This window comes from Bacillus sp. ISL-35 (assembly GCF_018613355.1).
GTDB lineage: Bacteria > Bacillota > Bacilli > Bacillales > Cytobacillaceae > Mesobacillus.
Map to the genome: position 1 here is coordinate 1 of NZ_JAGGQK010000025.1, position 41,536 is coordinate 41,536.

The following is a 41,536-nucleotide window of genomic DNA, read 5'->3' on the forward strand; positions in this document are numbered from 1 at the left end:
CCTCAAGATGAGATTTCCCATAGCGCAAGCTAGTAAGAACCCTGAAAGATGATCAGGTTGATAGGTCAGAGGTGGAAGCGCGGTGACGTGTGGAGCTGACTGATACTAATCGTTCGAGGACTTAACCAAATGATCATTCGATTCTCTTGAATTCTTCTTACACATTATCTAGTTTTGAGGGAATAAAACCTCAAACCAAATAGTCTGGTGGCGATGGCGAGAAGGTCACACCCGTTCCCATACCGAACACGGAAGTTAAGCTTCTCAGCGCCGATGGTAGTTGGGGGTTTCCCCCTGTGAGAGTAGGACGCCGCCGGGCTGTTTGAACAATTTAATGGATTACACATAATATTATCGACGCGGGGTGGAGCAGCCCGGTAGCTCGTCGGGCTCATAACCCGAAGGTCGCAGGTTCAAATCCTGCCCCCGCAATAATCCATCTTTTTCATACATATTAGGTCCCGTGGTGTAGCGGTTAACATGCCTGCCTGTCACGCAGGAGATCGCCGGTTCGATCCCGGTCGGGACCGCCATTTTTCTAGATTGCTAGAATCGCAAAGCGAAACAGGGTTTCGTTTTTTTTTATGCCTTTCACCTTATTCAAAAGGGAAAATGGCCGGTTTTTTTGCCCGGACTCGATAAATCGTGTAAACTACATATAGAATCGTCATCCTTAGGAGGCATCCTAAGGTTTTTTTGTATTATAAAATTGATTGTTAGTTGGTGATAGATAGATGGCGACTTATCAATTCATTTCCACGCAGCCGGAAGAGACAAAAAATTTTGCAAAGAGGCTGGCTGCTCTTTTAAAGGAAGGCGACGTGATTGCCCTGGAAGGTGATTTAGGTGCGGGAAAGACCACTTTTACCAAGGGGCTTGCTGAGGGGCTGGGTATCACGAGGAATGTGAATAGCCCTACTTTTACGATCATTAAGGAGTATCAGGGACGGCTTCCTTTATATCATATGGATGTGTATCGAGTGGAAGATGCGTTTGAAGATCTTGGTTTTGAAGAATACTTTGAAGGTAATGGTGTTACGGTTGTTGAATGGGCTCATTTAATAGAAGCACAGCTGCCGCAGGAACTATTGCTGCTTCAGTTGTATCTTGATGACAATGGTGCAAGGAGAATTGTCGTCGAGCCAAAGGGCGAGCGATATGAAGAATTGTGTAAGGAGATTTTTAAATGAAGGTATTATCGATAGATACGTCCAATTATGTTTTGGGAATTGGTCTGCTTGATGGCGAAACGGTTTTGGGCGAGTATATCTCCAATATTAAAAAGAATCACTCTGTCCGGGTGATGCCGGCGATTCAGACACTGATGGAGGAGTGCAATGTCAAACCGGACGATTTATCGAAGATTGTTGTGGCTGAAGGACCGGGATCGTACACTGGCGTCCGTATCGGTGTGACAATAGCCAAGACGATGGCCTGGACACTGAAGATTCCTTTATCTGGTGTATCAAGCCTTCAGGTGGCCGCAGCATCAGCAGGACGTTATTTTGACGGCTATGTATCTCCTTTTTTTGACGCGAGGAGAGGGCAGATTTATACCGGTTTATATAAGTTTGGAAACCAAAGGTTGGAAATTGTGAAAGAGGACCAGCTTGTGATGTCAGCTGATTGGGTAAAGGTTTTGAATGACATGGACAGCAAGGTATTGTTTACGAGCAATGATTTGGCTCTGCATGAGGATGTCATTAAACAGGAGCTCGGGAATAAGGCTGTTTTTGCTGAAATTACCGAATTGAATCCAAGGCCGGCAGAACTTGCTTTGTTGGGCAGGGATAAAGAGGCTGTTGACCTTCATACCTTCGTCCCTAACTATATCCGCCTGGCAGAAGCCGAGGCGAACTGGCTGAAAGCGCAAGAGACTAAAAAATAAGTGGGAAGCGAACATGAATAAAACGATAACGTTCCGGAATATGACGGTTGATGATCTGGATGACGTGATGGCGGTTGAGGTCAATTCCTTTACGATTCCATGGAGCAGGGAAGCTTTTTTTAATGAGTTGACGAAGAATCAGTTTGCTCAGTATCTGGTAGTGGAAGTGGATCAGAAGGTTGTGGGTTATTGTGGTGTGTGGATCATTGTTGATGAAGCACATATCACGAATATTGCCGTGCTGCCGGAATACAGAGGAATGAAGCTGGGCGAGGCACTGATGGCTAAGGTAATGGAGCTTGCACGCGAAATGGGAGCATTGAGGATGACGCTCGAAGTGAGGGTAAGCAATGACAGGGCCCAAAATCTCTATCGAAAGTTTGGATTCGAAGAAGGTGCCATCAGGAAGCAATATTATACAGACAATATGGAAGACGCTTTAATAATGTGGGTGAATTTATAATGACAAAAGACCAATTAATCATGGGAATAGAGACGAGCTGTGATGAGACAGCCGTAGCGATCGTTAAGAATGGACGGGAAATCCTCGCGAATGTCGTGGCCTCGCAGATCGAGAGCCATAAGCGGTTCGGCGGAGTGGTACCGGAGATCGCATCGAGGCACCATGTCGAGCAGATTACGCTTGTTTTGGAAGAAGCACTCGCTCAGGCAAATGTGGATGTTAAAGATTTGGATGCGATTGCCGTGACGGAGGGTCCTGGCCTCGTTGGTGCTTTATTGATCGGTGTCAACGCTGCGAAAGCCTTAGCGTTTGCAAATGGGATCCCTCTTGTTGGGGTCCATCATATAGCAGGCCATATCTATGCGAACAGACTTGTTGCCGAGATGAAGTTTCCACTGCTTTCGCTCGTTGTGTCTGGAGGCCATACGGAACTTGTTTATATGAAGGAGCATGGTCATTTCGAGGTGATTGGCGAGACTCGGGATGATGCAGCTGGAGAGGCTTATGATAAGGTAGCGCGTACCCTGAATCTTCCGTATCCAGGTGGACCGCATATCGACAGGCTTGCACATGAAGGAGAGGCAACCATTGACCTGCCGAGAGCCTGGCTGGAGGAAGGGTCCTATGATTTCAGCTTCAGCGGGCTGAAGTCAGCTGTAATCAATGTTGTGCATAACGCACAGCAGCGGGGGGAAGAAATTGCCCCTGAAGAGCTGGCGGCAAGCTTCCAGGAGAGTGTCATTGATGTACTTGTCACGAAAACGCAAAAGGCTGTAAAAGAATATGATGTGAAACAAGTTCTGCTAGCCGGAGGTGTTGCGGCTAATAAAGGCCTGAGAGCAAAATTATCCACAGAATTTGCAGATTCGGATGTGGAAATTGTCATTCCGCCGCTGTCTTTATGCACAGACAACGCAGCGATGATTGCTGCCGCAGGAAGTGTGATGTACGATAAAGGGCAAAGAGCGGAACTGACATTGAACGGAAATCCTGGTCTGGAGATAACTATCCACAACCAAAGTCGCAGTTAGAAATTATTTTTGTCAGACTCTTCTGTGGATATGTAAACAAAAACAGCTTATGATTGTGCATAATGTGGATAAAAAAAGCTTGTTTTGTGGATAATGTGGAAAAGTCTATGGATAACCTATAAATCAGTCTTTGCTATGTGAATAACTATGTGAACAAAAAGTCCCGGTTTTTAATCGGGACTTTTTTTAGTGAATAAGAGATGGAACTCGGGGTTTTCAAATTGGAAATAATCTTAGTTATTTTCCAGTTTGCGAATAAACAGGATTATTTTGCGAATAAAAGTGCTGGCTTTGCGAATAAATACAGCATTTTTGCAATTAAACACCCCTTTTTAGCGAATAAACAAATTCATTAGAAAACAATCAACAAATTTCTGTGGATAACATACAAAAAACCGGGCAAATTCATGCCCGGTTTCTCCATTGCTAGGCCAATTCCGTCCACTCTTCCATCAGTTCGTCGAGCTTATCTTTGGCGGTTTCGATTTTGGAATTGATTTCTCCTGCTTTTTCGTGATCCTGGAATATTTCCGGATCACAAAGCAATTCTTCGTATTCTGCAACCTCTGACTCGAGCTTGTCGATCAGCGCTTCGACCTCTTCCATGCGACGTTTGCGCTGGCGTTCGAGCTTCTTGGCCTCTTTATCCTGCTGGTAGGAGGTCTTGTCCTGCTTGACTGGTTCGCTGATCGTGCCAGCCGCTATGGCCGCCTGTCTGGCCAGTGCCTCAAGTTCTTCCTGCTCTAATTTCTTCTCGACGTAGTAATCATAATCACCAAGATATTCTGTTGCTCCGGCACGGTCGAGTTCAAGGACCTTGGTGGCGATCCTGTTGATAAAATAACGGTCGTGAGAGACGAACAGGATGGTGCCTGGATAATCGATCAAGGCGTTCTCAAGGACTTCCTTGCTGTCCAGGTCCAGATGGTTTGTTGGTTCATCCAGAATAAGGAAATTGGAATTTTGCAGCATTAGCTTGGCCAGTGCCAACCGCGCTTTTTCGCCGCCGCTCAGGGTCGAGACGATTTTTAACACATCATCGCCTGAAAAAAGGAAGTTGCCCAATACGGTGCGGATCTCCTTTTCGGATTTCAGTGGATACTCGTCCCACAGCTCATTTAAAACCTTTTTGTTCGAGCTAAGTTCAGCCTGTTCCTGATCGTAATAGCCGATTGAAACATTGGAGCCGTACTGAATATTGCCGGCAATCGATGGCAATTTTTCAACAATGGTCTTCAATAAGGTCGACTTGCCGACTCCGTTTGGTCCAACGAGGGCCGTACTGTCGCCACGTGAAAGGTTGAAAGATATATTTTCGGAGACGACTTCATTCTGATAGCCGACAGCAAGTGTATTTACCTTCAGGACGTCATTCCCGCTCTGGCGTTCGATCTGGAAGCTGAAGGAAGCAGATTTTTCATCTCCCATCGGCCTGTCCATCCGGTCGATCTTCTCGAGCTGTTTCCGGCGGCTCTGGGCCCGTTTCGTTGTTGAGGCCCTGGCAAGATTTCGCTGGATAAAGTCCTGCAGCTTGGAGATCTCATCCTGCTGCTTTTCATATAGCTTCAGGTCGCGCTCATAATTTGCGGCTTTATGTTCTAAATACGAGCTGTAATTGCCAGGGAACTTCGTCAACTGGTGACGGGAAATCTCGTATACCTGGTTCACAACCTTATCAAGGAAGTAACGGTCGTGTGAAACAATTAAAATCGCACCGTCATAGCCCTGGAGATACTGCTCAAGCCAGGAAAGTGTGTCAATGTCCAGATGGTTAGTCGGTTCGTCGAGAATCAAAATATCAGGACGAGTCAATAACAGCTTTGCGAGCGCAAGCCTTGTTTTCTGTCCTCCGCTTAAAGTGGAGATTTTTGTGGAATAATCAAAAGACTGGAAGTTCAGGCCGTGAAGGACGGAGCGGATGTCCGCTTCGTACTGGTAGCCGCCTTTTTCCTTGAACTGGACCTGCAAAACGTCATAATCCTTTAATACTCTTTCATACTCTGACTCATTCGACAGGATGCCAGGATCCGACATTTTTTCTTCAAGCCGGCGCAGTTCTTTTTCCATGCTGTGCAGATGGTCAAAAACAGCCAGCATTTCATCCCAAATGCTTTTCTCGGATTCCAGTCCGGTATTCTGGGCCAGGTAGCCGATTGATGTTCCTTTCGGGCGGATAATCTCGCCGCCGTCATGGGATTCATAGCCGGCAATGATTTTCAGCAGGGTGGATTTTCCCGCCCCGTTCCGGCCGACCAGGGCAACACGGTCATTGGTCTGTATTTCAAACTTGATATTCGATAAAATAAGATCAGCCGCAAAATATTTTGATAGCTGATTGACTTGTAATAGAATCATTATTTTTCACCTCTAATGCCTTAGGGATAGTGTAACCCAATCCTATGGGCTCGGCAATATGTGCGGCCTGCAATGGGTGGTAAGGTATGAAAAATTTCCTCCTCTATATGTGAAGATAGAAACAAAGTTCACACACAAGTTTGGGAAAATAGTGTATTATTTGGTTGAAAGGAGCTTGAACATGGCAGAATTTACGCATTTTAATGAAGAGGGAAGAGCGAAGATGGTCGATGTCAGTGAAAAACCGGAGACGGTCCGTACGGCAGTCGCCCATTCAAGCATCACCGTTAATGAAGATATATATGTAAGGATTACTGAAAATAAAATGAAAAAAGGCGATGTACTGGCAGTCGCGCAGGTTGCTGGCATCATGGCGGCCAAGAAGACGTCAGAGATCATCCCGATGTGCCACCCGATTCCATTAACAGGCATTGACCTTTCGTTTGATTGGGAGCAAAATGGTAATGACTATATATTAAATATCGCTGCAGCTGTTAAAACAAAAGGGAATACAGGGGTAGAAATGGAAGCGTTAACAGCAGCAGCAGCATGCGCGCTGACTGTTTATGATATGTGCAAGGCCGTCGACAAAGGCATGGTGATCGGCAGGACCTATCTCGTGGAAAAAACCGGCGGGAAAAACGGCGATTTTAAGAGAGATGAGAAGTTAAAATAGAAATACGAACAGGGTGGAGGATGGAGAATGACGAATGATGCTATGAAGATTCCGCAGGCAACTGCTAAGCGTTTGCCGCTATATTACCGATTTTTATTGAACTTGCATTCTTCAGGCAAGCAGAGGGTATCGTCCGCGGAGCTGAGTGAAGCGGTAAAAGTGGATTCGGCTACGATCAGGAGGGACTTTTCCTATTTCGGGGCTTTGGGTAAAAAGGGTTACGGCTATAATGTGAATTACCTGCTGACTTTTTTCCGAAAGACGCTCGACCAGGATGAACTCACGAAGGTTGCGCTGATTGGCGTTGGTAATTTGGGAACGGCGTTTTTGAATTATAATTTTTCCAAAAACAATAATACGAAAATTGAAATTGCCTTCGATGTCGACCCAGATAAGGTTGGGACGCAGATTGGCGATGTGCCTGTCTATCACATGGATGATCTCGATAAGGTTGTGGTTGAGGAAGGCATCCAGGTGGCAATCCTGACAGTGCCGTCAACAGTGGCACAGCCGATCACAGACAGACTTGTACAGGCGAATGTGAAGGGAATCCTGAACTTTACGCCGGCGAGGCTGAATGTGCCGTCTTCGATCAGGATCCATCATATTGATTTGGCAGTAGAACTGCAATCATTGATTTATTTCTTGAAACATTATCCGACAGACAGTGAATCAGAAGAATAAAAAATGGCTCCTTCGATGAAGGAGCTATTTTTTCTGCATTTGTTTAAGTTTGAAATGAAACAGAATCATCCTGATGCCGGAACCGAAGTCAAAGGTGGCGAGCAGGACGAGCAAATAACTGAAAAATCCCCAGCCTGTATCGTTGACATTCTGGATGGCGAAATAGGTGAATAAGCTGCCTAACAAGATGTAGACAATGCCTGAAAACATAGGCGATTGCTTCATGACTTAAAATCCCCCAATAAAGCTTTGAATTTTCTCTGCTTCTTTTATCATTCTCTCAATGTCTTCCCTGAATACGGATTGAAGCAGGACAACCATTGTATTCATTGTAACATGGGCGATGATTGGCACGATGATCCGCTTTGTTTTTACATATAGAAACGCAAAGGTGAAGCCCATTGCTGAGTATAGGATCACATGCTCCGGCTCCATATGGGCCAGTGCGAATATGACGGAGCTGATCAAGGCTGCCAAGAAGAAGTTCATTTTCTTGTGCAGGCTGCCAAAAATAATCTTCCGGAAGACGATTTCCTCCAGAATCGGACCGATGATCGAGCTGACAAGGATCACAACCGGGAACCTTTCAATCAGCTTGATGATTTCCTGTGTATTCTCCGAGCCCATCTCAATTCCAAGCATGCTTTCAATGCTGCCTGCAATCGACTGGGCGAACAGGGCCAGGAATACCCCGGCGAATGCCCATGCCGCCGAGCTTGCCGGCGAAGATGCTTCGCGCAAATCAGCATTTATGTTTCTTTCCTTCCTTAAAATCAGCAGGATGATCAGGAGTGTCAGCGAAAAGCTGGTTACGAGCCAGTATGGAATCGCGAGGGTTTGCATTTCATTCAGGCTTTTTCCCATCGCAGCACCGATCAAAGCAATGAGTGGCACCCCGACAAGACTTGAAAGCTGCATAACAATATAGGCAATAAGGACGTACCAGTATTCTTTTTTCAATTGAAAAAACTCCTTAATAATGCAGAAATGTATGTTCTGAAATTTTACGTAATAATATGCTGGCCTGTAAAATAAAATACGGGGACCGCTTTGCTTACTATATACACTCTCTTTATTCTACTAGTAAATGATTTAAAAGTTCAAATTGTAGGGCCAGGATGAAAAAGTTACTTGTTCGGGTTTACTGTATCCGGTTAAGGTGCCATTTTCAATTTGAGAATAATTGGAGGTACAAATGATTTATTTGGAAACGCCACGACTGATTTTGCGGAACTGGTCTGCGGCAGATTTAGAGCACTTTTGCCTAATGAATGCAGATCAGGATGTGATGCAGTATTTTCCTCGTGTTTTATCTTCCGCAGAAACTGAGAAGTTTTATCAGTCGATTCTTGCCGAGTTCAAGGAATACGGCTTTGGGCTATATGCGGTTGAAGAGAAGAGAACGAAAGAGTTCATCGGCTTCATCGGGTTTCATAGGGCAACATTTGACGCAGATTTCACCCCATGTATTGAAATTGGCTGGAGGCTGAAAAAAGACGCGTGGGGCCAAGGTTATGCAACAGAAGGAGCCAGGGCCTGTCTGGAATATGGATTCAATGAGCTCGGCTTTAGCGAGGTCGTCAGTTTTACTGCTGAAATCAATAAACCCTCTATCAATGTCATGAGAAAAATCGGCATGAACCCTGTTAAAACATTTCATCACCCGAGAGTAGATCAGGGCAGTCCGCTGAAGAAGCATGTCCTTTACCAAGCCAGTAAATGATGCCGTCAGCAGGAGATTTCTACAGCATTCGACAGCACCTGGATCATCGTAAAATTTCATGAAAAATTTTTGCTTCACGCTTGCAAAAAAAATCGAGATTCATTATTATATAAATTGTGTTAGCACTCTATTGAGGCGAGTGCTAATAAAAAATAATCTACATATAATTTGAGGAGGTTGTTTCACTTGATCAAGCCACTAGGAGATCGCATTATTATCGAGCTTGTTGAGTCTGAAGAAAAAACTGCAAGCGGTATCGTTTTACCCGACACAGCGAAAGAAAAACCTCAAGAAGGTAAAGTCGTAGCTGTTGGAACTGGCCGTGTACTTGAGAACGGTGAGCGCGTTGCTCTAGAAGTTGAAGTCGGAAACCGCATTATCTTCTCAAAATACGCAGGCACAGAAGTGAAGTACCAGGGAACTGAGTACCTGATCCTACGTGAAAACGACATTTTAGCAGTAGTAGAATAATCACTGCGATTATAAACAGAACGTAAAAATATTAAAAATCTGAGGAGGTTTTTCTACAATGGCAAAAGAAATTAAGTTCAGTGAAGAAGCACGCCGCGCGATGCTTCGCGGGGTAGATTCTCTTGCAAATGCAGTAAAAGTAACTCTTGGACCAAAGGGACGCAACGTGGTTCTTGAGAAGAAATTCGGTTCACCTCTTATCACTAACGATGGTGTAACAATCGCGAAAGAAATCGAACTTGAAGATGCATTCGAAAACATGGGTGCTAAGCTTGTTGCTGAAGTAGCTAGCAAGACAAACGACGTTGCTGGTGACGGTACGACTACTGCAACAGTTCTTGCTCAAGCAATGATCCGTGAAGGCCTTAAGAACGTAACTGCCGGCGCTAACCCAATGGGCATCCGCAAAGGTATGGAAAAGGCTGTTATTACAGCAGTTGAAGAGTTAAAGGCTATTTCTAAGCCAATCGAAGGCAAAGCTTCTATCGCACAAGTTGCTGCAATCTCTGCTGATGACGAAGAAGTTGGCCAATTGATCGCTGAAGCAATGGAGCGCGTTGGCAACGACGGCGTTATCACAATCGAAGAATCAAAAGGCTTCACTACAGAATTGGACGTTGTTGAAGGTATGCAGTTCGACCGCGGATATGCATCTCCTTACATGGTAACTGATTCTGACAAGATGGAAGCAGTTCTTGAAAATCCATATATCCTGATCACTGACAAGAAAATCGGCAGCATCCAGGAAATCCTTCCTGTCCTTGAGCAAGTTGTACAGCAAGGCAAGCCATTATTGCTTATCGCTGAAGATGTTGAAGGTGAAGCACTTGCTACATTAGTAGTCAACAAGCTTCGCGGAACATTCAACGCAGTAGCTGTTAAAGCTCCTGGCTTTGGTGACCGCCGTAAGGCTATGCTTGAAGACATCGCTGCACTGACTGGCGGTGAAGTAATCACTGAAGAACTTGGACGCGACCTTAAGTCTGCTACTATCACATCTCTTGGACGCGCTTCTAAAGTTGTGGTTACAAAAGAAAACACAACAATCGTTGAAGGTGCTGGAGACAGCGCTCAAATCGAAAGCCGCGTAAACCAGATCCGTATTCAAATGGAAGAAACAACTTCTGAATTTGACCGTGAAAAGCTGCAAGAGCGCCTTGCTAAGCTAGCTGGCGGCGTTGCAGTCATCAAGGTTGGTGCTGCTACTGAAACTGAATTGAAAGAACGCAAGCTTCGCATTGAAGATGCTCTTAACTCAACTCGCGCTGCAGTTGAAGAAGGTATCGTATCAGGCGGTGGCGTAGCGCTTCTTAACGTATACAACAAGGTTGCTGGAATCCAGGCTGAAGGCGACGAAGCTACTGGCATAAACATCGTCCTTCGCGCTATGGAAGAACCAGTTCGCCAAATCGCACACAACGCTGGACTTGAAGGCTCAGTCATCGTTGAGCGCCTGAAGCGCGAAGAAGTCGGCACAGGCTTCAACGCAGCAACTGGAGAGTGGGTAAACATGATCGAAGCTGGTATCGTTGATCCAACTAAGGTTACACGCTCTGCACTTCAAAACGCAGCATCCGTATCTGCAATGTTCCTGACTACTGAAGCAGTAGTTGCTGACATCCCAGAACCAGCTGGTGCTGGAATGCCTGACATGAGCGGCATGGGCGGTATGGGTGGCATGATGTAATCATCGCCTCACCCTTGGTAAAAACTAAAAGAAGCATCCCATAAGTTGTTAAAACTTATGGGATGCTTCTTTTATTTCTTTCAAAAAGCTATCCCTCAATATATTTTATAATAGTAGTATAATAACATCGAGGTGAGAAAAAGCATGGAGGATATAACCTTAAGCTCATTGCTGGATGTCATCGGGGAGTTATTTTCGGATGAAATCTCGATTGCGGTTTCGAATACGAAGGAATATATTTATTATCGTCCCAGCAAGAGGGTGGATTTGAAGATTGCTGCTGGCGATCCTGTAAAGGAAGGGACGATTGCCTATAAAGCGCTGATGTCGAGGCAGAAGGTTTCTGAGTTCATTAACCGGGATGTTTTTGGCATTCCTTATCATGGGATGGCGGTCCCGTTTTTACATAATGGCGAGCTTGAGGGATGTGTGACGGCGATTTATCCGGCGCTGACCGATGGGAAGTCAGTCGTGACCCTGAAAACTCAGGATGGCTGGATTCCGGTTCCTTTTTCAAAGGTGATCCATATTGAGGCGAAAGATAAGAAGACCCATGTTTACACGGATGAGATATCTGGGACACATAAATACTCCCTGCAGGAGTTTGAATATTTGCTTCCGAAGGATTCCTTTATCCGGTGCCATCGTTCATTCATTGTGAATGTGAACCATATCAAGACGATTTATCCGGATACTCATTCTACTTTTCTGCTGTCGATGGATAATGGGGAACGTGTGCCGGTCAGCCAGTCCTACTCCAGTTATTTTAGAAAACTGCTGGGATTCTGATTTTTTCTGCTTGGGTGTCTAAATTCGCTGTTTTGTCGGAATCTTTTGTCTAGTATTCCGAAAACCATATCCTGATGTTGTTTATGGGTAAAATGATTGTAACTATTCATTAAGTGAGGGATTCAGATATGGAACAGCAATTAGAGCGAATTAGAGATCATCGTCTGAAGGACAAAGTTGTGACTCCTGATCAGGCAGCTTCCTTCATTGAAAGTGGAATGTCTTTAGGGTTAAGTGGCTTCACGCGTGCAGGCGACGTGAAAGCGGTACCATTCGCCCTAGTAAAGAGGATAAAAGAAGATGAAAACTTTAAGGTTAATGTATATACCGGAGCTTCATTGGGATCAGATGTAGATAAGCTGTTCGCTGAGGCAGGCATCCTGGGCAAAAGATTGCCATTCCAGGCAGATCCGACAATGCGCCGTGGCATCAATCAGGGAGACTTTTTGTTTGTGGACCAGCATCTATCACATACAGCCGAGCTGATCCGTGCTGATGTCATGGACATAGACGTCGCAATTTTGGAAGCGATTGCAATAAGTGAAGACGGAATGGTCATCCCGACTACTTCAATAGGCAATTCCATGGCATTCGCCCAGAATGCGAAGTCGATTATTATCGAAATTAACACAGCTCAGTCAACAGAACTCGAAGGATTGCATGATTTATACGAACCAGGAAAACAAGGGGCAAGGCAGCCTATTCCACTCACTAAACCTGACGATCGGATTGGAACGATCGGAATCCCGGTCGATGTAAACAAGGTCAAAGGAATTGTGTTTACGAATCAGCTGGATTCACCATCGACCATTGTTCCTCCGGATGAAGAAACGGTTGTGATGGCACAGCATTTGATTGAATTCCTTCGAAAAGAAGTCCAGAGCGGCCGGCTTACCGAAAGCCTGGCCCCATTACAATCAGGGATTGGTTCTGTTGCCAATGCCGTTCTCCATGGAATGCTGGATTCAGAGTTTGAGAACTTGGAAGTCTATTCCGAGGTGCTTCAGGATGCGGTATTTGACCTGATTGATGCGGGGAAGGTCCAATTTGCCTCCTGCTGTTCAATCACGCTTTCCGAGGAAAAAATGCAGCAAGTCTTCTTGAATTTTGAAAAATATCGAGACAAACTGATGATGCGCCCTCAGGAGATCTCCAACCATCCTGAAATCATTCGCCGTCTCGGGTTGATTTCCATCAATACAGCGTTGGAATTGGACATCTACGGAAATGTCAATTCAACCCACGTCCTCGGCACGAAAATGATGAACGGAATTGGCGGTTCCGGTGACTTTGCCCGAAACGCGCGCCTGGCCATCTTTGTCACTAAATCGATTGCCAAAGGCGGGAAAATCTCAAGCATCGTGCCTTTCGTCTCACATGTGGACCATACGGAGCATGATGTCGATGTGATTGTCACTGAACAAGGATATGCCGACTTGAGGGGCCTTGCGCCAAGGGAAAGAGTGGAACTTATAATCGAAAATTGTGCACATCCAATGTACCGCGAGCAGCTGCGCGCCTATTATCAGGAAGCACTGCAAAGAGGCGGGCAAACACCACATGTTTTGGAAAAAGCTCTATCATGGCATACCAATTTTGCCAGCAAAGGTACCATGATTGAAGAATCGGCGGAAACGGTCCAGGTTTAATAAGAGCAGCCTATACCTATACGATGTCAACTCCCCAACCATTGAGGCTGGGGAGTTTTTGGTGTTCCAGCCACCAAAGGCTCGCAGGTCTTTTCCAAAAAGACAGGCATAAAATAGGATGAGGGATATCTTGGGTGGTGTTAGGATGCATGAAATGTCACTTATGTCAGAAATCATTGAAATCGTTTCAGAGGATGCTGCTGAAAGAGGCTTTAAAAAGGTGGATCAGATTGATGTCATCGTGGGGGATTTATCCAATGTCCTGCCTGACGCCCTGGAGCTGGCGTTTCTCTTCTTTCAGAGACAGGAAGGCAGTGTGATTGACGAAGACAGCAGGCTGCATATTATTCGGGAAGAAGCAAAAGCGCGATGCCCGGCATGCCAGTGTGATTTTCAGCCTGATTACAGGATTGCGCTTTGCCCGGAGTGCGGAGTTCCCGGCAGCCTGGTGGTGAGCGGTGAAACGTTCAGGGTTGAATCCTATGAAGGAAGGGATGGAGACGATGAAAATTAAGCTCGAGGCAGATGTGTTAAAGGATAACAATCTAGCTGCCGCTTATAATAGAAAACTATTTAAGAATCACAAAACACTTGTCATCAATATCATGAGTTCACCTGGTGCCGGAAAAACGACTCTGCTGGAAGAAACGATCAAGGCATTGCGCCAAGATTTTACCGTAGCCGTAATTGAAGGAGATCTGGCCACTGACCGTGATGCGGAGCGATTGCGTTCATTAGGGGTAAAAACCATTCAGATTAATACAGTGGGAGGCTGCCATCTTGACGCGAGGATGATTGCCAAAACACTTCCGGAATTTAAGCTGGAAGACATTGATATTCTCTTCGTCGAAAATATAGGGAATTTGGTATGTCCGTCAGGCTATGATTTAGGACAAGATTATAAAGTCGTCGTATTAAGCGTACCGGAAGGCAATGATAAAATCCCGAAGTATCCAGTAATGTTCAGACGTACAGATCTGACGATTATCAATAAAGTCGATCTTCTGCCATATGTTCAATTCAGTGTGGAGGAAGCTGAAAAAGACTTAAAGACTATTAACCCTGAGGCACTGCTGATGGTTTTGTCCGCGAAGACTGGTGAAGGTCTTGAAGGCTGGATCAACTGGATCAAGGAAGCGTACAGGCAATGTACGGAGCGTTAAGCATCAGGGTGACGGGAAGGGTGCAGGGAGTTGGATTTCGGCCATTCGTTTATTCTCTTGCGAAAAAATTTCAATTGACCGGAACCGTCCAAAATAATCTTGACCATGTCATATTGATTCTGGAAGGAAACGAAGATTCGCTTGAAAAAGCTGTCGCAGAAATAAAGAATTCGCCGCCACCTCTGGCAAAGATCGATAGAATCACCACAACAAAAATTCCCCCTGTCTATTTTGCAGAATTTACGATCATTCCAAGCAAAAAAATAGATTCCTATTCCTTACCATGGATTTCTGCGGATGCAGCGATTTGTGAGGATTGCCTGCAAGAAATGAAAGATCCAACGAATCGGCGATATCAATACCCATTCATCAACTGCACACAATGCGGCCCGCGCTACACAATCATTCAGGCTCTGCCCTATGATCGTCCCAATACCACGATGAGTGAATTTACGATGTGTGACCAATGTCAAAAAGAATATGATAATCCGTTGAACCGGCGGCATCATGCCCAGCCAATATGCTGTTCTGCTTGTGGCCCTGACATTGAACTATTTCAACAAAGCGGGGAAATGGCAGCACAGGATGACGAGGCACTTATTGAGGCAGGTGAACTTTTAAGGAGCGGCCATATTGTCGGGATAAAGGGAATCGGCGGATATCATCTCGCATGTGGTGCCCATCGAGGGAGGGCAATTGCTGAAATAAGAAAAAGAAAGAACCGTCCCATCAGGCCACTGGCCATTATGGCAAGGGATCCCGATGTTGTAAAAAAGCATTGTTATCTTTCAAAAGATGAAGAGGAAATACTGAACAGTCCTGTTATGCCAATCGTGGTGTTGCGGAAAAGAGAGGGATGCACCCTTCCGGAAGTGCTGTCACCAGGATTGTCCACGATTGGGATCATGCTGCCGTATTCGCCGTTGCATCATCGACTTTTTGAAACAAGCGGACTTGAATGTATGGTCATGACCAGTGCCAACATTTCAGGACTGCCGATTCCTTACAGAAAAGAATCCATCGACGGCTGTTTATATGATTTTCTATTAACACACAAACGTGACATTCACCTTCCAATTGATGATTCTGTCGTACAGATTGACGGTGAGCATATGCTCTATCATAGGCGGGCACGAGGATTTGTACCGGATCCTTTTCACACTCAATCAGATGTTGATGGAATTCTTGCTTTTGGCGGAAATCAAAAAAATACCTTTGCGCTTGGGAAGGAAAAGGACATCGTGGTCAGTTCCTATATTGGCGATTTGGACAACGAAGAAATGATCCATTTTTATAAGGACCAGATCCGTCGTTTTCAAACATGGCTGGATGTGGAAGTGAAGCATATAGCGGTCGATCAACATCCTTTGTACGCATCAGCGGAACTTGTAAAGGAATATGATTGCAACATCATACCCATTCAGCATCACCATGCCCATCATGTTTCCTGTATGGAGGATAACGGCATCGAGGAACCTTGTTTCGGGATCATTCTTGATGGAACCGGCTATGGCGATGACGGGAATATCTGGGGATTTGAGTTTCTTTACGGCGATGCCGATTCCTTTGAGCGTCTTGGCCATCTGGAATATACCCCGCTTCCGGGCGGGGAAAACGCCGTGAAAGAAACATGGAGAAATGCAGTCGGAATGCTCTATCATTACTGGCAGGATGACGGCATCGAGATAGCAATGAAGCTATTCCATGACAAAGCCAATGAAATCGACATTTTAAAAAGGATGATCGTGAATCAAATTCATACCCCGCTGGCAGGTACGTGCGGAAGAATATTTGATGCGGTCAGTGCGATTCTGGGAATCTGCTTAACTTCCACATATGAAGGAGAAGCGGCAATCAAATTATCAGATTCCATGATGAACGAAATGGACCATCCAGCTGAGACTTATCCATTCTATCTAAAAACAAACCAGGAAAATCAGCTTCAGCTTGACCTTTCACCGATGCTCTATCAAATCATCCAGGATCAATTCAACAATGTCAGTACGGCCAAAATCATTCACACTTTTCATTCAACCATTGTTTCCAGCTGTGTGGAGATGATTGCAAGATTAGCAGAAAGAAACCCGCACCTGAACAGGATGGTCATGTTGTCAGGAGGCTCGTTCCAGAATTTATTTTTAACGAAAGAGATCAAAGCGAAGCTCGAGGAAAAAGGGTTTGCCGTTAAGACGCATAAAAACGTGCCCTGTCATGATGGCGGCTTATCATTAGGGCAAATCATCATAGCTTCTCATGCTATTAAAAGTAAGGTGGTGGATCACTGTGTGCCTGGGAGTACCCGCAAAGGTGATGGAGATTGAGGAGCAGACGGCTCTGGTGGATGTGATGGGGTCAAGGATGCACGTCGGGATCCTGTTTGTCCCAGAGGTGAAAAAAGGCGACTATGTATTGCTTCATGCCGGACAGGCGATGACCGTAGTAGATGAGATTTATGCGCGCGAAAGCATAGAAGAATGGAGGAATATTTTAAATGGAAAGTTTGGAGACGCTCTCTGATCCGGCCTTGGCCCGTCAGTCACTGGGGGCCGTGATTGAACTGGCTGGAGAGTTTAAAAAGAAATTTGGAAGAGTACCAGTGTTGATGGAAGTATGCGGCTCACATACAATGGCTTTTGCCAAATCAGGATTGAAAACCAGGTTGAAGGAGCATGTCAGGCTGATTGCCGGTCCGGGATGTCCGGTGTGTGTGACAGACCAGAAATCGATTGATGCAATGATTCAATTAGCTGAAGGTCCCAACAGAATCCTGTGTACGTTTGGCGATATGATGCGTGTGCCGGGTTCCCGGGTGAGCCTGATGAAGTCAAAAACGGACGGCAAGGATATCCGGGTGATCTATTCACCATTGGACAGTGTGAAAATCGCCGAGGAAAATCCCGATAAGGAAGTCATTCTCCTCGGTATTGGCTTTGAGACTACGATCCCGATTTTGACTCTTGCCATTCGCGAAGCAGAAAGAAAAGGGTTGAAGAATTATAGTGTCTGGATGACAACGAAATTGGTGGAGCCGGTTATGAGAGCACTTCTTGAATCAGGAGAGGTGAAGCTGGACGGCTTTATTTTACCCGGACATGTTTCGGTTGTACTGGGCAAAAAGAGCTTTGATTTTTTAGTGGAGGATTACCAAATCTCTGGCGTCATAACCGGATTCGAGCCGGTGCAGCTTTTAAGCGGCATCTATAAAATGCTGGAGCTCCTGCTCGAGAATAAGCAGGATGTGTTGAATGACTATCCTTCTGTTGTAAAAGATGAGGGCAATCCTCACGCACAAAAATTGCTTAAGCACTATCTGCGTCTTCATGATGAAGATTGGCGGGGAATGGGAACGATTCCGGAAAGCGGACTTGTCCTTAAGGACGAATACGTACAATTTGATGCGAAAAAGCGCTATGAAGTATCTGTAGGAGAGCCGAGGAAAACCAAATGCCGCTGTGGGGAAATCATTAGAGGATTAGTAAATCCCGAAAGCTGTGTTTTGTTTAATAAAGGGTGTACACCAGCCCATCCGATTGGGCCCTGTATGGTTTCAACGGAAGGAACTTGTGCGGCACATTATCAATATATGAGAGGGGAATAGGCTTGGTCCAGAGAATTGGTTTAGCGCATGGGGAGGGCGGTGAACTTACCCACCAGCTGATTCAGGATGTGTTTGTTAAGTCATTTGGACATGGAGTCCAGACGAAACTGGATTCCGCTATTCTGCCTGGGATGATTGAAAACATGGCAGTAACGACCGATAGCTTTGTCGTGAATCCGATCTTTTTCCCAGGGGGCAATATTGGAAAGCTGGCGATTACAGGGACAGTAAATGATTTAGCTGTTTGCGGGGCGATCCCGCGATTTATTACAGCAGGCTTCATTCTTGAGGAAGGGTTTCCGGTTAATGACCTGAAGAAGATTGTCCAGAGCATGGCAGAAGAAGCGGAACGGGCGGGTGTCCATATCATCGCCGGTGATACAAAAGTGGTTGAAAAGGGAAGTGCGGATGGTCTATTCATCAATACGACCGGCATTGGGGAACTGCGAGAAGCGCCATGTCCAAACCCGGAGGAAATGAAAAAAAGGGACGCTGTGATCATAAGCGGTACGCTAGGCGACCATGGTGTCTCAATTTTATCTGCACGAAACGAGCTTGGTCTGATGACAGATGTCACGAGTGATTGTGCATCACTGAATCATCTTATTCAAGAACTTACAGATGAAATTCGAGGGATTCGCATCATGAGGGATCCCACAAGAGGCGGATTGGCCACTACCCTTGTCGAGATATGTGAAGACTTCCAGGTGACGATCGAGCTTGAAGAAGACTGTATTCCAATACGGAAGGATGTCCAGGGCGCATGTGACATTTTAGGATTCGATCCTCTTTATTTAGCCAATGAGGGAAAAATTGTGCTCATTGTAGATTCGAGTTTGGCCGATAGGGCGTTAACAATCCTCAGACAACACGTATTCGGCAGGGATGCTGAAGTGATCGGCCAGGTATCATCGCTGGAATCCGGGAAACTGTTGTTGAAGACCCCATTTGGCACCACGCGCAGGCTGCAGCGGCTTTCGGGAATGCTCCTGCCAAGAATATGTTAATTATTCCTGGGCTTGCGCATAGGATAGGAGGAAAGCTGCCTTAAGGAGAGGAAGTCATGACCAACATCCAGTTAATCAGATTACAGCTGAATCACCTTGTCACACAGGCGCGGCAAGACTTGTATACACTTTCGAGAACGAGTGATTATTATAAAAACCAGCAAATTATGCAACGCATATGGGACTCGCTATCTTCGATTCATTTTTTAAGTGAACTGCTTGCCAACCAGGCAAGTAAAAACTCTGGGCAAATACAGAATTCGATTCCGCAGCCTGCTCCTACAAACCAGCCGCAAATTCCGCCCATCACTCCCCTGCCAAATCCAAATAACACAACAAACAATCAGCGATCTTTTACGATACAAGAGTTGGCAACATTCGATGGCAAAAACGGAAGGCCTGCATTTGTTGCCGTGAATGGTATCGTCCATGATGTGACGAACAATCGGGCCTGGGCAGCAGCCACCCATTTCGGCCTGGTTGCGGGAAGGGATTATACCAGGGAATTTGCCTCCTGTCATGCCGGACAGGAATCCATCCTCGCGATGCTGCCTGCGGTGGGGAGGTTAATGCAATGAGCCAGTTTATTTTGCCGCCTGAACCATTAACAAATGAGGCGATTGCTGAAAGACTTACAAATACAGCTATCAAACAGCTTGATCGAGGTTTGATCAAGAAAAGAAACTTAGTGTATCTGGAATTGAACGGATGCTCAGGGAATATTATTTCGTTATTGAATGGACAGAGTCCTGATTTCGAATATGCGTTAAATTCAATGGTCGATTTGCGGTACAGCAACAGCCTGATGGCAGCTGAAGGAGAACAGGCCATCGCAAAACTGATGGAGGCCATGAATGAAGATTTTATACTGGCTGTTGAGGGAGCAGTCGCGTTAAAAAATAGCGGTCTTTACAATATCATCGGCAGTTGGCAGGGAAAGCCGCTTACAGGTCTTCAGGCCGCTCAGATGCTTGGAGAAAAAGCCGAGAGCATCCTTGCTGTTGGCGCATGTGCGACACATGGCGGCGTTTCTGCTGCCAGGCCGAATCCATCTGAGTCAGTTGGCCTGCAAACGGTTCTTCCTAATAAAAAGATGATCAAATTGCCAGGGTGCCCTGTCCATCCTGACTGGTTTTTAGGAACACTGGCCCACATGCTCCTTTATGGAGAACCAGAAACGGATAATCTCGGCCGCCCGCTGATGTTTTACAGCACCCTCATCCATGATCGCTGCCCGAGAAGGCCGTTTTTTGACAGGGGGATTTTTGCGGAGAAACTAGGGGATAAAACATGTCTTTTCAAGCTTGGATGCCGCGGGCCGGTGACAAGGATTGATTGTCCGACCAGGCAATGGAATGGACATGTGAACTGGCCGATAGGGGACGATACCCCATGCATCGGCTGTGCGCAATTTGGTTTTCCGGATGCGATGGCTCCGTTTATCAGCTATGACACGACAAGGGTGGTGAAGGATGAGTAAGCGAATTGTCATTAACCCATTAACACGGATCAGCGGCTTTATGGAAATTGATGTAACGGTAGAAAACAATCGGGTCGTCGAGGCAAAAACAAAAGGCAATTTATTCAGAGGCTTTGAGCAAATGCTGATTGGCAGAAGCCCATTTGATTCCGTTTATTTTACCCAGCGGATCTGTGGGATTTGCTCGTCAGCACATTCGATGGCTTCTTCTTTGGCGTTGGAGGATGCCCTGAAGATTGAGCCGATGGAACAGGGGAAGTACTTAAGGGATATCATCCATTGCTGTGAATTTCTGCAAAATCATATTCGCCACTTTTATCAATATACGGTCCCTGATTTTGTGAAAATAGAACAAAATTCGCTGTTCCAGGCCGATCACGATGACTTCAGGCTGCCAACTGAAATCAATGACCGGATATCCAGGCATTACTTTGAGTCTCTGGCGATCAGCAGGCTTGGCCACCAGATGCTCGCGGTCCTGGGAGGAAAAGCCCCACATAACCATGGTGTCTTCATTGGCGGGATCACGACCCAGGCAACCGCAGAAAAGGTGGTCCACCTGGATTCGGTTTTACAGAAGATATCTGCCTTCATTGATGAAAAAATGATTCCCGATGTATATGATATCGCCCGATATTATCAAGATTATTACCAGTTGGGCGGCGGATACGGGAACTTGCTGTCATATGGTTCTTTTAATAGTTATAAAGAGCTCGGGACTTTATATGTTGATCCGCTTGTCTTGACTCCGGAAGGACTTCAGGTATTTGACGAAAGCAAGATTCAGGAGAAAATTGATTACTCTTACTTTACGTCATCAGAACATACGTATTCACCAGGTGAAATAGTCCCGGAACCTGATATGGATAAGAAGAATGCTTATTCCTGGGTAAAAGCGCCGAGGTATAATGGGCTTCCATTTGAGGTGGGACCGCTGGCAAGACTGATATTAAGCGGAAATTATGACAATGGCATCTCCGCTATGGACCGGACTATTGCCAGGGCACTTGAAGCGAAAAAAATCACAGAGATCATGAAGCTATTGCTCCAGCAGGTCATTCCGGGAGTGGACGTGCAGAAAAAATATGAACTTCCAGAATCGGCATCTGGGAGGGGATTGGTTGATACGACAAGGGGAGCACTTGGACACTGGCTTAAGATAAAAGATAAGAAGATCTCATTCTATCAAATCATCACTCCTTCAACATGGGATTTTTCGACCCGTGATGAGAACGGCTATAGAGGAACAGCCGAACAAGCGCTGATCGGGACACCCATCCAGGATCCTGAGAAACCTGCCGAGATCGGAAGGATCCTGCGTTCTTTCGATCCGTGCATGTCCTGTGCGACCCATGTATACACTCCGGGAAAACAAATGAAAACAATAAAGGTGTTTTAATGGAGAAGGTCATCGTTTTAGGCATTGGCAATAGGCTGATGATGGATGATGGAATCGGTATTTACCTGATTGAGGAGCTATCTAGGCAGAATTATGATCCAGGTGTTTCGTTTTTGATTGGTGAATCGGATATTGATTATTGCCTGGAGCAAATAATGGGCACTTCATTGGTGATTATTATCGATGCTGCCGTTTCAGGGAAAACACCTTGCAGTCTTACGGTTTATGAGCTTTCTGATTTGCATGAACACCGGGAATTGGAGTTTTCACCGCATGATTTCCATTTGTTTAATCTATTATATGGGCAAAAGGAATCCATCAGGGGATACCTCATCGGCGTGGAACCGGAGGAAATCAGGTTCCATATCGGATTAAGCAAAAACTTACAAGAACAATGGGACAGGATTCTGCAGGATGTAACACAAACTATTGACGAATTGATAGGAAAAAATTGAGTGTATCAGCGTGTGAATCAGTTGTGTATCGCTTAAGTGCCCGGCATCAACTTCTGTTGAGCCGGGCTTTCGACATTCTGCGCCATGGAAGCGGATGAAAATTACTTACTAACCGATATGGCAGAGAACGGTATTTCTGATAGAATAGAAATATAGACGATATGACTATTGCAATTACGGTTAAAACCTAGCATATTGGTAAATAGGAGGTGCATGTGCGATATGCGACACGATATACAAGCGAATGAACAGGCATTCTCAACGAAGGAAGTGGCGGAGGAGATTGGGATTGCGACGCCTACTGTCCGAAAGTATGGCCAGATTCTGGAGCGCAATGGTTACGAGTTTTTGAAGGACGGTGACCGCCGGATCTTTGTGCAATCCGATATCCAAGCACTTGTAGCGTTACGCGATACGGACAAGCCGCTGGATGAAACAGCCAAGGACCTTGTGGTACAGCAAAGAGAGAAGCTGGAAGGAGCGGGCGGTACGGAAATCGCTCTTAACGATACATACGAAAACCTGCCTCAGGACCCGAATCAATTAAAAGAGGTTTTGCTTTTTGTCGTCAATGAACTGGCAGCAGCGCGTGAAATGAATGTGCAGCTGAAAAACGATATGGCCCAGCTGAAAACTAATGTCTCACAGCTTCAGCAGGATCATCACGTGATCAGTTCCAGTATTGGGAATTCAGCACAAAGAACCAATGCTAAGATTGAGAGGATCCTGGAACAGCAAAACGCCCATTATGAAGACTTGCTGGAACAGGAAAGGGAGCGAAGTGAACTTCTGCAAAAAGAGCTGCAGAAAATGCGCGAGGAACAAAAGAATGAGTGGAATTCTCAAATTGATTTTAACAGACGATTAGAAGAGGAAATCCGGAACAGAAAATGGAACTGGCTATTTTCGTTGTTCAAGAAATAAATTAGCGATATTGTCTTGAATAAGAGAATGCTATTGAAGGCAAGCGCATATTGCCAGGCGATATGAAGCAATATACAACAAAAAGCTTTTGACATGGTGTGTGGCTGTATATCGCCATACGATACGCTATAGTAAATCGTGTCGAAAAAGATTAATCCACTTTCAAAATTCAACAATTTCCCGAGAAATATTTACAAATTTTTAAAGTGGTATCGACAAAATCAGCCTCGAATCTTGACCTTATACATAAAAGAAATCCCCTATGAGCCATAGGGGATTTTTGTATTGTTCTGATCTTTAAAAAAGTGCCTGATTAAAATAACTTCTTGATTCGACCTGCAAGAGGGATCACAATCAACCCTGCGAGTACCACCTGCATGATGTTGCCCGGAATGGAGCCAAATGGCTGGATCCAGTTGCCGTAAAGGACGACTTCGGCAAAATAGTAACCTACAATCTTGACCAGCATCGCGACGATCACTGCGAGTGAATAGACAACGACCTTCTTGCCAGGCATTTTTTCAGCCATCAGTCCTGCCAGATAACCCATCAAACCAACGATGATGAACGTGAATGGAGCCCAGACAGCCCAGCCGGAGATCAAGTCGAACAGTCCCATTCCGAACGCTCCTGCGATTGCTCCTGTTTTTCTGCCGAAAACAAATGCGGCGATGAACAAAGGCACATTCCCAAGATGGATCAAACCGCCATTTCCCATGATTGGAAGCTTGATGTTGATGAACATGGTCGCTACCACGGTTAACGCGATAAAAAGAGCATTGATTACAAGAGTCTTTGTTTTAGACATGCTTGTAGATGTAGAGTATGTTGCATTCATATCATTACCTCTTTCTTTATGATGTCCTTTTCGCTAGATGCCCTTCTATACGAAAATATTATTTTAATTACTATCATACTCCTTATTGAGAAGTTAATAAATACTTAAAAATATACACACATGCCGAATATTTGAAAATTTCAAGTAAGCTCTTGTTTGAGATAGAAAAATTAAAATCGCTGGTATGACTCATTGATTGTACATGTTACGGACCCATAACCGTCATTCGGATAATCGATGGATTTACCGATGCTGTAAACCGGTCAAAGATGTTTTAAAACAATGTATATAAACGGATTTGCGCCATTCAAGAAATGTATGTTTATTTGAAAAAGATATGTATCTTAAGAAGTCCAGATTAAAACAAAAAAGCACCCAATGGATGCTCTTGAATATTAATGGAGCGGGATGGAAGAAACAAAATGCCGTAGAGGGATAATGACCCTATTATCTCAATAAATTGGAGCATCAGCATCTTTTTCGGAAGATTTACTATGGTCCTGAGAAATTTGACTATCAACCGGATCATCGGATGAATTGCTGTTTTCTTGGGAAAGAGAGCTGTCAGTCGCATTATCAATGGCACTGCTGTCATTTTGCGCGAGTGCACTATCCGTAGGAGCATTTGCTGAACTGCTGCTGCCCTGTGCAATGCTGCTGTTAGTAGGATCATCTGCAGCGTTACTGTGATCCTGAGCAACAGCGCTATTAACCGGATCATCGACAGCGTTACTGTGTTTTACAGCAACCGCAGAATGGTCTACATGGCCGATGGAAATTTGTTCAGGGTTTTGATGCTGACTTAAATTAAGATGGAGATTGAGCTGAAGAGGATAGTTCTGTAAGATGTTCTGCAGCTTGCTGTTAAAGTCCGGACCTGAATGAGTTTCGATGAGAGTCGAAAGGTTTTTGTTGATTTCCTTCTTAAGTCTTGGCTCCAGATATTCAGCCATCATCTTTTTGAATTCTTTCCTGATTTTCTTCGTTAATTCACCAGACAGCTCCTCCAGGATCTCTTTCTTCATTTGTTCCTTAGTCCATTTATCCATAAAATTCACCTCTTTTTCTAATACTTTTCAGCAGCTGGAAATGACACAATCGATCCCCACTGCACATGGGCTGTGGGGGATCGATTGTCATTTCCTATTTTAAAAGACGTCAGTAGCTTTGCTGTCGTCGAGGGCGACAGAGCTGTCGAAAGGATTGTCGGATGCATTGCTGTCGTCTTGAGCAAGAGCACTGTCGATTGTATCGTCTGCAGCATTACTCTTCCCTTGTGCAAGTGAAGTTTCCACTGGATTATCGGCAGCATTGCTCTTTCCTTGGGCAACAGAACTATTTGTAGGGTTGTCAGAAGCATTACTGAAGTGTTGGGCAACAGCACTGGCATCAGGATTATCTGAAGCGTTACTGCGTCTCAAAGCGATGGCTCCATTTTCTACATAACCAATGGCAAATTGCTTGCAGGACGATTTATCGTGCTCTTTTTTTTCAGGGTGCTTATACATTTCATTCACTCCTTTTTGATTGATCTTGCATATCTTTAATGCCTTAAAAAATTTCCTTTGCCTTACTGTCATCCAATGCCACTGCGCTATCAAATGGATCGTCGGATGCATTGCTATCATCTTGGGCTAATGCACTGTTAACAGTTTCATTTGCAGCACTGCTCTTGCCCTGGGAAACGGAGCTGTTGTCACCGTCATCAAGTGAATTGCTTCGTTCCTGCGCCACAGCACTTTCTTCTGGATTGTCAGATGCATTACTGTAATCTTGTGCCACAGCACTGTCATTTGGATTATCGGACGCATTACTGCCATCTATGGCAATGGCGCCATTATTGATGTAGCCAATCGCGATTTGCTCTGGTTCCTGCTCCTGCTTAAACCACTTGTCATCCTCTTTCTTCTTATCGCATTTGTCTTTCTTTTTGGATTTTTTGTGGTCTTTTTCCTGATAATCACCCGATGGCATTGGGTACTTCTTGTACTGGTTATACATTTCATTCACTCCTTTTTACTAGATTCCTTAGCAGTATATTTTCGTTTCCTTTTTCTGAATGGACAAACAAACTAATTTGTTTTTAAAAACTAAAAATGTACGTTTGTAGCAGGGGATTCATCTAATTAACTAGAGAATCGAATATTAGTTATATATTTTTAAGTTTACTATTGTCCTAGATTTGCTTAACGTGTTAATATCAGAATATTAAAAAAATAAGAAATATATTATCGAGGAGGATCGGCAGCTTTTTCATTCAACAAGAAGATACATAACTATTTTGTGAATTTGGGGAGGATGAAGGATGAAAAAGAGTTTGGCTGTTTTATTGAGCGGTGCGATGCTGATGCTTGCAGCATGTGGCGGGGGTGGTAATCAGGCGAGTGGAGAGAAGAAGGAAAAGACGGTGAAAATCGGGATTACCCAGATTGTAGAGCACCCTTCGCTTGATGCTGCAAGGGAAGGATTTATCGCTGCTCTTAAGGATGCCGGTTATGAAGAAGGCAAGAATCTTAAAATTGATTACCAGAATGCCCAGGGTGATATGAATAACAATGCGTCGATTGCGCAAAAGTTTGTTTCAGATAAAAGTGATTTGATTTTAGCGATTGCGACACCGAGTGCTCAGGCGGCGGTCCAGGCGACGAAGGATATCCCTGTCCTGTTCACTGCGATCACGGACCCTGTCGGCGCTGAGCTCGTCCAGTCCATGGAGAAGCCAGGCGGAAATGCGACGGGAACCTCTGATACACATCCAGATGCCATCAAGAATACCATCGCTGCCATCAAAAAGTTCGTCCCGGGAGCGAAGAAGGTCGGAATTATTTATAACAATGGTGAACCCAACTCCGTGGTGAATGTTAAAAACGCCAAGGAAGCATTGGAGGCGGAAGGACTCCAAGCTGTGGAATCCACGATTTCGGCCAGCTCTGAAGTAAAGCAGGCAGCCGAGTCGATGGTTGGCCGTGTAGATGTTCTGTATATTCCAAAGGATAATACCGTGGTTGCAGCGCTTGAGTCGGTGATTACCGTTGCAAATGATAAAGATATCCCAATGTTTGTGGGTGAAGGAGATTCAGTGAAGCGAGGAGCATTCGCGTCCTATGGACTCGATTATCATGAGCTTGGCTACACCACTGGCAAAATGGCAGTGGAGATCCTTGAAGGCAAAAAGCCGGCTGACATTCCGGTAGGCTACCCTGAGAACCTAGAATTGGTCATTAACAAAAAGGCAGCTGAAGAAGAAGGAATCACGCTGACAGATGACTTACTGAAGGACGCGAAAATCGTAGGAGAATAATAGTCTGAGCCTGCCGAAATGGCGGGTTCTTCTTGTTCATTGATGAAATAATACTATTTTCCCAATCAAAATGAAACAAAGTACCCTTCTATCCAATCAGGCAATTTAATACTTTTAAATGATGTGTGTAAAAAGGAGGAGGGGTATGGTTTGAGAAGGAGCAAAAGGATTATGTCATTATTAATGGTTTTATTATTGATGGTCCCTGTTGCTGCTAAAGCGGGCGATCTGGGCGGAGGCTCCTCCGGGGTTCCGGGCACCTGGTACCTGGGGACAGATCCTTCCTGGATTGATCCAGCTAAATCGCCGATCGTCTTCATTCATGGATATAACAGTTCGGCATCAGTCTGGTGGGACGGCAATGACATGTATGAAACTGCTCTTGCCAATGGCTATCAAACAGCCTTTATCGATCTTTATCCGGAAAAGGACATGTGGGAAAATGGAGCGATGCTGGCCGGAAAGCTGAAGCAAATTTATGAGCATTACGGCAGCAAGAAGCTGGTCGTGGTCGGCCACAGTAAAGGCGGGGTAGACACACAGACTGCGCTCGTCCACTATGGCGCCCACCAGTATGTTTCAAATGTCATCACCCTGTCCTCGCCGCATCACGGCACCCAGCTTTCAGACCTTGCTCACAGCAGTTCTGCCTGGTGGCTTGCGGCATTGCTTGGCAACAATAATGATGCCACTCGATCTCTCATGACAGGGAATATGAGTTATTTCCGCAGCGTTACCGATAACCACGCGAATGCAGCTAAGAACCGCTATTACACACTGGGCGGCTATAAATGGGGCTCCTTCGGCAGCGCCTTGTACTGGGGAGGGCTTTATTTAAGCAGTTATGGCTCGAATGATGGGGTTGTTACGGTTTTCAGTTCCCGCTTGCCAGGCGGAACCATCGTCCGGGAAGGAGCCTGGAACCATACAACGGTCCGTGAAGGCTCACATACATTCTCAGTGTTCAAACCATATACAATGTCAGCACAGCCAGCCGCTGCTGGTATATTTTCAACAGCAGAAGCTGTGGCGGAGCCTGATACAACCCAGATTGTCCGAGGCGGGAAGTCGGAACAAGCCATCAAGGACAGCTTCATCATCGAGGAAGGGGCAGATTGGTTCCAGATGGCTTTCCTGAGTGAAAAAAAGCTGCCATCACTCAAGCTGAAAGGTCCTGATGGCAAAGAATACAGCGCGATGAAAATTCAGCAGGACAACGGTGAGTTCTTCAAGGGAGCATGGGTCCACCTGTTTGAAGTCGATCGGCCAAAGGCTGGGAAGTGGAAGGTAAACGGACCGGGCGCTGCCTACTTGATGGTAATCGGAATCAATAGCCCGCTTAGTGTTGAATTGAAAAAAGACAAGAGCCAGAAGGTGAAAGCTTCATATAAAACAAACTGGATTAAATTTGACCATGACAATGAAAAGAAACTCAAAGAAGCAGGAAAAGGTGTTAAGGCAGGTAAAATCGCTGAAGGGGATTTTGACCAGCCAGGCGTTTACAACCTGACAACAGAAGTCACCGGAGTCGATGGTAAAGGAAAACCATTCGAACGGACGATTGTTGAATCCATCTATGTTGACGAAAATGGAAAGATCCATAGATAAACCAGGGGGGCGGCTGGCAAGGGCCAGCTGCTCCTAATTTACGAGAATGAAAATCTTCTAATAGACTGTTTTGCCTACTGCTATTCTCTGTGCTAAGTCTTAATGACTAATTTTTACATAAATGATGGATTAGCGGAGTTGTCGTCCGATATAGAAGATAAGCAGAGTTTTTAACATCAGGGGGAGAAAGTGATGCACGTTTTGGATTTGATTGCCAGAATCAACAATCGTGTCGAGGAATTGGATTTTGCGGCTGCGAGATTGTATATGGAAGAGAACATTGAAATCCTTAATGAGAACCGCAGCCATCTAAAGTCGAATGCCAGAGAGTTGCTTGAGTTTTTGACAAAACGCATGGAGGCTGGCCAACAGCCGCTGACAAGGAAGGACATGGCAATCATCAATGCTGTGAATAACTATGCATCCAAATTTGACTTGCGGGGCTTGAAGGTAGTCATCAAGGACCACTCGCTGCTGTTTTTGCGGGGGGATATCGAAGCGTATTTGAACACAGACGCGAGGATCATCCTCGAGGGAATGGGTGCGATTCCTAAGGCTGCAAGCTAAATAGATAAATAGATGAAATGTTGACGGTCTCTCGATTGAGGGCCGTTTTCTCTTTTTATGAAGGCTGTTTTCGTAAAGATTGTTGTTAAAATCCTAAAGCCGATTTTAACGTAGTATATACCTATCTTGGAGGTCGATATGAAGTTTTCATGCTCTTTTCTCATAAGAAGCGTCTACTTTACAAAGGAATACAGCGAATTCAATCCAATTTTGTATTCAATAGCAACAAAGTTTGAGAAAAGAGCCTTTATGAAACTTTCTCTTATGAATTCACGTCTATCACAAAGCAGAAATATTTTCATCTCACCCATTACAGGATTTTTACAGAAAATAGCGAATATAGACTTATTGGGATAAAAATAAAACGTATTTACGTAGATAAATAGATACAAGGGGGAAATTTCAATGAGGGACCAGATGAATCCAACGGTTGATCGAATACTTGGAAATATCGATAAGGTGATGACAGGCAAGCGGAACGTAGCGGAGTTAAGCCTGATTGCGCTGCTTGCCGGAGGACATGTACTGCTTGAGGATGTACCTGGTGTCGGCAAGACGATGATGGTCCGCGCGCTGGCGAAGTCTGTCAGTGCCAAGTTCAGAAGAATTCAGTTCACTCCTGACCTGCTGCCTTCAGATGTGACAGGCGTTTCAATTTATAATCCAAAAGAAATGGAATTTGAGTTCAGGCCGGGACCCATCATGGGGAACATCATTCTGGCTGATGAAATCAACAGGACGTCACCGAAAACTCAATCAGCTCTGCTTGAAGGAATGGAAGAGCAAAGCGTCACGGTCGATGGTGTGACGCATATTCTCGACAAGCCGTTTTTTGTCATGGCGACCCAGAACCCGATTGATTATGAGGGTACGTATCCGCTGCCGGAAGCCCAACTGGACCGTTTCCTCCTGAAAATGAAAATGGGCTACCCGGCGCTAGATGAAGAAATGGAAGTGTTGGACAGGGCGCAGCGCAATCTCCCAATCGAGGATTTGCAGCCGGTGGTTTCGCTTGAAGATTTACGGGACCTTCAGCAGAGCATAAAAGAAGTCGTCGTCGACGAAACGCTCAAGCGCTATATTGTCGAACTGGCAAGCCGGACTCGCGGCCATTCAAGTGTCTATCTTGGCGTAAGCCCACGTGGATCGATTGCCTTGATGAAGGCGGCCCAGGCATACGCCTTCATATACGGAAGGGATTATGTCATCCCGGATGATGTCCAGTATCTGGCACCCTATGTTTTCGCCCACAGGATCATTTTGAAATCAGAGGCAAGGTTCGAAGGGATCACCGCTGAGGATGTCGTCAACAGGGTGATGGCGAGAGTGCCTGTGCCGATCCAAAGGCTCGTGAAATAGTATGAAAAAATATTTTCAAAAGTTCAAAGAAATATGGAAGCTGATCGTTCTGCTTTTCCTGATCTTGCTCACCTTTTCGTATGCGATGTTCCAGGGTGGTTTTGTCAGCTGGTTCCTGTTTTACAGCTTCGTGCCATTCGGGCTGTATGCATTGGGTCTTGCTTTATATTCTTTGAAAGAAATAAAGGCGGAAAGAGTGTACACAAAACAGGAGTACAACGCTGGCGAGAAGTTCAGGGCGAGCATCGTTCTTGAAAGAAATATCCCGTTCCCGCTGTTTTACGCAATCGCCGAAGAACAGGCCGGGGAAACGCTTGCCGGAAACCGGGATTTGCAACAGGCGAAAACAATGGTATTCCCGGGATTCAATCGGGTATTCAGCTTCGACTACTCGATCGAGAACCTGCCCAGGGGCGAACATGTCCTGACAGGGATCAAGCTGAAGACGGGAGATCTGCTCGGCTTGATTGAAAAAGAAAAAATCCTGCCGGCTGAAAACAGGATTCTTGTTTATCCAGCCTATCAGGATCTGGTTTACCGGCCGGTCGCCCACCATTTTGACCAGGGGATGACCGCCTCGAAGGAACGTGTCCAGCGAGATACATCCATGGCCATTGGTGTTCGTGAGTACCAGCCGGGGGACCGGTTTTCCTGGATCAACTGGAAAGCGACAGCTCGGCGAAATGATATCATGACAAAGGAATTTGAACAAAGGCAATCACATGATGTGACCCTTTTGATGGACTGTGCGCCGGATCCGCGCTTTGAAGTGATCGTTTCTTTTACAGCCTCCGTCATCAGGGCGATTTTGCGCAAAGGCGCCCAGGTTGGACTGCTGACATCGAGCCATGAGCGTGTAGCTTTTCCTGCCCGGGGCGGGGAGGGCCAGCAGCAGCAGCTTCTCTACCATCTTGCCAAAATCCAGGATGGCAGTCCCGTCCCATTCGACCGGGTTCTGGAAGCAGAAACCTTCCTCGCGCAGCAGAACAATTCAATCATGCTGGTTACCTCCCAATTGACGAAAGAGTTGATTGAAAAAGCGGCGTTCTATAACCAACGAAATGGAGCGGTCAGTATTTTCCTGATTAAAAATAGCCAGGAATCACCGTCAAAAACAGAAATAAACTTAAAGTCATCGGCAAATGCAAGGGGAATCCGGCTTGTCATGGTGCATGACAGCCAGTTCCCGGAAGCCTTCTCGGAGGTGAACAGGGGATGACAATCGCTAAGCCGAAAAAAGATGCCGCGTTCTTTTTGTTGTATATTTTCAGCTTTTTGCTGCTTTGGGAATGGCTGCGGCCATTAAAGGAACTGACTGATACAGGCCATTTAAGTGTCTTCCTTGGCTTTGTATTTGTCTCGCTGATGATGTCGTACTTCAACATGCCGGTGATTCCGGGAGCGATCGTGAAAATCATCATCATCTTATATTCCGTTCACTTCATGTATTATGATGGAACATTTTTCAGTTTGGGATGGTTCGCTGAGCTGTTCAACGAGGTAACGTCGAATGCCATTTTTATTGTGAATGCAGAATGGACAGAAATCTCCAACGTTTTCAGGACATTGTTATTCTTTATCCTGCTCTGGCTGATGGCCTACTTGATTCAATATTGGCTGATCAACCGAAAACAGATCTTTGTGTTTTACTTCATGACGCTAGTTTACATTACGGTTCTTGACACGTTCACTCCATATGAAGCTGATGCGGCGATTGTCCGGACAGTCATTGCCGGATTTGCCGTGCTGGGAATGCTGTCATATCACCGGATTGCTGACAAGGAAGTGGTGAAGAAGAACCTTAATAGCGTGAAAAAATGGATGGTGCCTTTGGTGGCCATGATTGTTTTAAGTGTGGGAATCGGCTATGCAGCTCCTAAAGCAGACCCGATCTGGCCGGACCCTGTCCCGTTCATCACCTCCTATAACCAGGATTCCGGCGAAGGCAGCGGCGGCGTTAAGAAGGTGGGCTATGGAACGGATGATTCATCTCTTGGCGGGCCATTCATCGGTGACGATCGGGTCGTTTTCGCAGCTGAAGCAGATGGACGGCATTACTGGAGGATCGAAACAAAAGATGTCTATACGGGAAAAGGATGGATTACAGAAAAATCCGATGGAGCAATGCCGGTTGAATTTTTACCAGAACAGGCCATTCCAATGCAGCCGTTTGATGCAAATGTGAAGACAGAAGAGCGTACCAGCAGGGTCATTCCGAAAATCGGGTACCCCCACCTTGTCTATCCGCTCGGTGTGAAACAAGTGGAGGCTTCTGCAGGATACTCGTCATTGCAGTTCATGCTCGATCCTGAGACAGAAAAAATCACTTCCCTTCCTGATGGCCAATCAGGGTCATTCGGCCCGTACTCACTCACATTCGATTATCCTGTCTACAGTGTCGACAAGCTCAAGGCAGCTGGGAAAGAGGATATGGCAGAAGAGGAGGATGCGGCTTTCCTGGCAAAATATACTCAGGTGCCAGAAGAGCTTCCGGAGCGGGTCGTGGAGCTGGCTAAGGAAATTACAAAGGATAAACAGACCTGGCTTGAAAAAGCGCAGGCGATTGAAAAATACTTCCGTTCGAACGAGTTTGTCTACGATCAAACCGATGTGGCTGTTCCGGCTGATGGCCAGGATTACGTCGATCAGTTCCTGTTCGATACACAGCGGGGCTATTGCGATAATTTTTCCACATCAATGGTTGTCATGATGCGCTCCATCGGTATTCCATCCCGCTGGGTAAAAGGCTATACCGAAGGCGATTATATCGACACGCTTGAAAACGGCCGCCGGCTTTACGAGGTCACAAATAATAACGCCCACTCCTGGGTGGAGGGATATTTTCCCGGTGTCGGCTGGGTTCCGTTCGAACCGACTCAAGGATTTTCAAATAATGTCCAGTTCGAATACAACAACGTCAACAACACTGAATCCACTACAGAGGAAAAAGATGAAGACGTAACAGCACCAGAGGCACCAAAGAAGCCGGAGCTTCCGGAAGAACAGGCACAGGCTGACAAGCCGGAGTTTTCTTTTTCAGACGGTCTGAAAAAGGCAGGTGCGTTCCTGAAGGATAATTTCGGAAAAATTCTGCTGACATTGCTGGTGCTGGCAATATTCGTGGCGATCATATACAGGCTCCGCGGAAAGTGGCTTCCCGCATTGTATATCCTTCTCTATAAGTACAAAAAGCAAAACAAGTACCTTGAGAAAGCCTATATTGCCCTGTTGAAGCAGCTGAGAAGATACGGGCTGAAGCGGGAAGATGGCCAGACATTGCGTGACTACGCCTACTATGTGGATTCATTCTTCTCGACAAGCGATATGAGAAGGCTCACATCCAAGTATGAAGAATATCTCTACCGCGGCGAATTGAATGAAGACATGTGGCAGGACGTGAAAAAGCACTGGGAAAAGATGATCAGGAAATCTGGGGCTTGACCGTTAAAATATTATACTGATACAATGTGTGCAACTATATAGAAACAACCTTCATATATCCTCGATAATATGGTTCGAAAGTATCTACCAAATCACCGGAAATGATTTGACTATGAAGGCAGTCTTCTGTTTGTTCGTAACGAGCTGGAATTCTGCTTTCCTATTATTTTGGATGGCAGGATTCTGGCTTTTTTTATGCGCAACAAGCCATACTATTTACATAACCATCTAACGGAAGTATCGTGTTTCTATTTTAAATGAGGTGACTTTATGAAAAACGAGCTGCAAGACCAGGAAATGATTGTAGTATTAGACTTTGGCAGCCAGTATAACCAGCTGATCACAAGACGGATCAGGGAGTTTGGCGTCTACAGCGAGCTTCATCCACACACGATTACAGCAGCTGAAATCAAGAAGATGAACCCAAAGGGAATCATTTTTTCAGGAGGGCCGAATTCTGTTTATGATGAGGGAGCCTTCCGTTGTGATGAAGAGATATTCGAGCTGGGCTTACCGATTTTGGGCATCTGCTACGGAATGCAGCTGATGACGATGCATTTCGGCGGGAAGGTCGAGAAGGCAAAGAACCGTGAATACGGAAAAGCCCTGCTGACTCTCCATAACCAGAACTCGTTATTCGAAGGGACGCCGGGTGAACAGGTAGTCTGGATGAGCCATGGTGACCTCGTCACGATGTCACCGCCAGGATTTTCTGTAGATGGAGTCAATCCATCCTGTCCGATTGCGGCAATGAGCGACGAGAGCCGCAAGCTTTACGCGGTTCAATTCCACCCTGAGGTGCGCCACTCCATGTATGGGAATGACCTGCTAAATAACTTTGTCTTCAAGGTGTGCGAATGCGAAGGCAACTGGTCGATGGAAAATTTCATCGAAATCGAGATGGAGAAAATTCGCCAGCAGGTCGGCGATAAGAAAGTTCTTTGCGCGCTTAGCGGCGGGGTCGATTCTTCCGTAGTGGCGGTCCTGATCCACAAAGCGATCGGAGACCAGCTGACTTGCATCTTCGTCGATCACGGTTTATTGCGTAAAGGTGAAGCGGAAGGTGTAATGAAAACTTTAGCTGATGGCTTCAACATGAATGTGATAAAAGTAGATGCGAAGGACCGGTTCCTCAGTAAGCTGGAGGGAGTTTCGGATCCTGAGCAGAAGCGGAAAATTATCGGAAATGAATTCATCTATGTTTTTGATGATGAAGCGGAAAAGCTTGAAGGTATTGAGTTCCTGGCACAGGGAACATTGTATACTGATATTATCGAAAGCGGTACGGCGACAGCGCAGACAATCAAGTCACACCATAATGTCGGCGGGCTCCCTGAAGATATGCAGTTCAAATTAATCGAGCCATTGAGTACATTATTCAAGGATGAAGTTCGTGCGCTTGGCACTGAGCTTGGCATGCCTGATGAAGTCGTCTGGCGCCAGCCATTCCCGGGACCTGGACTCGGTATCCGTGTTCTTGGGGCCATTTCTGAAGATAAGCTGGAGATTGTTCGGGAATCGGACGCTATCCTGCGTGACGAAATCAAGAAGGCTGGCCTTGAACGTGAAATCTGGCAGTACTTCACCGTCCTTCCTGATATCCGCAGCGTCGGTGTCATGGGGGATGCGAGGACATATGATTATACAATAGGCATCCGAGCAGTAACGTCCATTGATGGAATGACATCCGATTGGGCAAGGATTCCGTGGGATGTCCTTGAGATTATCTCCACAAGGATCGTCAACGAAGTCGATCACGTCAATCGCGTCGTTTATGATATCACCAGCAAACCGCCTGCAACTATCGAGTGGGAATAAAATACGAACGATTATTAAAAACGGACATGAAAATGTTCGTTTTTTTTATTGACTCAGGGCAAAAGTCCTGTTAGAATGAAACTGAACTTAATAATTTGTCATAATTCGTCGTATAATATTGGGGATATGGCCCAAAAGTTTCTACCGAGCTACCGTAAATGGCTTGACTACGAGGTATAGAATTCATGGCTGGCAATCTCTATATTTTTTGCCGCCAGGACTTCCTTTTATTGCCTTTAGTCAACGCCCCGGTATCCCGTGGCGTTTTCTTTTTGGTCTTATTTCCCGAATTCTATTCAGGGGGAAGAAAAAATGAAGAAATATTTTGAGTTTGATAAGCTCGGCACGAATTATCGCCGCGAATTCATCGGCGGAATGACCACGTTCCTTGCAATGGCGTATATCCTGATTGTAAATCCTAATGTACTCACACTGTCAGACATAAAGGATCTTCCGGAAGCATTGAGAATGGATGCTGGTGCTGTATTCGTTGCAACAGCTCTTGCAGCGGCGGTTGGCTCCATCATTATGGGCTTGATCGGGAAATACCCAATTGCCTTGGCGCCAGGTATGGGCCTGAATGCCTTCTTTGCTTACACAGTTGTTCTAAGCCACGGTGCACCATGGCAGCATGCGCTTGCAGCGGTTTTCATCTCCAGTGTGTTCTTCCTGCTGCTGACGATTACAGGCTGGCGTGAAAAATTGATCAATGCCATCCCGGTTGAACTAAAGCACGCAGTCGGAGCGGGGATCGGATTGTTCATCACCTTCATCGGATTGAAAAATGCAGGCATCATCGTTGATAATCCAGCAACACTTGTGGGACTCGGCGACCTGACAAGCGCCAATACATTGCTTGCACTTTTTGGCCTATTGATCACCGTCATCATGCTAACAAGAGGCATTCACGGTGCAGTATTCTTCGGAATCATCATTAGCGTCATTGTCGGAATGGTCTTCAATCTTATTGAAACACCTGAAAAAGTAGTCGGTGCAGTACCAAGCGTGGCGCCGACATTTGGAGCGGTTTTCACCGCATTCGGCGATCCATCTTTCTACACATCGACCATGCTCGGTATCATATTGACATTCCTGTTCGTCGATTTCTTTGATAATGCAGGTACACTCGTTGCAGTTGCCAATCAGGCAGGGTTGATGAAAGAAAACAAGCTGCCTCGCGCAGGCCGTGCGTTGTTCGCTGACTCAATCGCATCTCTTGTTGGTTCCATCTTCGGAACATCAACAACAACATCATATATTGAATCATCTGCAGGTGTAGCTTCAGGAGCACGAAGCGGATTCGCTTCACTAGTAACAGCAGGATTCTTCCTGTTATCTCTATTCTTCTTCCCGCTGCTTTCAGTGGTCACATCAGCAGTAACCGCACCAGCATTGATCATCGTTGGTGTACTGATGGTTTCCTCACTCGGGAAAATTGAATGGGGACGCTTTGAAATCGCAGTTCCATCATTCCTGACCATGATTTCTATGCCATTGTCTTCAAGCATTGCAACTGGGATTGCGGCAGGATTCATCTTTTATCCAATCACCATGCTCGTGAAGGGAAAATCAAAAGATGTCCATCCGATTATGTACCTGTTCTTCGTCATCTTCGTTCTATACTTTGTGTTTTTAACAGAATAGACATTTCGATCCAGCGGATGCCGCTGGATCTTTTTTTGGCAAAATTTGAAGACTGCCAGGTAAACACTTCAGATTGACTTCTAAATTCTCCTTATATACGATATTCCCATAGAACAACCTGAAACGGGGAAACAGCATGGACAGAATCGAAGTGAAAAAAGGATTGAACAATAATGTCTTGATTGCTGACCATCCAACTTTCGGGGAAGTCATCATGATTGGCAAGGGAATCGGCTTCAACCGGAAAAAGGGAGACTTGATAGTAGAGGGACAGGCGGAGAAAATGTTTGTCCTTAAGGATGAAAAAGAGCAGGCAAACTATATCAAACTTTTGCCATTTGTTGAAAATGACCTGCACGAAGCGATCATATCTTCTATTGAGTTAATCAAGAAACGGACAGCCGGCCAACTGAATGAACACATCCATGTCGCCTTGACGGACCACTTAATGTTTGCCGTAACCAGGATTTCAAAGGGAATGGAGTTCAAAAATCCGTTTTTGGTGGAAACAAAGACACTGTATCCAACAGAATTTGAAATAGCCAAAGAAGTGGTGCAGCTCATCAAGGATCGATCCGGAATCGAACTTCCTGATGGGGAGATAGGCTTTGTTGCCCTCCATATCCATAGCGCCGTCATGAATCGCAATTTGTCTGATGTAAACAAACACTCACAGCTTGTGACAAAACTGGTACAAATGATTGAAGAAAATCTGGATATCGAAATCGATAAAGAAGGCATAGACTATACAAGGCTTGTCCGCCACATACGTTTTACGATTGAGAGGGTCAATAACGGCGAAAAAGTAGAAGAACCGGAAAAATTTGCAACCCTCTTGAAAGAAGAATATCCTCTGTGTTACAATCTTTCGTGGAAACTCATTAAAGTGATGCAGCAGACCTTGAAAAAACAAGTATTTGATGCCGAGGCGGTGTATCTGACGATGCATTTGCAAAGGCTTCAGAAGAAAGCTAAATAAGCAGTTATATTTTACGTGTTACTGATTCGATCAGGCATGAGTAAAGAATGTAATTGAAATGGAGTTTTATGGGTACTATATCCGTATGCTTCTTTTCGTTACACCTTACTCATGCCTTTTTTATTTGTTTTTTTTAATGTTTGTAACCGCTTTAGGAGAAAAAAATACAGGAGGTCTTCCTATGTTTAAGAAAGCTTTTGGTGTTCTTCAAAAAGTAGGTAAAGCGCTGATGCTTCCAGTTGCACTTCTACCAGCTGCAGGTATTTTGCTTGCTCTTGGTGCTGCACTTCGCAACCCTGCTTTGTTGGAGCTTGCTCCATTTTTAGATAACAGCGGCGTCGATTTGGTGGCTGCTGTCATGCAAAAAGCCGGAGATATTGTCTTCGGAAACCTTCCGCTGTTGTTCGCGGTCGGTGTAGCTGTTGGTTTAGCGGGCGGTGAGGGTGTTGCCGGTCTTGCTGCCATTATCGGTTACCTGATCATGAACGTGACAATGGGTACTGTTTTAGGTATTACTCCGGAAGATGTCAACGGATTGAACTACGCAAATATTCTGGGTGTCCCAACACTTCAGACAGGAGTTTTCGGCGGTATCATCGTTGGTATAATTGCCGCTGCTCTTTACAATAAGTTCTTTGAAATCGAATTGCCATCCTATCTTGGCTTTTTCGCAGGAAAGCGTTTCGTTCCGATCATTACAGCTGGAACAGCGATTCTGCTGGGTCTGGCAATGCTTGTAATCTGGCCGCCAATCCAAACCGGCCTGAATGCATTCTCGCAAAACATGGTTCATGCAAACTTGACTTTATCAGCATTTATCTTTGGTGTGGTTGAACGTTCATTGATTCCTTTCGGTCTGCATCATATCTTCTATTCACCATTCTGGTATGAATTTGGCCAGTATACTACTTTGGCTGGAGATGTTGTCCGAGGTGACCAGCGGATCTTCATGGCTCAAATTGGAGATAACGTTCAGGATTTGACTGCTGGTACATTTATGACAGGTAAATTCCCATTCATGATGTTCGGTCTTCCAGCAGCAGCTTTAGCGATCTATCACGAAGCACGTCCGGAAAGAAAAGTTGTGGTCGGCGGTTTGATGGTATCAGCTGCATTGACTTCATTCCTGACAGGGATCACAGAACCTCTTGAGTTCTCATTCCTGTTCGTAGCGCCGGTACTATTCGGAGTTCACGCGATTTTTGCTGGTCTATCTTTTATGACAATGCATCTTTTAAACGTAAAAATCGGTATGACCTTCTCGGGTGGTCTGATTGACTACATCCTGTTTGGATTGATCAACCCGCAGACAAACGCTTGGATTGTTATCCCTGTTGGTTTAGTGTTCGCGGTTATCTACTACTTTGGTTTCCGTTTCGCCATCCGTAAGTTCAACCTGATGACACCAGGTCGTGAAGAGGTTGAAGAAGATGAGGAAGCAGGGGCAGCGAAGGGCCAAGCTAGCGACCTTCCATATGACGTCCTTGATGCAATGGGTGGTAAAGAAAACATCGCTCACCTTGATGCGTGTATCACAAGACTTCGTGTATCAGTAAATGATATTGGCAATGTCGATAAAGACCGCCTGAAAAAGCTCGGTGCTGCCGGAGTGCTTGAAGTCGGCAACAACATCCAGGCAATTTTCGGGCCGCGTTCAGAGACTATTAAAGGTCAGATGAAGGACATCATGAACGGCAAAAGGCCTCGTCCGGTAGAAACGAACCAGGCAACAGAGGTCGAACAGCAAATTGAAGAAGTAAATCCAGAAGCATTGCAGACTCATCATGATACAGATTCTGCAGCTGATACATTCGTTTCTCCTATTAAAGGGGAAATCAAACCGATTACAGAAGTCCCTGACCAAGTGTTCTCAGGAAAAATGATGGGTGACGGTTTTGCGATCGTACCTGCTGAAGGTACAATTGTTTCGCCGGTAGATGGAAAGATCGTCAACCTGTTCCCGACAAAGCATGCGATTGGAATCCTCTCTGACTCTGGACGGGAGATCCTCATCCATGTGGGTATCGATACAGTTAATCTGAAGGGACAAGGGTTCGAGACACTTGTTTCTGAAAATGATACTGTTACAAAAGGACAGCCGTTATTGAAGGTGGATCTTGATTACATCAAGGAAAACGCGACGTCTATCATTACTCCAATCGTATTCACTAACCTTGCTGAAGGGGAAAGCATTGTCATCAACAAAGAGGGCAATGTGGATGTGAAAGACGAAAATATCATTACGATTTCTAAATAAGATGAAATTAATCAGCCGATCTCCTGAATGGGGATCGGCTGGTTTTTATATATAGAAGTAAAGCAAAGACTCAAAAATGTTTCCCAATTATTTCAAGGTATATTCATATTGACTCTGTGCATGTCCGGTGATAGTATATAGAAACAGTCGCGAACAGGTTAACAACATTTTGATGATGAAAAAACAAATCAAAAAAGCTGTTGACATTCAATGCTGTGATGTGATAAATTATTAAAGTCGCTTCTGAGCGGCGCGCATAATTTGCTCTTTGAAAACTAAACA

General features: G+C 45.4%; 39 protein-coding genes, 2 tRNA genes, 2 rRNA genes and 2 riboswitches. Of the genes, 36 read left to right on the plus strand and 7 right to left on the minus strand.

Translation table 11 applies throughout. From position 1 onward, the window contains the following. The 8 genes from J7E38_RS22245 to tsaD all read left to right on the plus strand — a co-directional run. Window positions 1-129 (plus strand): 23S ribosomal RNA (locus J7E38_RS22245); the annotation flags it as partial. A 74-nt stretch (window positions 130-203) separates the two neighbouring features. Beyond that, a 5S ribosomal RNA gene (gene rrf / locus J7E38_RS22250) occupies window positions 204-319 on the plus strand. Between the two features lie 39 nt (window positions 320-358). After that, window positions 359-432 (plus strand) — tRNA-Met (locus J7E38_RS22255). Window positions 433-457: 25 nt separating this feature from the next. Further along, window positions 458-533 (plus strand) — tRNA-Asp (locus tag J7E38_RS22260). Window positions 534-734: 201 nt separating this feature from the next. Beyond that, window positions 735-1,190, plus strand: coding sequence for a tRNA (adenosine(37)-N6)-threonylcarbamoyltransferase complex ATPase subunit type 1 TsaE (gene tsaE / locus J7E38_RS22265; RefSeq protein WP_214710408.1), 456 nt, complete (start codon window positions 735-737; stop codon window positions 1,188-1,190). Continuing rightward, window positions 1,187-1,888 (plus strand): tRNA (adenosine(37)-N6)-threonylcarbamoyltransferase complex dimerization subunit type 1 TsaB, encoded by a 702-nt coding sequence (gene tsaB / locus J7E38_RS22270; protein ID WP_214710407.1) that lies wholly within the window; start codon window positions 1,187-1,189, stop codon window positions 1,886-1,888. Before tsaE ends, tsaB begins: the two co-directional genes overlap by 4 nt. A gap of 13 nt (window positions 1,889-1,901) precedes the next feature. After that, on the plus strand, window positions 1,902-2,351 hold the full coding sequence (gene rimI, locus J7E38_RS22275) for a ribosomal protein S18-alanine N-acetyltransferase (RefSeq protein WP_214710406.1): 450 nt from the start codon (window positions 1,902-1,904) through the stop codon (window positions 2,349-2,351). Continuing rightward, complete coding sequence (gene tsaD / locus J7E38_RS22280; RefSeq protein ID WP_214710405.1) at window positions 2,351-3,382, plus strand: tRNA (adenosine(37)-N6)-threonylcarbamoyltransferase complex transferase subunit TsaD; 1,032 nt, start codon at window positions 2,351-2,353, stop codon at window positions 3,380-3,382. Before rimI ends, tsaD begins: the two co-directional genes overlap by 1 nt. Window positions 3,383-3,808: 426 nt before the next feature. Here the strand turns inward: tsaD and J7E38_RS22285 are convergent, their stop codons facing one another. Beyond that, window positions 3,809-5,737: an ABC-F family ATP-binding cassette domain-containing protein gene (locus J7E38_RS22285; protein WP_214710404.1), complete on the minus strand. Its 1,929-nt coding sequence runs from the start codon at window positions 5,735-5,737 to the stop codon at window positions 3,809-3,811. Between the two features lie 181 nt (window positions 5,738-5,918). Here J7E38_RS22285 and moaC point away from each other — a divergent pair, with 181 nt between their 5' ends. Further along, on the plus strand, window positions 5,919-6,413 hold the full coding sequence (moaC, locus tag J7E38_RS22290; RefSeq protein ID WP_214710403.1) for a cyclic pyranopterin monophosphate synthase MoaC: 495 nt from the start codon (window positions 5,919-5,921) through the stop codon (window positions 6,411-6,413). A 27-nt stretch (window positions 6,414-6,440) separates the two neighbouring features. Next, entirely contained in the window at window positions 6,441-7,097 is a 657-nt protein-coding gene (locus J7E38_RS22295; protein WP_214710402.1) for a redox-sensing transcriptional repressor Rex, read from the plus strand. A 24-nt stretch (window positions 7,098-7,121) separates the two neighbouring features. Here J7E38_RS22295 and J7E38_RS22300 read toward each other — a convergent pair whose 3' ends face one another. Both J7E38_RS22300 and J7E38_RS22305 read right to left on the minus strand, forming a co-directional pair. Continuing rightward, a complete protein-coding gene (locus tag J7E38_RS22300; RefSeq protein WP_214710401.1) occupies window positions 7,122-7,322 on the minus strand; it encodes a YdiK family protein in 201 nt (66 codons plus the stop codon). 3 nt (window positions 7,323-7,325) lie between these two features. Then, entirely contained in the window at window positions 7,326-8,057 is a 732-nt protein-coding gene (locus J7E38_RS22305) for a CPBP family intramembrane glutamic endopeptidase (protein WP_214710400.1), read from the minus strand. A 235-nt stretch (window positions 8,058-8,292) separates the two neighbouring features. Between J7E38_RS22305 and J7E38_RS22310 the strand changes: the two genes are divergently transcribed. The 16 genes from J7E38_RS22310 to J7E38_RS22385 all read left to right on the plus strand — a co-directional run bounded on the left by J7E38_RS22310 (window position 8,293) and on the right by J7E38_RS22385 (window position 23,442). After that, window positions 8,293-8,820, plus strand: a complete 528-nt coding sequence (locus J7E38_RS22310; protein ID WP_214710399.1) for a GNAT family N-acetyltransferase — start codon at window positions 8,293-8,295, stop codon at window positions 8,818-8,820. Between the two features lie 186 nt (window positions 8,821-9,006). Continuing rightward, window positions 9,007-9,291: a co-chaperone GroES gene (gene groES, locus J7E38_RS22315; protein WP_041967795.1), complete on the plus strand. Its 285-nt coding sequence runs from the start codon at window positions 9,007-9,009 to the stop codon at window positions 9,289-9,291. A 58-nt stretch (window positions 9,292-9,349) separates the two neighbouring features. After that, entirely contained in the window at window positions 9,350-10,978 is a 1,629-nt protein-coding gene (gene groL / locus J7E38_RS22320; RefSeq protein ID WP_214710398.1) for a chaperonin GroEL, read from the plus strand. 144 nt (window positions 10,979-11,122) lie between these two features. Then, window positions 11,123-11,767: a LytTR family DNA-binding domain-containing protein gene (locus tag J7E38_RS22325; RefSeq protein ID WP_214710397.1), complete on the plus strand. Its 645-nt coding sequence runs from the start codon at window positions 11,123-11,125 to the stop codon at window positions 11,765-11,767. 128 nt (window positions 11,768-11,895) lie between these two features. Next, a complete protein-coding gene (locus tag J7E38_RS22330) occupies window positions 11,896-13,416 on the plus strand; it encodes a succinyl-CoA:acetate CoA-transferase ScpC (RefSeq protein WP_214710396.1) in 1,521 nt (506 codons plus the stop codon). Between the two features lie 145 nt (window positions 13,417-13,561). Continuing rightward, on the plus strand, window positions 13,562-13,930 hold the full coding sequence (locus J7E38_RS22335; RefSeq protein WP_214710395.1) for a hydrogenase maturation nickel metallochaperone HypA/HybF: 369 nt from the start codon (window positions 13,562-13,564) through the stop codon (window positions 13,928-13,930). After that, the gene (gene hypB / locus J7E38_RS22340; protein ID WP_214710394.1) at window positions 13,920-14,579 is read left to right on the plus strand and encodes a hydrogenase nickel incorporation protein HypB; all 660 of its coding nucleotides are present in this window, start codon (window positions 13,920-13,922) and stop codon (window positions 14,577-14,579) included. Before J7E38_RS22335 ends, hypB begins: the two co-directional genes overlap by 11 nt. Continuing rightward, on the plus strand, window positions 14,564-16,900 hold the full coding sequence (gene hypF, locus J7E38_RS22345; protein ID WP_214710393.1) for a carbamoyltransferase HypF: 2,337 nt from the start codon (window positions 14,564-14,566) through the stop codon (window positions 16,898-16,900). The genes hypB and hypF overlap by 16 nt, the downstream gene beginning before the upstream one ends. Then, on the plus strand, window positions 16,863-17,096 hold the full coding sequence (locus J7E38_RS22350; RefSeq protein WP_215038942.1) for a HypC/HybG/HupF family hydrogenase formation chaperone: 234 nt from the start codon (window positions 16,863-16,865) through the stop codon (window positions 17,094-17,096). The genes hypF and J7E38_RS22350 overlap by 38 nt, the downstream gene beginning before the upstream one ends. Then, complete coding sequence (gene hypD, locus J7E38_RS22355) at window positions 17,071-18,177, plus strand: hydrogenase formation protein HypD (RefSeq protein ID WP_214710391.1); 1,107 nt, start codon at window positions 17,071-17,073, stop codon at window positions 18,175-18,177. The genes J7E38_RS22350 and hypD overlap by 26 nt, the downstream gene beginning before the upstream one ends. 2 nt (window positions 18,178-18,179) lie before the next feature. Further along, window positions 18,180-19,184, plus strand: a complete 1,005-nt coding sequence (gene hypE, locus J7E38_RS22360; RefSeq protein ID WP_214710390.1) for a hydrogenase expression/formation protein HypE — start codon at window positions 18,180-18,182, stop codon at window positions 19,182-19,184. Between the two features lie 56 nt (window positions 19,185-19,240). Beyond that, a complete protein-coding gene (locus J7E38_RS22365) occupies window positions 19,241-19,762 on the plus strand; it encodes a cytochrome b5 domain-containing protein (protein ID WP_214710389.1) in 522 nt (173 codons plus the stop codon). Next, on the plus strand, window positions 19,759-20,664 hold the full coding sequence (locus J7E38_RS22370; protein ID WP_214710388.1) for a hydrogenase small subunit: 906 nt from the start codon (window positions 19,759-19,761) through the stop codon (window positions 20,662-20,664). Before J7E38_RS22365 ends, J7E38_RS22370 begins: the two co-directional genes overlap by 4 nt. Continuing rightward, window positions 20,657-22,063, plus strand: a complete 1,407-nt coding sequence (locus tag J7E38_RS22375; RefSeq protein WP_214710387.1) for a nickel-dependent hydrogenase large subunit — start codon at window positions 20,657-20,659, stop codon at window positions 22,061-22,063. The genes J7E38_RS22370 and J7E38_RS22375 overlap by 8 nt, the downstream gene beginning before the upstream one ends. Then, on the plus strand, window positions 22,063-22,518 hold the full coding sequence (locus tag J7E38_RS22380; protein ID WP_214710386.1) for a hydrogenase maturation protease: 456 nt from the start codon (window positions 22,063-22,065) through the stop codon (window positions 22,516-22,518). Before J7E38_RS22375 ends, J7E38_RS22380 begins: the two co-directional genes overlap by 1 nt. 222 nt (window positions 22,519-22,740) lie before the next feature. Further along, a complete protein-coding gene (locus J7E38_RS22385; protein ID WP_214710385.1) occupies window positions 22,741-23,442 on the plus strand; it encodes an SH3 domain-containing protein in 702 nt (233 codons plus the stop codon). Between the two features lie 313 nt (window positions 23,443-23,755). Here J7E38_RS22385 and J7E38_RS22390 read toward each other — a convergent pair whose 3' ends face one another. From J7E38_RS22390 to J7E38_RS22405, 4 genes are all read right to left on the minus strand, one after another. Beyond that, window positions 23,756-24,280 (minus strand): ECF transporter S component, encoded by a 525-nt coding sequence (locus tag J7E38_RS22390; protein WP_214710384.1) that lies wholly within the window; start codon window positions 24,278-24,280, stop codon window positions 23,756-23,758. Between the two features lie 452 nt (window positions 24,281-24,732). Beyond that, window positions 24,733-25,329, minus strand: a complete 597-nt coding sequence (locus tag J7E38_RS22395) for a hypothetical protein (RefSeq protein WP_214710383.1) — start codon at window positions 25,327-25,329, stop codon at window positions 24,733-24,735. Window positions 25,330-25,428: 99 nt separating this feature from the next. Then, on the minus strand, window positions 25,429-25,788 hold the full coding sequence (locus J7E38_RS22400) for a hypothetical protein (RefSeq protein ID WP_214710382.1): 360 nt from the start codon (window positions 25,786-25,788) through the stop codon (window positions 25,429-25,431). A gap of 43 nt (window positions 25,789-25,831) precedes the next feature. Continuing rightward, the gene (locus J7E38_RS22405) at window positions 25,832-26,281 is read right to left on the minus strand and encodes a hypothetical protein (RefSeq protein WP_214710381.1); all 450 of its coding nucleotides are present in this window, start codon (window positions 26,279-26,281) and stop codon (window positions 25,832-25,834) included. Between the two features lie 304 nt (window positions 26,282-26,585). Here J7E38_RS22405 and J7E38_RS22410 point away from each other — a divergent pair, with 304 nt between their 5' ends. The 10 genes from J7E38_RS22410 (at window position 26,586) to ptsG (ending at window position 41,254) form a co-directional block, all read left to right on the plus strand. Further along, entirely contained in the window at window positions 26,586-27,581 is a 996-nt protein-coding gene (locus J7E38_RS22410) for an ABC transporter substrate-binding protein (RefSeq protein ID WP_214710380.1), read from the plus strand. Between the two features lie 171 nt (window positions 27,582-27,752). Further along, on the plus strand, window positions 27,753-29,189 hold the full coding sequence (locus J7E38_RS22415; protein WP_214710379.1) for an esterase/lipase family protein: 1,437 nt from the start codon (window positions 27,753-27,755) through the stop codon (window positions 29,187-29,189). A 192-nt stretch (window positions 29,190-29,381) separates the two neighbouring features. Next, on the plus strand, window positions 29,382-29,756 hold the full coding sequence (locus J7E38_RS22420; RefSeq protein ID WP_214710378.1) for a hypothetical protein: 375 nt from the start codon (window positions 29,382-29,384) through the stop codon (window positions 29,754-29,756). 405 nt (window positions 29,757-30,161) lie between these two features. Further along, entirely contained in the window at window positions 30,162-31,115 is a 954-nt protein-coding gene (locus tag J7E38_RS22425) for an AAA family ATPase (protein WP_214710377.1), read from the plus strand. A 1-nt stretch (window position 31,116) separates the two neighbouring features. Continuing rightward, window positions 31,117-32,334, plus strand: a complete 1,218-nt coding sequence (locus tag J7E38_RS22430) for a DUF58 domain-containing protein (protein WP_214710376.1) — start codon at window positions 31,117-31,119, stop codon at window positions 32,332-32,334. Beyond that, complete coding sequence (locus J7E38_RS22435; protein ID WP_214710375.1) at window positions 32,331-34,556, plus strand: transglutaminaseTgpA domain-containing protein; 2,226 nt, start codon at window positions 32,331-32,333, stop codon at window positions 34,554-34,556. Before J7E38_RS22430 ends, J7E38_RS22435 begins: the two co-directional genes overlap by 4 nt. A gap of 31 nt (window positions 34,557-34,587) precedes the next feature. Further along, window positions 34,588-34,689: riboswitch (purine riboswitch) on the plus strand. A 137-nt stretch (window positions 34,690-34,826) separates the two neighbouring features. After that, window positions 34,827-36,374, plus strand: a complete 1,548-nt coding sequence (gene guaA, locus J7E38_RS22440) for a glutamine-hydrolyzing GMP synthase (RefSeq protein WP_215038943.1) — start codon at window positions 34,827-34,829, stop codon at window positions 36,372-36,374. Between the two features lie 88 nt (window positions 36,375-36,462). Beyond that, window positions 36,463-36,564, plus strand: a riboswitch (purine riboswitch). Between the two features lie 122 nt (window positions 36,565-36,686). Next, a complete protein-coding gene (locus tag J7E38_RS22445) occupies window positions 36,687-38,018 on the plus strand; it encodes an NCS2 family permease (protein WP_214710374.1) in 1,332 nt (443 codons plus the stop codon). A 136-nt stretch (window positions 38,019-38,154) separates the two neighbouring features. Beyond that, window positions 38,155-38,997 (plus strand): glucose PTS transporter transcription antiterminator GlcT, encoded by an 843-nt coding sequence (gene glcT, locus J7E38_RS22450; protein WP_214710373.1) that lies wholly within the window; start codon window positions 38,155-38,157, stop codon window positions 38,995-38,997. A 181-nt stretch (window positions 38,998-39,178) separates the two neighbouring features. Next, window positions 39,179-41,254 carry a glucose-specific PTS transporter subunit IIBC gene (ptsG, locus tag J7E38_RS22455; RefSeq protein ID WP_214710372.1) on the plus strand — a complete coding sequence of 692 codons (2,076 nt, stop codon included), beginning with the start codon at window positions 39,179-39,181 and terminating at the stop codon, window positions 41,252-41,254. Window positions 41,255-41,536: the final 282 nt, after the last annotated feature.

Bases quoted from the DNA above. Each gene is read 5' to 3' on its own strand.
- glcT (WP_214710373.1), top strand. From the start codon at position 38,155: ATGGACAGAATCGAAGTGAAAAAAGGATTGAACAATAATGTCTTGATT.
- J7E38_RS22335 (WP_214710395.1), top strand. From the start codon at position 13,562: ATGCATGAAATGTCACTTATGTCAGAAATCATTGAAATCGTTTCAGAG.
- tsaE (WP_214710408.1), top strand. From the start codon at position 735: ATGGCGACTTATCAATTCATTTCCACGCAGCCGGAAGAGACAAAAAAT.
- J7E38_RS22405 (WP_214710381.1), bottom strand. From the start codon at position 26,281: ATGTATAACCAGTACAAGAAGTACCCAATGCCATCGGGTGATTATCAG.
- hypD (WP_214710391.1), top strand. From the start codon at position 17,071: ATGGAAAGTTTGGAGACGCTCTCTGATCCGGCCTTGGCCCGTCAGTCA.
- J7E38_RS22375 (WP_214710387.1), top strand. From the start codon at position 20,657: ATGAGTAAGCGAATTGTCATTAACCCATTAACACGGATCAGCGGCTTT.
- tsaD (WP_214710405.1), top strand. From the start codon at position 2,351: ATGACAAAAGACCAATTAATCATGGGAATAGAGACGAGCTGTGATGAG.
- J7E38_RS22415 (WP_214710379.1), top strand. From the start codon at position 27,753: ATGTCATTATTAATGGTTTTATTATTGATGGTCCCTGTTGCTGCTAAA.
- tsaB (WP_214710407.1), top strand. From the start codon at position 1,187: ATGAAGGTATTATCGATAGATACGTCCAATTATGTTTTGGGAATTGGT.
- J7E38_RS22390 (WP_214710384.1), bottom strand. From the start codon at position 24,280: ATGAATGCAACATACTCTACATCTACAAGCATGTCTAAAACAAAGACT.
- J7E38_RS22430 (WP_214710376.1), top strand. From the start codon at position 31,117: ATGAAAAAATATTTTCAAAAGTTCAAAGAAATATGGAAGCTGATCGTT.
- J7E38_RS22400 (WP_214710382.1), bottom strand. From the start codon at position 25,788: ATGTATAAGCACCCTGAAAAAAAAGAGCACGATAAATCGTCCTGCAAG.
- J7E38_RS22425 (WP_214710377.1), top strand. From the start codon at position 30,162: ATGAGGGACCAGATGAATCCAACGGTTGATCGAATACTTGGAAATATC.
- J7E38_RS22410 (WP_214710380.1), top strand. From the start codon at position 26,586: ATGAAAAAGAGTTTGGCTGTTTTATTGAGCGGTGCGATGCTGATGCTT.
- J7E38_RS22300 (WP_214710401.1), bottom strand. From the start codon at position 7,322: ATGAAGCAATCGCCTATGTTTTCAGGCATTGTCTACATCTTGTTAGGC.
- J7E38_RS22385 (WP_214710385.1), top strand. From the start codon at position 22,741: ATGCGACACGATATACAAGCGAATGAACAGGCATTCTCAACGAAGGAA.
- guaA (WP_215038943.1), top strand. From the start codon at position 34,827: ATGAAAAACGAGCTGCAAGACCAGGAAATGATTGTAGTATTAGACTTT.
- J7E38_RS22395 (WP_214710383.1), bottom strand. From the start codon at position 25,329: ATGGATAAATGGACTAAGGAACAAATGAAGAAAGAGATCCTGGAGGAG.
- J7E38_RS22370 (WP_214710388.1), top strand. From the start codon at position 19,759: ATGAGCCAGTTTATTTTGCCGCCTGAACCATTAACAAATGAGGCGATT.
- J7E38_RS22445 (WP_214710374.1), top strand. From the start codon at position 36,687: ATGAAGAAATATTTTGAGTTTGATAAGCTCGGCACGAATTATCGCCGC.
- hypB (WP_214710394.1), top strand. From the start codon at position 13,920: ATGAAAATTAAGCTCGAGGCAGATGTGTTAAAGGATAACAATCTAGCT.
- J7E38_RS22285 (WP_214710404.1), bottom strand. From the start codon at position 5,737: ATGATTCTATTACAAGTCAATCAGCTATCAAAATATTTTGCGGCTGAT.
- J7E38_RS22330 (WP_214710396.1), top strand. From the start codon at position 11,896: ATGGAACAGCAATTAGAGCGAATTAGAGATCATCGTCTGAAGGACAAA.
- rimI (WP_214710406.1), top strand. From the start codon at position 1,902: ATGAATAAAACGATAACGTTCCGGAATATGACGGTTGATGATCTGGAT.
- J7E38_RS22435 (WP_214710375.1), top strand. From the start codon at position 32,331: ATGACAATCGCTAAGCCGAAAAAAGATGCCGCGTTCTTTTTGTTGTAT.
- moaC (WP_214710403.1), top strand. From the start codon at position 5,919: ATGGCAGAATTTACGCATTTTAATGAAGAGGGAAGAGCGAAGATGGTC.
- ptsG (WP_214710372.1), top strand. From the start codon at position 39,179: ATGTTTAAGAAAGCTTTTGGTGTTCTTCAAAAAGTAGGTAAAGCGCTG.
- J7E38_RS22420 (WP_214710378.1), top strand. From the start codon at position 29,382: ATGCACGTTTTGGATTTGATTGCCAGAATCAACAATCGTGTCGAGGAA.
- J7E38_RS22325 (WP_214710397.1), top strand. From the start codon at position 11,123: ATGGAGGATATAACCTTAAGCTCATTGCTGGATGTCATCGGGGAGTTA.
- J7E38_RS22310 (WP_214710399.1), top strand. From the start codon at position 8,293: ATGATTTATTTGGAAACGCCACGACTGATTTTGCGGAACTGGTCTGCG.
- hypF (WP_214710393.1), top strand. From the start codon at position 14,564: ATGTACGGAGCGTTAAGCATCAGGGTGACGGGAAGGGTGCAGGGAGTT.
- J7E38_RS22365 (WP_214710389.1), top strand. From the start codon at position 19,241: ATGACCAACATCCAGTTAATCAGATTACAGCTGAATCACCTTGTCACA.
- J7E38_RS22295 (WP_214710402.1), top strand. From the start codon at position 6,441: ATGACGAATGATGCTATGAAGATTCCGCAGGCAACTGCTAAGCGTTTG.
- groL (WP_214710398.1), top strand. From the start codon at position 9,350: ATGGCAAAAGAAATTAAGTTCAGTGAAGAAGCACGCCGCGCGATGCTT.
- J7E38_RS22380 (WP_214710386.1), top strand. From the start codon at position 22,063: ATGGAGAAGGTCATCGTTTTAGGCATTGGCAATAGGCTGATGATGGAT.